The organism is Curtobacterium sp. NPDC090217, assembly GCF_044746705.1.
GTDB lineage: Bacteria > Actinomycetota > Actinomycetes > Actinomycetales > Microbacteriaceae > Curtobacterium.
Genome location: NZ_JBIVCR010000003.1, coordinates 112,466 through 170,136 on the forward strand (window position 1 = coordinate 112,466; position 57,671 = coordinate 170,136).

Genomic DNA, 57,671 nt, shown 5'->3' on the forward strand with positions numbered 1-57,671 from the left:
CGTCGGCGTGATCGTCGGCTCGCTCGCCGGTTTCTACGGCGGATGGCTCGACTCCGTGGTGTCCCGCATCGGTGACATCTTCTTCTCGATCCCGACCGTCCTCGGCGCGATCGTGATCATGTCGAGCATCCCGCAGCGCAGCCCGTGGACGGTCGCACTCGTCCTGGCGGCGTTCGCGTGGCCACAGATCGCCCGCATCATGCGCGGTGCGGTGCTGTCCGCGAAGAACGCGGACTACGTCACCGCATCGGCAGCACTCGGTGTGAGCCGGTTCAAGACGCTGATCCGCCACGTCATCCCGAACTCGATCGCCCCGGTGATCGTCGTCGCGACCGTCTCGCTCGGCACGTTCATCGTCGCCGAGTCGACCCTGTCGTTCCTCGGGATCGGTCTGCCGCCGTCGTCGCTCAGCTGGGGCTACGACATCAACGCCGCGCAGCCGTCGCTCCGTACCAACCCGTCGACGATCTTCTGGCCGTCGCTCGCCCTGTCCATCACCGTGCTCGCGTTCCTCCTCCTCGGTGACGTGGTCCGCGACGCACTCGACCCGAAGGCGAGGGCCCGCCGATGAGCGAGACGCTGACCGAGCCGACCGCGCGTCGCGCCAACGCGAACGGCGCGCCGCTCCTCGAGATCTCCGGTCTCGAGATCGGCTTCAAGACCCAGAGCGGGTTCGTCCAGGCGGTCCGCGGTGTCGACTTCACCCTCGAGCAGGGTGAGCGACTCGCGATCGTCGGCGAGTCCGGTTCCGGCAAGTCGACGAGCGCCCAGGCGATCATCAAGCTGCTGCCCGGCGCCGGCCAGGTGACCGGCGGATCGATCAAGTTCAACGGTCGCGAGCTCGTCGGCCTCTCCGACAAGGAGATGTCCGAGATCCGCGGCAAGGAGATCGGCTACGTCCCGCAAGACCCGATGTCGAACCTCAACCCGCTGTGGACCATCGGGTTCCAGGTGGAAGAGGCGATCCGTGCGAACGGCATGGCCACCGGCAAGAAGGCCGTGCGCGAGCGTGCGATCGAGGTCCTGAAGGAAGCGGGTCTCGGCGACGCCGCGAACCGTCTCAAGCAGTACCCGCACGAGTTCTCCGGCGGCATGCGGCAGCGCGTGCTCATCGGGATCGGCCTGTCGAGCCATCCGCAGCTGCTCATCGCCGACGAGCCGACGAGCGCGCTCGACGTGACCGTGCAGCGAGTCATCCTCGACCACCTCGAGACCCTGACCCGCGACTACGGCACGAGCGTCCTCTTCATCACGCACGACCTCGGCCTCGCTGCCGAGCGTGCCGAGAAGCTCGTCGTGATGTACAAGGGGCAGGTCGTCGAGGCGGGTCCGTCGCAGGAGATCCTCGGCAACCCGCAGCACCCGTACACGCAGCGACTCGTCGCCGCGGCGCCGTCCCTCGCCAGCCGCCGCATCCAGTCGAAGGTGCAGCACGAGAGCATCGCGATCTCGGACAGCGGCAGCGACGACGCCGAACTGATCGCACGCGCCCAGGAGCGCGAGCACCAGCCGGCCGAGGACCTCATCGTCGTCAAGAACCTGCAGAAGATCTACAAGCTGCGCGGGAAGAACCTCGCGTCGCGTGAGTTGAAGGCCGTCGACGACGTGTCGTTCTCGATCCCGAAGGGCACCACCACGGCGCTCGTCGGTGAGTCCGGCTCGGGCAAGTCGACCGTCGCCAAGCTCGTGCTGCAGCTCGAGGGCATCACGAGCGGCACCGTCCAGTTCGACGGCACCGACATCGGTGCGTTGAAGGGCAAGGAGCTCTTCGACTTCCGCCGCCGTGTGCAGCCGGTGTTCCAGGACCCGTACGGTTCCCTCGACCCGATGTACAACGTCGGGAACACGATCGCGGAGCCGCTCGTCACGCACGGCGTCGGCGACAAGGCGTCGCGTCGCGCTCGCGTGCGTGAGCTCCTCGACCAGGTGGCGCTGCCGTCCTCGATGGTGAACCGGTACCCGAACGAGCTCTCCGGCGGTCAGCGGCAGCGCATCGCCGTCGCGCGTGCACTCGCGTTGAAGCCCGAGGTCATCGTGCTCGACGAGGCGGTCTCCGCGCTCGACGTGCTCGTGCAGGGTCAGATCCTCGAGCTCCTCACCGAGCTCCAGTCGGAACTCGGCCTGACGTACCTGTTCATCACGCACGACCTCGCCGTCGTCCGCCTCGTCGCGGACAACGTGTGTGTCATGCGCAAGGGACAGATCGTGGAGAAGGCGACGACCGACGAGGTGTTCGCCAACCCGCGCGAGCAGTACACCCGCGACCTCCTGGCCGCGATCCCGGGCGCCTCGTTCGAGTTCGGACGCTGAGCACCCGTCCACCGCACACGGAACGCGTCGCCCCGATGGGGCGGCGCGTTCCGCGTTTCCGCCCCACCCGCCCCGTCGAGCGGGCGAAATACCGTGGCCCCCCGAGCGCCCACCCGGGTATACCGCCCGCTCGACGTGCGGGCGTGCTCCCGCGGGCCGCGCCTCCGTCGAGTGGGCGAGATACCGTGGTCGCCCCGAGCGCGCACCCGGGTATTCCGCCCGCTCGACCGTGGACACGGACTGGAGGACCGCCCCTCGTCCGCGCGGCTGTCCTGCCCGCCTCGTACCCGGATCGACGCCGGGTGAGATCGCAGTCCGTGTCGCCTCGGGTCCGCCGAGCCGACACGGATGGCGACTTCACCGTGAGACGCGCTCCGCACGCGGCCGAGCGGGCGAAATGCCAGGGTTGGGCTTGGGACCGACACGGGCATTTCGCCCGCTCGAGTCAGGGTCCGCCACGCGCGCACCCACGCTCGTCCGCACGCACCCACGCCCGCACGCACGAGTGCCCGCACGCGCGCTTGCACGCCCTGATGGCGCCCTGCCCGCACGCCGGCGGGCGGGGTCAGAGGCGGGCGGCGGCCATCGACGCGGCGATGGCGAGGATCGTGATCGCGAGGATCGTCCACCCGTGGACACGGTGCACGATCGGGTGCGGGGTGACGGTCGCCGGAGGCGGGCCGTCCTGCGGAGCCGCCGCGGGGACGAACGCGAGCACCTCGGCAGCCGCAGCGTCCACGGTCACCGGCACCGAGCCTCCCGGCCGGTCCACGCGCAAGCGTGCCGTCGGCCGCGGCGCGATCCAGATGCGACGGTCGGGTTCGTTCGACTGGATCTCGAGGCCGTACTTCGTCCGGACGCCGGTGACGCGTTGCCAGGCGTACGTCGAGGTACGGCGGACGTCGACGACCACGAGCGCGTCTGGGGTGAGCAGCAGCCGAGGACGCCAGAGCGCAGCCCATGCCACGAACGCGATGAAGATACTCGGGATCGGCACGAGGAGGACCGACGTGTCACCGCGGCTGATGAAGCCGAGGACGAGCAGGACGGCGGCGACGGCCCAGAGCACGATGGCCAACGTCCGCATGCCGGGAGCGACGATGCGCGCGGGTACGGGGCCGGGGGAGTCGCTCACGGCTCCATCGTAGGAGAGGTGCGAGAGTGCCTCCCCGGAACCGTCTGTTGAGCGGGCGTGAAACGCCGTGCGCGTACCAACTGACGACCCGATGTTCCGGGGAGGCAAATCCATGACGGATCTCTCGTACCGACGATGGTCCCCGACCCCAGTTCGGGTGTCAATACCCCCGAACGAAAGGATCAGGAAACCGACACGCCGATCGAGCGCAAAGTCGATGCGGACGTACCTACCGGACGAGCTGTTCGATCTCCCCGCGGATCACGGAGGCCTTCGGGAACCGGAGCCCGACGAGTCCGACGTGCCGCCAGCGGACGATGCCGTCCGGGCCGATGACGAACACGGAGCGTCGGAGTCCGAGTCCCGGCGCGCGGACGCCGTAGTCGCGGATGACGGTGCCTGCGGTGTCGCTGAGGAGCGGGAAAGTGAGCGAGGAGTCGCGGGCGAAGGCCTCGTGCGAGTCGAGCGCCTGCGGGCTGATGCCCCAGACGACGGCACCGAGGTCGCCGAATTCGTCGAGCTCCTCCTGGTAGCTGCAGAGCTGCGCGGTGCAGACGGGGGTGGCATCGCCCGGGTAGAAGGCGAGGACGATCGTGCGACCGATCTCGGACGACAGGTCGTATTCGTCGTCGGTGCGCACCCCGTCGCGGACGATCATGCCCGGCAGGGTGAAGGTCGGGGCGGGTTCGCCGACCACGGGGATGCTCATGTGCACAACGTACGGCGCGCGGGGGCAGGGGAGCCCTCGGCGCGCTGCGCGAGGCCTGTGAGTCCGGATGGTTGCTGTCGAAACGGCCAGCGGGGCCGAGCGCTGCTGCGCTCGACCCCGCTGTGTCGTGTCCGTCGGTGGCTACTTGGTGAAGCCGACCTTCGTCCAGTCGATGTTCTGTGCACCCGCGAACGCGCCGTAGTTGGCGAGCTTCGGGTTCTGTGCGACGAGCGCCGGCTTGGCCGTGATGGGCATCGAGTGCCCGATCGCCCAGACCTGCTTGTCGATCTTGTTCCAGATGACGTTGGCCTTGTCCGAGTCCGGCTCGGAGAGGGCCTGCTTCGTCAGCTTGTCGATCGTGTCGGAGCTGACCCGGCCGTAGTTCTGTCCGACGCTGCCCGACGTGTAGATCGTCGCGCTGCTGGAGTGGAAACCGGTGCCGCCCCAGACGAAGATCGTCATGTCGTAGTTGCCCGGCGTGACGTACTGCTCGAAGAAGTCGTCCGTCGCGACCGACTTCAGCGTGAGCTTCACACCGACCTCCTTGAGCTGCTGCTGCATGACCTGGGCCAGCTGCTGCGACGTCGGAGCACCGGAGGGGATGGTGATCGCGATGGAGAGCGCCTTGCCGCCCTTCGACCGGTACGTGCCATCCGTCTTCCAGCCGTCGTCGTCGAGGATCTTCTTCGCCTTCTCGACGTCGAACGTGGCGTTCGGCTTGATGTTCGACTTGTAGCCCTTGTCGGTCGACAGGAACAGGTGGTTGTCGAGGGTGCCGAGCTTGTAGGGCAGCGTGCCACCGATGACCTGCGCCAGCGCGTCGCGGTTCACCGCGTGCTGGATCGCCAGTCGGAGCTGCTTGTCCTTGAGCAGGCCGTTCGTCGAGAAGTCGACGTGCGTGTACTGGGCGGACGTGGACGCGAGGATCTTCGTGTTCTTCGCGTTCTTCACCCGGTCGAAGCGCTCCGACGTCGTCGTGAGGACGGAGTCGATCTCCTTGTTCAGGTAGGCGTCCACGTCGGCGTTGCCGTCGAGCGAGCGGAAGATCACCTGATCGAGCTTCGGCTTGTCACCCCACCAGTTCTCGTCGGGCTTCATCGTGACCGTGCCGGCGGTCTCGTTGAGGTCGGTGATCTTGTACGGGCCGGAGGAGACCGGGACCTTGCCCTTGTAGTTGTTGTTGAACTGGTCCGGCGTGCTCGTCTGGCTGGCCGGGTAGAGCGGGCTGAACAGCGACTTCCAGTCGGAGAACGGTGTGGCGAACTTGACCACGACGTCGCGCTCGGTCGCGCCCTGGGTGACGGAGTCGATGTCCTCGTACCCGGTGGACCCGGCGATCAGGTAGTCCTTGTCCGTGCCGTTGGTGGTCTTCCACTCGTTCTCGAAGTCACGCCAGGTGATCGGCGAGCCGTCGTTCCACTTGGCCTGGTCGTTGATCGTGTACGAGATGGTGAGCGGGTCGTCGCTGGTGACCTCGGCCTTGGACACGTAGTCCGTGTTCAGGGTCGGAGCGCCCTTGTCGTCGATCGTGTAGATGAACGGCATCGTCGCCTGTTCGATCGTCGACGCGTCGACGAGCGGACCGTCGACCTGGTTGTAGTTCCACTGCGACACCCACTGCGAGATCGGCAGACGGAGTGTCCCGCCGTTCTGCAGGTCGGAGACCGGCTGTGCGTTGATCTGTGCCGACGTCGGCAGGGTCTTCTTGCCGGAGTCGCTGGAGCTGTCGTTGCCGGAGCTGCCGGAACCGCCCGAGCAGCCGGTGACGGCGAGTGCGATCCCGGCGAGGGCCGCCGTGACTGCAAGGAATTTCCCGTGCTTCATTCTGTTCCCCTCGTGAAGTTGGGATTCACCTTATGGCCCTCGCGCGGGGGTGGGAGAACATTTCGTGTTCGAACCATCAATCGTTACCCGGCCGGACGGTCCATGTGATCTGCCGGAAACAAACGGGGCCGTAAGGTGGCGGAATGATCCGCTTCCTGGCGCGTCGATTCGTGTACTACGTCGTGCTCGTCTTCATCGCGACCTCGCTGACCTACTTCCTGGCATCGGCGACGTTCAGCCCCCGCTCCGTCTACGCGCAGCGCAACCCGGCGCCGTCGGCGCAGGTCATCGACGCCAAGCTCGACGACATCGGCGTCAACGACAAGACGCCCATCGTCATCCGGTACACGCACTGGCTCGGAGACGTCGTGCACGGCGACCTCGGACAGACGATCCAGGACCGCTCGGTGAACGAGCAGTTCTTCCCGCGGCTGGGCGTCAGCCTCCGTCTGCTGCTGGTCGGGTCGGTCGCCGGCATCGTGCTGGGGGTGCTCGTCGGTGTCTGGAACGCGATCCGGCAGTACCGGTTGTCGGACCGGGTGAGCGCAGCGATATCGATCGTCCTGTTCTCGACGCCCGTGTTCCTGACCGCCGTCTTCCTGAAGATCGGGGCGACGAAGCTGAACCAGGACGCGGGACGCCAGATCATCAACTTCACGGGGGAGGCCACCCCCGGGTTGGACGGGTCCACCTGGACGCTCCTGCTCGACCGCGGTGCGCACCTGCTGCTGCCGACGATCTCGATCGCCGTCGGGCTCATCGCGATCTACAGCCGGTACCAGCGCGCGACGATGCTCGATGTGTTGGGCTCGGACTTCCTCCGCACGGCGCGGGCGAAGGGCCTGACCCGCGGTCGCGCGACGTTCAAGCACGGCCTGCGGACGGCACTGATCCCGATGACGACGCTGTTCGCGTACGGGTTCCTCGGGATCCTGACCGGCGCGACCCTGACCGAGAAGATCTTCGCGTGGAACGGGCTGGGGTCGTGGTTCATCGACGCGGTGAACAACAACGACGTCAACGTGGTGACCGCGTACACGCTGTTCGCGGCGGTGGTCGTCCTGGTCGCAGGGTTCCTGGCCGACGTCGCGACCGCAGCACTCGACCCGCGCGTGCGGAGGAGCTGAGATGACCGACACCCGCATCGAGCCCGTCGACCCGACCCTCGTCGCCCGCAGCGACACCCCGGCACGGGCGACCCGGCAGAACAACCGCTTTGCGCAGACCGTCCGCCGCCTGTTCATGAACCGCGGCGCGGCGATCGGCACCGTCGTCGTGCTGCTGCTCTTCGCCTTCGCGTTCATCGGGCCGCTGGTCAGCCCGTGGCAGTACTCGCAGATCGACTACACCGCGTTCACGCGACCGCCGAGCGCAGCGCACTGGTTCGGCACGAACGGGATCGGTCAGGACGTGTTCGCCCAGACGGCCAGGGGCATGCAGAAGAGCCTGCTCATCGGACTGCTCGTCGCGGTGTTCTCAACGGCCATCGCGGCCATCACCGGGGCCGCCGCCGGGTACTTCGGCGGGTGGGTCGACCGGCTGGTGATGTTCTTCGTGGACATGCTGCTCGTGCTGCCGTCGTTCCTGATCATCGCGATCATCAGCCCGCGCATCCAGAACGCCGGCTGGATCGTCCTGGTGGTCCTCATCACCGTCTTCGGCTGGATGATCACCGCCCGCGTCGTCCGCTCGATGACGCTGTCCGTCAAGGAACGCGAATTCGTCCGCGCCGCCCGCTACATGGGCATCGGACCGTTCCGGATCATCTTCCGGCACGTGCTGCCCAACGTGGCATCGTTCCTGATCATCGACGGCACGATCCAGGTCGCGACCGCGGTGCTCGGGGAGACGACGCTGAGCTACTTCGGCTTCGGTGTGCAGGCGCCCGACGTCTCGCTCGGCACCCTGATCGCCCAGAACCAGGACAACGCGCTGACGAGCCCGTGGCTGTTCTACTTCGCAGCCGGTGCCCTCGTGGTCTTCGCGATCGCCGCGAACCTCATCGGTGACGGGCTGCGGGACGCGCTCGACCCGACGTCGACCACCGGCAAGCGGCAGAAGCGGAACCGTCGTCGCGACCAGAACCAGGCGGCCGTGGACGTCGCCGCGTTGAACACCCAGGCCGGAGCGGGCGCATGAGCACCACCACGACGAACACCGACGAGATCCTCCGCGTCCGCGACCTGCACGTCCGCTTCCCGACCCCTCGGGGCGAGGTGCACGCCGTCCGCGGGGTGGACCTCGAGCTCCGTCGTGGCGAGGTCCTCGGCATCGTCGGCGAGTCCGGCTCGGGCAAGTCGGTCACGAGCATGGCGATCCTCGGCCTGCTCCCGGAGACCACCGTCGTCACCGGCTCGATCGACCTCGACGGGCAGGAGCTCGTCGGTCGCAGCGACCGGCAGATGAGCAAGCTCCGCGGGTCGAAGGTGGCGATGGTCTTCCAGGACCCGCTGTCCGCCTTCACGCCGGTGTACACGATCGGCGAGCAGATCGCCGAGACCGTCCGGATCCACCGCGACGTCACGAAGCAGCAGGCCCGTGAGCGTGCGATCGAGCTCCTGAAGCTCGTGGGCATCCCGCAGGCGGAGAGCCGGGTCGACGCGTTCCCTCACGAGTTCTCCGGCGGCATGCGGCAGCGCGCGATGATCGCGATGGCGATGGCGAACGACCCCGAGGTGATCCTCGCCGACGAGCCCACCACGGCGCTCGACGTGACGATCCAGGCGCAGATCATCGACGTGCTCCGGACCGCGCAGCGGGAGACCGGCGCGGCACTGGTGTTCGTGAGCCACGACCTCGGCGTCATCGCCGGGATCGCCGACCGGATCGCGGTCATGTACGCCGGACGGATCGTGGAGACCGCCAGCGCCGACGAGCTGTTCGCGCGGCCCCGGATGCCGTACACGATCGGCCTCATCGGCGCCCTGCCCAGGCTCGACGAGTCCAGCGGCGGTCCGCTCGTGCCGATCCCCGGATCGCCGCCGTCGCTCATCGGGCTGGCCGACGCGTGCCCGTTCGCCGATCGCTGCCCGCTCGCTGCGGAGGCATGCCGGACGTCCGAGCCGGCGCTCGAGGTCCTCGACGTCGCGGCCGGCGTCCCCGGTGAGGCGCCGGTGGACACGAGCGTCCCGCACGCCGCCGCCTGCCACCGCACCGACGAGGTCGCGAAGGCCCACGCCGACGCGGGAGCGATCTTCACGCTGCCGTCGATCGACACCGCCCCGGCCGCGCACGTGCAGCGCGCCGACCGCGACCCCGTCGTCCAGGTCGAGGGGCTCACGAAGACGTTCCCGCTCGTCAAGGGCTCGGTCTTCCGCCGCAAGGTCGGCGAGGTCTACGCCGTCGACGGGGTCGACCTCGACATCCGCCAGGGCGAGACGCTCGGGCTCGTGGGGGAGTCCGGCTCCGGCAAGTCCACGACGCTGCACCAGCTGATGGACCTGGAGCGTCCCGAGGTCGGCACCGTCGAGCTCTTCGGCGCCCCGGTCGACACGAGCAAGTCCGGCACGAAGACCCTCCGCAACCGAATCTCGATGGTGTTCCAGGACCCGGCGGCGAGCCTCGACCCACGCATGACCGTGTACGACGTGGTCGCCGAACCGCTGCGAGCAGTCGGAGCGAGTGCCGACCGCATCGCCGAGCGCGTGCCCGACCTCATCGAACTCGTCGGACTCCGTTCCGCCGAGGCCGACCGCTACCCGCACGAGTTCTCCGGCGGCCAGCGGCAGCGCATCTCGATCGCCAGGGCGCTCGCCACCGAGCCGGAGCTGATCGTCCTCGACGAGCCGGTCTCCGCACTCGACGTCTCGATCCAGGCCGGCGTGCTCAACCTGCTCGCCGAGCTCAAGGCGCGCCTCGGCCTGTCGTACCTGTTCGTCTCGCACGACCTGTCGGTGATCCGGCACGTCGCGGACCGCGTCAGCGTGATGTACCTCGGCCGCACGGTGGAAGAGGGCGCCGTCGACGAGGTCTTCGAACGCCCGATGCACCCGTACACGGCGGCGCTGATGTCGGCGGTGCCGGTGCCCGACCCGGTGATCGAGCGCAGCCGGACGACGATCCTGCTCCCCGGTGACCCGCCGAGTCCCACCGAGCGTCGGACCGGCTGCCGGTTCCGGTCGCGCTGCCCGCTGTACGCGATGCTCCCGGACGCGCAGAAGTCGCGCTGCGAGGACGAGGTCCCCGAGAAGACGTCGCACCGCGGCGCTTCGGTCGACCACCGCGCGGCGTGCCACTACCCGGAGCAGGTGGCGACGCTGACGGCCTAGCCGCCGCTGGATCGAGTGCGCAGACGACGGGCTCCCGGACCTGTCCAGCCCGCGCCTTCTGCGCACTCGTCCGTCGGCGGTCCCGTCCGCAGCACGAGCGGGCGAAATACCCGGGTCACGTCGCGCACCCACCCGGGCATTTCGCCCGTTCGTGAGGCGCGCCCGCCGACGGTCGCAGGCGACCAGGTGCCGGACAGGAGGCTCGGTGCCGGACGCGCACCGAGCCTCCTGTCCGCCGCGTGGTCGCGATCACGCGCCGTTCGCGATCGAGTGCGCAGCAACGACGGCCGATGCTGCCCGGTGGTCGCCATGTCCGCGCACTCGGTGGGTGTGCGCCGGAACGGCGCGGCGGTCGGACGGCGAGAGCGCAGCAGGTGCGATCCAGCGCCCCGGGACGCCGCCACCTCCGCGCACTCGTCCCCGGCCGGGCCGCCCGGACAGCCGGCCCGCGCGGCCGGCCCGCCCGGCCGGACCACGCACCGGACCACGCACCAGACGGGAGGCTCGGTGCCGGACGCGCGCCGAGCCTCCCGTCCGCCGCGTGGTCGCGCCCGACGCATCGAGGGAGCAGAAACCATCGGGTCGCGTCCGCGGACCCGACCATTTCTGTTCCACTCGACGGAGTGGGGACCCCCTCGGCGCTACTCGAACAGCGCGGGGAAAGCGTGCGCCACCCAGGGGTACCCGACGAAGACGGCGGCGTCGAGGATGCAGTGCGTCACGATGAGGGGCATGAGCCGGCCCCACTTCGTGTAGATCCACCCGAACGCGATGCCCATCACGGCGTTCCCCACGAACGCACCGAAGCCCTGGTACAGGTGGTAGCTGCCGCGCAGCAGTGCGGTGGACAGGATGATCTGCCAGCGCCCCCACCCGATCTCGCCGAGGCGCGCGTACAGGTACCCGATGACGATGACCTCCTCCTGCAGCCCCGACCGGATCGCCGAGAGCAGCAGGACGGGGATCGTCCACCAGTACGAGTCGAGTGCAGCGGGGTTCACGTTCACCGTGAACCCGAGCGCACGGCCCGTGAAGTACAGCGCGAGCCCCGGGATCCCGATGCCGAGCGCGATGAGGACGGGGACGCCGATGTCGGACCCGGCCCGGAACCGGTCGATGCCCAGGCGCGACAGGTGTGGTCGGGTGGTGTTCCAGAGCAGGTAGCAGACCAGCGCGACCGGGGCCAGGTCCACCGCGATGCCGACGAGCTGCCTCGCGAGGTCGACGTACTGCACCGTGGTCGTCGACGTGTTGAGCGCCGTGGACTGCTGCCCGAGCGGGGTGGTCTGCGACAGGTCGTCGATGATCTGCAGCACCGAGTAGAGCGCGCTGCCGCCCAACGAGAGCATCAGGACGATCGTGATCTCGACCCACGTTCGCCGTCGGCTCATGTGCTGTACTCCTGCCACTTGCGAACTACCGGTAGACTGGTGTGTCGGGCGTTCTGCCCGCGGGTGCGGTGTCGTGACGACGTCGGCCCGACACTCTCCCAGAAATTGAAGGATGTCCTGTATGGCGCTCGCCACCCGGTCCGACCTGCGCAACGTCGCCATCGTGGCACACGTCGACCACGGCAAGACCACGCTCGTCGACGCGATGCTCACGCAGACCAACTCGTTCGACGCCCACTTCGAGGGCGAAGACCGGATGATGGACTCGAACGACCTCGAGCGCGAGAAGGGCATCACCATCCTCGCGAAGAACACCTCGGTGCTCTACAACGGGAAGCACGCGACCGAGTTCGGCTCCGACGGCCCCATCACCATCAACGTGATCGACACCCCCGGCCACGCCGACTTCGGTGGCGAGGTCGAGCGCGGCCTGTCCATGGTCGACGGTGTCGTGCTGCTCGTCGACGCGTCGGAGGGCCCGCTGCCCCAGACCCGCTTCGTGCTCCGCAAGGCGCTCGCCGCGAAGCTCCCGGTGATCCTGCTCGTCAACAAGACGGACCGCCCGGACTCCCGCATCGACGAGGTCGTCTCCGAATCGCAGGACCTGCTCCTCGGTCTCGCGTCCGACCTCTCGGACGAGGTCGACGACCTCGACCTCGACGCCATCCTCGACGTCCCCGTGGTCTACGCCTCGGGTCGTGCCGGTGCCGCCAGCCGCAACAAGCCGGCCGACGGCTCGCTGCCCGACAACGACGACCTCGAGCCGCTCTTCGAAGCGATCCTCCAGCACGTCCCGGCCCCGAAGTACGACGACGAGCACCCGCTGCAGGCGCACGTCACGAACCTCGACGCCTCGCCGTTCCTCGGCCGCCTCGCGCTGCTGCGCATCTTCCACGGCACGATGAAGAAGGGCCAGACGGTCGCCTGGGTCAAGCACGACGGCACCGTCCAGAACGCCCGCATCACCGAACTCCTCATCACCAAGGCGCTCGACCGCTACCCGGCTGAGTCCGCCGGTCCCGGTGACATCGTCGCCGTCGCCGGCTTCGACACGATCACCATCGGTGAGACCCTGACCGACCCCGAGGACGTCCGCCCGCTGCCGACCATCACGGTCGACGACCCGGCGATCTCGATGACCATCGGGACCAACACGAGCCCGCTCGTCGGCAAGGTCAAGGGCCACAAGCTCACCGCGCGCATGGTCAAGAACCGCCTCGACAGCGAGCTCGTCGGCAACGTCTCGCTCAAGGTGCTCGACATCGGCCGCCCCGACGCGTGGGAGGTCCAGGGTCGCGGCGAGCTCGCGCTGGCCATCCTCGTCGAGCAGATGCGTCGAGAGGGCTTCGAGCTCACGGTCGGCAAGCCGCAGGTCGTCACGAAGCGTGACGAGAACGGCAAGCTCCAGGAGCCGTACGAGCACATGACGATCGACACGCCGGAGGAGCACCTCGGCGCGATCACGCAGCTCATGGCTGCGCGCAAGGGTCGCATGGAGAACATGACGAACCACGGCACCGGCTGGATCCGCATGGAGTTCATCGTGCCGTCGCGTGGCCTCATCGGCTTCCGCACGTCGTTCCTCACCGAGACCCGCGGCACCGGCATCGCCAACGCGATCTCGCACGGCTACGCCGAGTGGGCCGGCCCGATCCAGACCCGCATCAACGGCTCGATCGTGTCCGACCGCTCCGGTGTCGTCACGCCGTTCGCCATCACGAACCTCCAGGAGCGGATGACGTTCTTCGTCAACCCCACCGAAGAGGTCTACGAGGGCATGGTCATCGGCGAGAACTCGCGCGCCGACGACATGGACGTGAACATCACGAAGGAGAAGAAGCTGACGAACATGCGTTCGGCGAACGCCGACTCCTTCGAGTCGATGACGCCGTCGCGCCAGCTCTCCCTCGAGGAGTGCCTGGAGTTCGCCCGCGAGGACGAGTGCGTCGAGGTCACCCCCGACGCCGTGCGCATCCGCAAGGTCGAGCTCGACGCACAGGCTCGCCAGCGCGCGTACGCCCGCCTGAAGCGTCAGGACGCGTAAGCACCAGCACACAGTGCACGAGGAGGTCGAGGGATACGGTTGATGCCGTGACTCTCGACCTCCTCTCGCTGTACCAGGACCTCCACGCCCACCCCGAACTCGGCTTCCAGGAGCACCGCACCGCCGGTGTCGTCTCCGCGAAACTGCACGAGCTGGGCGGTATCGACGTGACCGAGGGCGTCGGCGGCACCGGCGTCGTCGGGGTCCTGTCGAACGGCGACGGTCCGGTCATCTGGCTCCGTGCCGACATGGACGGCCTGCCGGTGGAGGAGCGCACGGGCCTGCCGTACGCGAGCACCCACCGCGGCACCGACGAGACCGGCGCCGACGTCCCGACGATGCACGCCTGCGGCCACGACATCCACGTCACGTGGCTCCTCGGCACGCTCGAGCGCCTCACCGCGACGAAGGCCGACTGGTCCGGCACCGTCGTCGCCGTGTTCCAGCCCGCCGAAGAGGTCATCTCCGGTGCCCGGGCGATGGTCGACGACGGCCTCGTCGAGCGCTTCCCGAAGCCCTCGATCGTGCTCGGCCAGCACTCGGCACCCGCCCCGGTCGGCATGGTCGCCGTCGGTGCCGGCGCGGTGATGGCGTCGAGCGATCGGTTCGCCGTCACGTTCAACGGCCGCGGGGCCCACGGCTCGGCTCCGCAGTCCTCGCTCGACCCCGTCGTCACGGCGGCGTCGGCGGTCGTGCGGCTGCAGACGATCGTCTCCCGCGAGACCTCCCCGAGCGACGCGGGTGTCGTGACCGTCGGGAGCTTCCACGCCGGAAGCCGGGCGAACATCATCCCCGACAAGGCCGTCATCGAGATCTCGACGCGGGCGCGCAACGAGGAGACCCGCGGCCGCATCATCGACTCGATCGAGCGCATCGTCCGCGCCGAGAGCCAGGCGGGTGGCCTGCCCGAGCCGACGATCGAGCGGTTCCCGGGTGCCGACGTCCTCGTGAACGACCCGGAGCAGGCAGCCAAGGTCCTCGATGCCCTCCGTCCGGCGGTCCCGAACGCCGTCGACCTGGAGTCCGGCCTCGCGATGGCGTCGGAGGACGTGGGGCAGCTCGCCACGGCCGCTGGTGTGCCGATCGTGTACTGGTTCACGGGCATCACCGACCCGGAGCTGTTCCGTCGCGGCGAGGACATCCCGAGCAACCACTCGCCGTTCTACGCGCCGCAGGCGGAGACCGCGATCCCGGTGGGCGTCGACGCGCTCGTCGCGGCCGCGCGCGCCTACCTGCGCTGACGCGCGGACCTTCCCACAACGCCCGCATTGGGAAGCGGTTTCGCGCGTAGGGGGTCGAAAGAACTGACCCCCTACGCGCGTTTCGACCCCCTACGCGCGTTTCGACCCACCAGCGGACCGGACGGGAGGCTCGGGTCGCGCCCGGCAGGGAGGTGAGACTCCCAGGGAACTCGCGCCGAGCCTCCTGGCTGACCCGTTAGCTTGTCGGCATGCGCAACGCCATCCGCACCCCGCTCGTGGCCGCCGTGGCGGCCGGCATCGCCCTGGCCGGGCTCACCGGCTGCTCCTCGGACACGCTGAAGCAGGCGACCGACCTCGGGTCCTCGGTGGCATCGGACGTCAGCGAGCACGTGCAGGGGATCGACGGCTCCGCGATCGAGCAGGGCATGTCGAACATCGCCGGCGGTATCGACGGCGCGCTCGACACCGCGCTGAAGGGCGCGAACGTGACCTCGGACGGCAAGGTCCCCGAGGGGTTCCCGACCGCAGCGGTGCCGCTCGTGGACGGGACGGTGCTCGGCGGTGGGACCGGTCCGAACGGGTCCGGCTGGGTGGTGCAGGTGCAGGCCGCCGGGGTGGACGACTTCGCCGCGGCCGCGCAGCAGCTCACCGAGGCCGGGTTCACCGAGTCGGCGAAGCGGTCGGACACGTCGAGTGCGTTCGGGATCTTCCGGAGCGATGACCACCGGGTCGTCCTGACCTTCTCGAAGTCGGACGCCGGGGCGACCGCGACGTACATCGTCACCCCGCGCTAGGCAGGCCTCGTCCGGCAAGGGTCCCGTACGCTTGGACCCGATGTCGAAGGCCACCGCGACGCGCCCCGAGCGTGTCCTCATCGTGCACGCCCACCCCGACGACGAGACCCTGTCGTCCGGTGGCACCATCGCGACGCTCCTCGAGCTCGGGTCCGAGGTCACCGTGCTCACGGCGACCAGGGGCGAGCGCGGCGAGATGCTGACGCCGGAGCTGGCGCCGCTGTTCGGTGACGCGCCGCGCGTCGCCGCCCACCGTGAGACCGAGATCGCGGCGGCACTCGCCGCCCTCGGGGGACCGGCGCACCTCTGGCTCGGCGGACCCGGTGCCCGACCGACCGATCTGCCCGAGCGCCGCTACACGGACTCCGGCATGCAGTGGGGACCGGACGGGCGAGCGGTCGCCGCGGACGACGCCCCAGCCGATTCCCTGACGATGGCCGACCTCGGCGAGGTCGTCGACGACGTCCGCGCCGCGATCCGCTCCACGGCGGCGGACGCGGTCATCAGCTACGCCGACGACGGCGGGTACGGACATCCGGACCACGTGCGGGTGCACCACGCGGCGAAGTACGCGGCGAAGGCCGAGGACGTCCCGTTCTCGATGATCGTCGACCCGGGATCCGGTGAAGCGGACCTGACCGTGGACGTGCTCCCGGTCCGGGCGAAGGTCCGTGCAGCGGTCGAGCAGTACCGCTCCCAGGTCACCGTCGACCCCGTCGATCCCGCCGACCCGCTCGCTCTGTCGTGGGTGATGCCGCACGGTGCGCGTCACCAGGCTCCGGCTACCGAGGCCTTCCGGCACGACACACCGCCGTCGGCGCCCGCTCCGGAGACGTACGCCGAGATGACCCCTGCCGGGAAGGCGACCGCGGTCGTCGTGTCGCTCGTGGTCGGGCTCCTCGCCGGCGGACTCGGCACGATCACCCACCAGCAGACCCTCGGGGCCTTCCCGATCGGCATCGTCCTCACGACGTTGATCGTCGTCGGGCTGACGGTCGGCGTGCGGTTGTTGTACCGGTCGCGGGCGATGGTCGCGGCGATCGGCATCGGGGTCATCGTCGCGACGCAGGTACTGGTCTCGGTGGGCGGGCAGAGCTCCCCGCTCGTGCTCGCGAACACCGCCGGGTACGTGTGGACGTTCGGACCGGCGATCGTCGCCATGCTGGCGCTCGCGTGGCCAGACCTGTCCGGTGCGCGCGCCGCCGCCGACGCCCGTGTCGACGCCGACGGACCGCGGTCAGGGACGCCGGCCGCCCGCGAGTAGACTCGAAGCGCTCAGTTCGAAGGGAGCAACCCGACCGTGACCTACGTGATCGCCCAGCCCTGTGTCGACGTCAAGGACCGCGCGTGCATCGACGAGTGCCCCGTCGACTGCATCTACGAGGGCGATCGCTCGCTGTACATCCACCCGGATGAATGCGTGGACTGCGGCGCCTGCGAACCCGTCTGCCCGGTCGAGGCGATCTACTACGAGGACGACCTCCCGGACGAGTGGGCCGACTACTACAAGGCCAACGTCGAGTTCTTCGACGAGGTGGGCTCCCCGGGCGGTGCCGCCAAGGTCGGGGTGATCCACAAGGACCACCCGGTCGTCATGGCCGAACCGCCGCGCGGCTGAACGACGCGCACGTGGCACTCGACCTCCCCGACTTCCCCTGGGACCAGCTCGTCCCGTTCAAGCAGCGCGCGGCCGAGTACGAGGGCGGCATCGTCGACCTCAGCGTCGGTTCCCCCGTCGACCCGACCCCTTCGGTCATCCGCCGGGCACTGTCCGACGCAACGGACGCGCACGCCTACCCGCAGGTCGCCGGGACCCCTGCGCTCCGCCAGGCCATCGCCGACTGGTACGGCCGCCGCCACGGCGTGGAGCTGAGCGAGGACCAGACGCTGCCGACGATCGGTTCGAAGGAGTTCATCGCCGGACTCGCGCTCTGGCTCGGCATCGGGCGGGGCGACACCGTCGTGTTCCCCGCCGCCGCGTACCCGACGTACGAGCTCGGCGCGGCGCTCGTCGGTGCCACGGCCCTGGCGTCGGACGACCCCGCCGCGTGGCCGGAGGGCACGAAACTCGTCTGGCTGAACTCCCCGGGCAACCCCGACGGGCGGGTGCTCTCGATCGAGGAACTCCGCGTCGCCGTCGCCCGCGCCCGTGCCCTCGGCGCCGTGATCGTGGGGGACGAGTGCTACGCCGAACTCGGCTGGGAAGCACCCTTCGACCAGCAGCCGACCCCGACGATCCTCGACCCGCGCGTCGTCGGCGACTCCGTCGACGGTGTGCTCAGCGTGTACTCCCTGTCGAAGCAGTCCAACCTGGCCGGCTACCGGGCCGCCTTCGTCGCCGGCGACGCTGCGGTGCTCGCCGAGGTCCTGGCCGTCCGGAAGCACACCGGCATGATGCCGCCGCTGCCCGTGCAGCAGGCGATGATCGTCGCGCTCGAGGACCAGACGCACGTGCAGCAGCAGAAGGCGCTGTACCGTGCCCGTCGCGGCATGCTCCGGCGTGCGCTCGAGGGCGCGGGCTTCCGCGTCGACCACAGCGAAGCGGGCCTGTACCTCTGGGCCACCAGGGGCGAACCGGCACTCGACACGGTGGCGTGGCTGGCGGAGCGGGGCATCCTCGTCGCCCCGGGGACCTTCTACGGCGCGGCCGGCGGCGAGCACGTCCGTGTCGCCCTCACCGCGACGGACGAGCGGATCGCAGCGGCGGCCCAGCGGCTGACGAGCGGCCGACGCGTGGCATCGGCGTAGGCGAGCGGGGCGGCGACCCGGCCGCAATTCGTGAGTCCCACCAAGTTCCGAGGCTCTGGGTGTGCGCGAGCGACAGACGGCGCGATTAGGCTGTTCTCGTGACTGACACTGCCAATGACGCTCAGAAGACGGCCACACCGCCAACGACGCCCGTCCCCGTGAGTCCCGCCGCCGAGCAGGCGACGGAGACCGCGACGCTGTCGTACCCGGGTGGGACGGCGGAGTTCCCGATCCTGCCGAGCGTCGACGGCGCGTCCACGGTGGACATCTCGACCTTCAAGAAGCAGACCGGGATGAACACGCTCGACTACGGGTTCGTGAACACCGGGTCGACGAAGAGCGCGATCACGTACATCGACGGCGACCAGGGCATCCTGCGGTACCGCGGGTACCCGATCGACCAGGTCGCCTCGAACTGCACGTTCCTCGAGGTCGCCTGGCTGCTCATCTACGGTGAGCTGCCGACCGAGTCCGAGCTCGAGGACTTCGACGCGCGCATCCGCCGGCACACGCTCCTGCACGAGGACCTCCGTCGCCTGTTCGACGCCCTGCCGCACTCGGCGCACCCGATGTCCGTGCTCTCCAGCGCGGTCAGTGCGCTGTCGACGTACTACGAGGACGACATGGACGTCGACGACCCGGAGAAGGTCGAGCTCCAGACCGTCCGGCTCCTCGCGAAGCTCCCGGTCATCGCCGCCTACGCGCACAAGAAGTCCATCGGGCAGGCGTTCCTGTACCCGGACAACTCACTGTCGTTCGTCGACAACTTCCTGCGCCTGAACTTCGGCACCATGGCCGAGACCTACACGCCGAACCCGGTGCTGACGAAGGCGCTCGACCGGCTGCTCATCCTGCACGAGGACCACGAGCAGAACGCCTCCACCGCGACGGTCCGCCTGGTCGGCTCGACGAAGGCGAACATGTTCGCGTCGATCTCCGCCGGCATCAACGCCCTGTACGGTCCACTGCACGGTGGCGCGAACGAAGCCGTCCTCGAGATGCTCCAGCAGATCAAGGACTCCGGCGAGCCGGTGCAGCGCTTCGTCGAGCGCGTGAAGAACAAGGAGCGCGGGGTGAAGCTCATGGGCTTCGGACACCGCGTCTACAAGAACTACGATCCCCGCGCGAAGCTCGTGAAGGAGTCGGCGGACGAGGTGCTCGAGTCCCTGGGCGTGCAGGACGACCTGCTCGACATCGCCCGCGAGCTCGAGGAGATCGCGCTCAGCGACCAGTACTTCATCGATCGCAAGCTGTACCCGAACGTGGACTTCTACACCGGCATCATCTACAAGGCGATGGGCTTCCCGCCGCGGATGTTCACCGTGCTGTTCGCGATCGGGCGCCTGCCCGGCTGGATCGCCCAGTGGCGCGAGCTCAACAACGACCCCCTCAACAAGATCGGTCGCCCGCAGCAGCTCTACGTGGGTTCCCCGAAGCGGGACCTGCCCGCTCGCTGACGCCGCGCACCCGCTCACGTGGTCGCGCCCGCCGACGAACATCGCGCCCCGTCGTGACGGGGCGCGATGTTCGTGCGGGGGCGCGACGCTGCGCGCGACCGCTCCACCGTGGACTGCAACCGCTTGGAGGCCCGGTGCCGGTCTCGCGGACCGGCACCGGGCCTCCAGGCGGTTGCCTGCGTGAGCACGAGGTCGCCGGCCCACCGCGCACCCCGGCGGCGCGTGCGCAGACGATCTGCCGCCTGGTCGCGCCCGCCGACGAACACCGCGCCCCGTCGTGACGGGGCGCGGTGTTCGTGCGGGGGCGCGATGCGCGCGGGTGCGTCGCTACGCGTGGAGCGCGGTGTTGAGCTGGATGCCCTCGCCCTGGCGCTGCAGCGCCTCCACGGCGCCGGAGACGCTGTTGCGGCGGAACAGGATGTTCGGCGCGCCGGACAGCTCGGCTGCCTTCACGGTCTTCGGGGTGCCGTCGGGGTTCGGCGCCGATCCGACCAGCACGACCTTGGTGCCGGCGGTGACGTAGAGGCCGGCTTCGATGACGGAGTCGTCGCCGAGGGAGATGCCGAGCCCGGCGTTCGCCCCGAGGAGTGCGCGCTCGCCGAGCGAGACGCGGTGCGTGCCGCCGCCGGAGAGCGTGCCCATGATGGACGCCCCGCCGCCGATGTCGGTGCCGTTGCCGACGACGACGCCCTGGGACACGCGGCCCTCGATCATGGCGTCGCCGAGGGTGCCGGCGTTGAAGTTGACGAAGCCCTCGTGCATGACGGTGGTACCCGGTGCGAGGTGTGCGCCCAGTCGGACACGGTTGGCGTCGCCGATGCGGACCCGGTCCGGCACGATGTAGTCGACCAGGCGGGGGAACTTGTCGATCGCGTGCACGGCGATGCCCGCGCGCTGCAGGGACGGGCGGAGGCGCGTCAAGTCGGCGGGGAGCACGGGCCCGGCGTTCGTCCACGCGACGATCGGCAGGTGACCGAAGACGCCGTCGAGGTTGATCGTGTTCGGGCGCACGTGCAGATGGCTGAGGAGGTGCAGGCGCAGGTAGGCGTCCGGGGTGCTGGCCGGGGCTGCGTCGATCTCGATCTCGACCGTGACGGCCTCGATGCGGACCCCACGGCGGTCGTCCTCGCCGATGTGCTCCTGCAGCTCGAGGGGGAACTCGGCGTCCGCGGGGAGCGCGCCGAGGTGCGTCTCCGGGAACCAGGTGTCGAGCTCGGTGCCATCGGAGGCGACGGTCGCGAGGCCGTGGCCCCAGGCGGAGGTCGGGCGGGCGGTGGTGTCGGTCACGGCTCCAGGGTAGTGGTGCCCGGTAGGGTGACCGCATGCCGGAGCAGCTCGACCTCACCGCCTCGTCCATCGACATCACCCGTGCCATCTGCGACATCGAGTCGGTGTCCGGCAACGAGCGGTCCCTCGCCGACGCGATCGAGGCGGTGCTCGCGCCGCTGCCGCACCTCGAGGTGATCCGCGACGGTGACGCGATCGTCGCGCGCACGAACCTCGGCCGTGACCGCCGCGTGGTGATCGCCGGCCACATCGACACCGTGCCGCTGAACGACAACCTGCCGACGGAGTTCCGGACGGCGGAGGACGGCACCGAGATCCTCTGGGGGCGTGGGACCGTCGACATGAAGGCGGGCTGCGCGGTGCAGCTGAAGCTCGCGTACGACCTGGCGGCACCGTCGGTGGACGTCACGTGGGTCTGGTACGACCACGAGGAGGTGTCCGATGCGCTGAACGGCCTGGGACGCCTCGCACGCACGCGCCCGGAGCTCTTGGCCGGCGACTTCGCCATCCTGGGTGAGCCGTCCGGCGCCCAGATCGAGGGCGGATGCAACGGCAACCTCCGCGCCGAGATCCGTGCCTACGGCAAGCGCTCGCACAGCGCCCGCAGCTGGATCGGTGACAACGCCATCCACAAGGCGGCACCGATCCTGGCGACCCTGGCCGCGTACGAGCCGCGCACGGTCGAGGTCGACGGGCTCGAGTACCGCGAGGGCCTCAACGCCGTGGGGATCACCGGCGGCATCGCCGGCAACGTCATCCCGGACGAGGTCATGGTGCACGTGAACTACCGGTTCGCGCCGTCCCGTTCGGCTGACGAGGCCGTCGCGCACATCCGCGAGCTGTTCGACGGCTACCAGGTGGACATCGTCGACCTGGCCGCCGGCGCACGCCCGGGTCTCGACGCGCCGCTCGCGCAGGACTTCGTCGCCGCGGTCGGCGGCCCTGAGCCCCGCCCGAAGTACGGCTGGACCGACGTCGCCCGTTTCTCGGCCCTCGGCGTCCCCGCCGTGAACTACGGCCCGGGCGAGCCGGTGTTCGCACACCACGACGACGAACAGGTCCCCGTCGCGCAGATCACCGCGGTCGAGGACGGTCTGCGTCGGTGGCTGACGGCGTGACCGCCGCGTCGCCGTCTGGCTCCGTGCCGGTCCGGCGTCCACGGCCAGGGGTCGCGCGCTGGCGTGCCCGGTACCGCGTCGTGCCCTGGTGGGCGCGGATCACCGTCGTCTACGTGCTCGCCCGGATCGTCACCGGCGCGATGCTCATGGGGTTCTCGAGCATCCAGACCGCGAACTCGTTCACGTTGTCGCACCCGCCGTACCTGTCGTTCGCGTCGATCTGGGACGGTGCCTGGTACCGTGTGATCGCCTCGGCCGGGTACCCCTCGACGCTGCCGCTCGACACCGCAGGGCACGTCACCGAGAACGCGTGGGCGTTCATGCCGGCGTACCCGTTCCTGGTCCGCGGGCTGATGCTGCTCACGGGGGCGTCCTTCGAGCTCGTCGCGGTCTCGGTGTCGCTCCTCGCCGGGTGGGGCGCTGCGCTGGTCTTCCGCCGGCTGATGGGGCGGTTCCTCGACCCGGCGCGGGCGACGTTCGCGACGGTGCTGTTCTGCGTCGCGCCGGTCTCGGTCATGTTCCAGGTCGCCTACGCCGAGGCGATGGGGGTGTTCCTGCTGGTCGTCGCGCTGCTGCTCCTCGTGCAGCGCCGGTTCTGGACGATGCTGCCCGTCGTGCTGCTGCTCGGCATGACCCGCCCCACCGGGCTGGCGTTCGCGCTGCTGATGGTGCTCTTCATCGGCGTGTGGTGGCTCCGGCCCGCGTGGGTGCGGATGCCGTCGCGCCCGTCGTTCCGGTCGCTCGTCCCGCCGGCGGTCGTGGCGGTCGTCTCCGGTCTGGTCGGGCTCGCGTGGCCGGCGATCGCGTGGGCGGTCACCGGCGTCCCGAGGGCGTACACGGACACGGAGCTCGCCTGGCGGTCGTCCTACATCGGGTGGAAGGAGCTCGTGCCGTTCGCCCCGTGGGTGCAGGGGTTCGGGTGGTGGTTCCGGCAGCCGGCCGGCGGGGTGCTGCTCGCCCTGGTGCTCGTCGGGTTCGCGGCGTTCGTGTTCATGCCGCCCGCGCGGCGGATCGGGCTCGAGCTGCGGCTCTGGGCGGTCGCCTACCTGGTGTACCTGCTCGCGGTGTTCTTCCCGCAGTCCAGCACGTGGCGCATCCTCCTGCCGATCGCACCGCTGCTCGGGATCGTGGCGCTGCCGCGGTCACGGGCGTACCGCGTGCTGGTCGTCGTGCTGTGCGTCGTGCTGCAGTGGGTGTGGATGTACTACTGCTGGTGGGTCGACGGCTACGACTGGACCCCGCCGTGATCGGTGGGGGCTGCCTCCGCGCTCGCGTCGAGCGCCTCGGCCGCTGATCCGTCCTCGGGCCTCCACGCGGCGGCGGCCGTCACCATCGCGTTGACCGTCGCGATGAACGGCACCGCGAAGAAGGCGCCGACCACCCCGGCGATCGTCGTCCCGGCGGTGACGCCGAGCACGACGCCGAGCGGGTGCACCTTGACGGCGCTGCCCGTGAGGAACGGGTGCAGCACGTGGCTCTCGAGCTGCTGCACGAGCACGACGATGCCGAGCATGATGAGCGCAGGCACCCAGCCGTTGAACACGAGCGCGACGAGCACGGCGACGACGCCGGCGACGATCGCGCCGACGACGGGGACGAAGGCGCCCATGAACACGATCACGCCGATCGGGATCGCGAGCGGCACCTGGAGGATGAGCGCGCCGATCACCACGCCGAGGGCATCGGTGATCGCCACGACGAGCTGCACGCGGATGAAGCTCGTGAGGGTCTTCCACCCGGCGGCACCGGCGACGTCGATGCGCGGTCGTGCCCGTCGCGGGAAGATCCGGACGACCCATGCCCAGATCCGCGGCCCGTCGATGAGCACGAAGATCGTCGTGAAGACGATGATGAACAGGCCCTCGAGCGCGTGGACCGCCCCGGTGCCGGCCTCCTGGAAGCCCGAGAGGATCGACGAGGCGTGTGACTGCAGGTACGCGGTGCCCTTCGACACCCACTCGTTGACCTGCTTGACCGTGATGCCGAACGGTTCGCTGTCGAGCAGGGACTGCAGCGAGCGGATCTGCACGTGCAGCCGGTGTTCGAGCGACGGCAGGTCGTACCGGATCTGTGCCGTGACGACGAGGGCGAGGACACCGATCACCACGACGACGAGGATCAGGCTCGACAGCACCGCTGCCCACTTCGGCCAGCGGTGGCGCTGCAGGAACGACGACATCGGAGCGAGCAGCGCGCACAGGAGCAGCGCGATGAGGAACGGGACGACGATCTCGCTGAGCAGGACGACCAGCGCGATCACGACGGCCAGGAGCGCGCCGACCACGAGCAGTCGCCACGAGAACGCGCCGGCGATGCGCATGCCGGCGGGCACGGCGTCGTCGGCTCCGGGAGCGGGGTCCGGACGGCGCATGGAGGGAATGATCGGCACGCACACAGGGTAGGGAGAAAGGTCGCGAGAACGACGTGATCGATGGCCCCCAACCTGGGCGGTTTCGCAGTTGGCCCTTCCGTACGGGATAATGGGACGGCATGTACTGCACGAAAGGGGACATCTGATGGCAGCCATGAAGCCGAGGACCGGTGACGGGCCGATGGAGGCTGTTAAGGAGGGTCGACTCATCATCGTGCGGGTTCCGCTCGAAGGTGGAGGCCGCCTGGTCGTCTCGGTCAACGACGCCGAGGCCAAGGAACTCCACGACGCACTCGCCGAGGTCGTCTCGGCATAGTTCGTCGACGCTCCACAGCAGAGGGCCCGGAACGCGTACGTTCCGGGCCCTCTGTGGTCCGTGCGCGGTTGTCGTCGGTCGCCGCCATGATGGTCGCGTGCCCCGTTCCCGCCGATCCGTCCGCCGTGTCGAGGAGTACGCCGCCGATCCGATGCCGCGCGGCGCGTGGCCCGCGACGCTCGCTCCCGTCCGGCAGGTGCTCGACGACGGGCTCGACCTCGACACCGTCACGGTCTTCGTCGGGGAGAACGGCGCCGGCAAGTCGACCCTGGTGGAGGCGATCGCCCTCGCCTTCGGCATGAGTCCGGAAGGCGGGTCGACGAACTCCGGCCACAGCACGCGCCCGAGCGAATCCGATCTGTGGGAACACATCGCGCTGCACCGGGAGCCGGGGGTCGACGCCGAGTTCGGTCTCGTGGAGTGGCTTCTTCACGTACCTCGAAGAACACCCGGGGTCCCGGCCGGAGCCGGTGTTCCACGAGCGGAGCCACGGTGAGTCGTTCCTCGACTTCGTGATCGACCGGTCGCAGTGGCCGGGGTTGTGGATCCTCGACGAACCCGAGTCGGCGCTGTCGTTCCAGGGGTGTCTGGCGCTCATCGGGCTGTTGCAGGCGATCGTCGACGACGGCCTCGGGCAGGTGGTCCTCTCGACGCACTCGCCCGTACTGGCGGCGTTCCCCGGAGCGACCATCCACGAGGTCGGGGAGTGGGGCCTCCGGCGCAGTGCCTGGGCCGACCTCGACCTGGTGCGGAACCAGCGCGCGTTCCTCGAGTCGCCGGAGCGGTACCTGCGACATCTCGAGTGAGCTAGGCGGTGACCTTCGTCATCTGCAGCAGGCCGTCACCGGCGGGGGACAGCGAGCTGATCACGGCGCCGGAGGTCGACACCTCGGTGAGCAGCAGCCGGAAGTCGGTCGTCGCACGGTCCCGCTTCACCGGGTCGGCGACCCGACCGCGCCACAGTGCGTGCGGCACCAGGACGGTCCCACCGAGTCGCGCGAGCCGCAGCCCGTGCTCGACGTACTCGATGACGTGCTCGGGGTCGGCGTCGACCAGGACGACGTCGTAGGACGCCTCGTTCATGCGGGGGAGCACCTGGTTTGCGCGACCCGGGATCAGCCGGACGCGCGACGGCGCGGTCCCGGCGGCGATGTAGGCGTCGCGGGCGTACTGCTGGTGGTCGACCTCGATGTCGATGGTGGTGAGGGTGGCCTTCGGGGCGCCGCCGAGGAGGTACAGCCCGGAGACCCCGAGGCCGGTGCCGATCTCGATGATGCCGGTCGCTCGGGATGCGGCCGCGATGACGCTCATCTGCGCGCCGATCGACGGAGCGACTGCTTCGACACCGAGCTCGAGCGAGTGCTCGCGGGCACGGGCGATCACCTCGGACTCGGAGACGACGTCCTCCGCGAACTTCCAGTTCGACTCTTTCTCTGACACGCACACTCCTCGAACGACAACTCTAGGGTGCAGTTCGGCCGGTTCGGGTTAGGCTCGCTCGTGTGAACATCCCGCTCGACAAGATCCTGATCATCGGGATCATTGCCGTGCTCTTGCTCGGGCCACAGCGGCTGCCGATGTACGCGCAGAAACTCGCCGAGTTCGTCAAAGCGGTCCGACGGTTCGCGGACACCGCCAAGGACCGCATGCGCGAGGAGATGGGCCCGGACTTCGACGACGTCGACTGGCAGCAGCTCGACCCGCGGCAGTACGACCCGCGCCGCATCATCCGCGACGCGCTCCTCGACTCCGGCACCGGCGCTGCCGCTGCTGCCGCCCCGCAGGTGACCGCCACGAAGGTCCGTGCGCCGGCACCGATCGTGCCGCTCGCCGCCGGCGAGAAGGCGCCGTACGACGGCGAAGCGACCTGACGCCCGCTTTCTCGCGAGACACCGTCATCCGCACGAGACGCCGCCGGTTCCGGCGGCGTCTCGTGCGTTCCGGGGCGTCTCGCGCCTGCGTGACCGCCCGCGGACGGGAGGCTCGGTGCCAGCTGGCACCGAGCCTCCCGTCCGTGCCGTGGTGCGTTCCGACCCATCCCGCCCGCAATGGAAAGCCGAATCGCGCGTAGGTGGCCCGGAAAACCGGCCTCCTACGCGCGATTCGGCTTCCTACGCGCGGTTCGACCCGCTACTTCAGGTCGGCCAGGAAGCGGTCGGTCCAGGCCAGGGCGGACGACCCCGTCACGGAGTTGCACGTCGCGGACGCGGTGCTCGTCGGCGTCGCGCAGGGGGTGTCGCGGTCGAGGGACCAGGTGTGCACCCCGGCGAGCCCGTGCGACTTCGCGTACGACGACACCGTGTCGACGTCGGCGAGCGTGAAGACCTCGTCCGAGGCGTCGTTCACCCCGAGCATCGGCGTGACCTCGATCTTCGACGATGCGATCCCGTACGTGTGCTGCAGGTTCGTCACGGCCTGGATGGTGGACTGCCCCATCTCGCAGGTCGACCCGACAATGACGCAGTTCGCCGCGGTGGCCCGGCCGAAGTCCATCGTCATGAGGTTGACCGTGTAGTTCGTCAGGCTGGACGCCTTGATCGCCTTCACGGTGGCGTCACCCGTGCTGTTCAGTCCGCCGTACGATCCGTCGGACGCGGCCAGGGTCGCGAGGGTGAACGAGAAGCGCAGGCCCGGGTACTTCGTCTGCGCGAGCGCCGCGGCGTTCACGAGGTTCTGCACGTCGGCTGCCGACTGCCCGCTCTCGATGTCGAAGTCGACGCCGATCATGTGCGGCGACGCGTACCGGGCGATGAAGCTCTGGAGCGCGGTGCCGGAGCACTTGAACGACCCGGCCGCTCCGCCGGTGCTGACGATGTAGTTCACGCCGGCGGCGTCGAGCTTGGGGATGTTGGCGCTCGCGAACGCGTCGGCGGCGACCCCGCCCCAGTTCTCGCTGCCGCAGGTGCCGGTCGCGAACGCGAGGGTGATCGCCTTGAGCCCGGGCTCCCTGGTCGAGACCAGGCTGTTCGAGCTCCCGACGACCGGGATGCGCGTGCCCGTGACCGCGGTGTTCATCGCGTTCGTGTTCCAGTCGAGGTTCACGGTGACGTCCTTGTACGGGCTGAAGACCAGTCCGCTGGCGGTGCCGGTGCTGCCGTTCCCGGGGTTCGTGGTGCCGCCGCCGCCCGTGCCACCGCCGGGCGTTGTGGTCCCGCCCGTGCAGGCCCCCGTCGAGGTCCACGGCTGACCGCTCCCCGTCGCGCCCGAGTGGGTCGCGGGGTCGTCGCCCTGCGTCCACCAGTTCGCGGTGTAGTTCGTGCCGTTCTCGCTGACCGTCTGCCCGCCGCTGTAGGCGGTGCCCGACGCCCACGCGGTCGCGCAGGTCGTCGCGGCGGTGGCGGCCGTGGCCGGTACGGCTGCGAGCGTTCCCCCTGCGAGCGCTGCTGCCACGGCGCCGATGACGCCGATCCGGATCCTGGTGGTCCTGTTCACCTGGGTTCTCCAATGCTTCGGCCGACGTCGTCGTCAGCACGGTGGAGCTCCTGCACCCTGAATACGCAGGAGCATTGTGGAATACCCCTGCATATTGCTCTCGGCAACAGGTGTGCGTCCATGAGGAGACGTACAGGAAGCGTGAACCGGAGTGTGGCGCCGGTCAGGAGAGGGAGAGCCCGAGCTTCCGGCCGGACAGTCCACGGCCCATCGTGGCGACCCGGTCCGCGATCGCGGTCAGTGCGACCGCGGCGACGTCGTCCGGTGCGCCGAGGACCACCGGGACGCCGGCGTCGCCGCCCTCGCGGAGCGGGACGGAGAGCGGCACGCTGCCGAGCACCGGCACGGGGGAGTCCTGCCCGCGGGACAGGCGGGCTGCGGTCTCGGTGCCGCCGCCCTCGCCGAACAGGTGCAGCACGGAGCCATCGGGCTGGACGAGGCCCGCCATGTTCTCGACGACGCCGACCACACGCTGGCCGGTCTGTCGCGCGACGATGCCGCTGCGCTCGGCGACGTCCGCCGCGGCGGCCTGGGGTGTGGTGACGACGAGCACCTCGGCGTGGGGGAGCAGCTGGCCGACCGAGATCGCGACGTCCCCGGTGCCGGGCGGCATGTCGAGCAGGAGCACGTCGAGGTCGCCGAACCACACGTCGGACAGGAACTGGTTCACCGTGCGGTGCAACATCGGGCCACGCCAGGACACCGCGGTGGAGGGATCGTCGACGAACATGCCGATGGAGATCACCTTCACGTCGTGGGCGACCGGCGGCAGGATCATGCTGTCGACCCGGGTCGGACGGGGTGCGACGCGACGCTCGTCCGTGAGGCCCATCAGCCCCGGGACGCTGAACCCGTGCACGTCGACGTCGACGATGCCCACCCGGAGGCCGCGACGGGCGAGCGCGACCGCGAGGTTCACTGTGACGGTGGATTTCCCGACGCCGCCCTTGCCGCTCGTCACGGCGATCACCCGCGTCAGCGAGTCCGCGGTGAACTGCACGCCCTGTGGACGTCCCTCGCGGAGGCGTTCGGTGAGCGCCTTCCGGACCGCTGGGTCCATCACCGAGACGTCCACGTCGACGTGGTGCACGCCGTCCACGGAACCGGCGGCCGACCGGACGTCGCGCTCGATCGTGTCGGCGGCCGGGCACCCGACGATCGTGAGCTGCAGGTCGACGCGCACCGAGCCTCCTGGCTGGACGTCGACACCACGGATCATGTCGAGCTCCGTGACGGGCCGTCGGATCTCGGGATCGATGACGCGGCCGAGCGCAGCGAGGACCGCGGCGCCGAGCTGTTCGTCGGTGGCCTCAGCCACGGGTGGTGCTGCCGGGCTCGTCGGCGAAGCCGGCGTCGTCCGCGTCACGCCGGTCGAGCTCCTCGAGCAGCGATCGGAGCTCGGCGCGGATGAAGTCCTTCGACGCCATGTCCCGCATCGCCAGGCGGAGTGCGACGACCTCGCGGGCGAGGTACTCGGTGTCGGCGAGGTTCCGCTCCGCGCGCTGCCGGTCCTGTTCGAACTGGACGCGGTCGCGGTCGTCCTGCCGGTTCTGCGCGAGCAGGATCAGGGGCGCCGCGTACGACGCCTGCAGGGACAGCACCAGGGTCAGCGCGGTGAACCCGATCGCCGCGGAGTCGAACTGCCACGGCTTCGGCGTGAGGGTGTTCCACCCCATCCACACGACGCAGAAGAGCGTCAGGCCGACGAGGAACCAGGGAGTGCCCATCGCTCGTGCGATGCCCTCGGTCGCACGGCCGAACGCGTCTCCGCGGCCGGAGCGGCGTCGGGTCGGCAGGACACTCGTCCGCATGCCCTTCGGGGAGTCGAGTCGGCCGTCCGGACGCTGCTCGCGCCGGTTCTCATCCGTTCGTGCCACGTGCGGTCCTCCTTCCGGTGCTCACGGGGGGCCTGCGGGTCTTCGTCCGGGGACGGGCGGGTTCGCCGTCCCCCTGACTCCGCCAGTCGTCCGGCAGGACGTGGTCGAGCACGTCGTCGATCGTCACCACCCCGACCAGGCGGTGGGCGTCGTCGACCACGGGGACGGACACGAGGTTGTAGGTCGCCATCACACGCGTCACCTCGGCGGCGCTGGCGTCCACCCGGACCGGCTCGGTCTGCTGGTCGATCAGCGTGCCGAGTCGCTCGTTCGGCGGGTAGCGCAGCATCCGCTGGAAGTGCACGAGCCCGAGGAACCGGCCGGTCGGCGGCTCGTACGGCGGGAGGGTCACGCAGACGCTCGCGCCGAGGGCCGGCGCGAGCTCGTGCCGGCGGATGAGTGCGAGTCCCTCGGCCACGGTGGCGTCGGCGGAGACGATCACGGGCTCGGTGGTCATCAGGCCACCAGCGGTGTCCGGCTCGTACTCGAGGAGCATGCGGACGTCCTGCGCCTCCTCCGGCTCCATGAGCTGCAGGAGCGCCTCGCTCCGCTCGTCGGAGAGCTCGGCGAGGAGGTCGGCGGCGTCGTCCGGCTGCATCTGGTCGAGGACGTCGGCGGCGCGCGCGTCCTGGAGCGAGGACAGGATCTCGACCCGTTCCTGGTCGGGCATCTCCTCGAGCACGTCGGCGAGACGGTCGTCGGGGAGCTCCTCCGCTACCTCGAGGCGCCGCTCGACGGGCAGGTCGAGGAGCGTCGAGGCGAGGTCCGCCGGCACCAGGTCGGAGTACGCGGCGATGACGTGCTCGGCGGACTGCGACTCACCGGGGAGCTCGTCCTCGGTGACCTCGTTCCACGTGGCGAAGGTCGTCGGCCCCTTGCCGAACGGGGACGGCGTGGTCTTCGGCTTGCGCAGGAAGAGCTGCGACACCTCCCAGTCGCCCTGGCCGCGGTCCTCGATCGCGATGTCCTCGATCGTGGCGCGGATGCGGTCCTTCGTGATGAGGACCTTGCGCCCGAGCATCTCGGCGATCACCCGGACCTCACCGCCGCGCTGTTCGAAGCGGCGCATGTTCACGAGGCCCGTCGTGATGACCTGCCCGGCACCGATCGACGTGATCCGGCCGACCGAGACGAAGATGCGGCGCTTCCCGGGGACCTCGACGATCAACCCGACGACGTGCGGGGGATCGGCCCGGCGGTAGACCACCAGGACGTCCCGGACCTTGCCGACGCGATCGCCGGCGGGGTCGAAGACGGAGCACCCGGCGAGGCGGGCGACGAATACCTTCGAGGCGCTCACCCAGCCAGCGTAGCCGGTCACCCGTCCGTTCCCTGGCCGTCCGTCCTGGTCGTTCCCTGGTGGTTCTCGTGCGATTGCAAGGACGAGGGTGGAAGATGACTGTGTGAGCACTCAGAGCCCCTTCCGCGGTCGTACGGCGCAGGCGTTCCCCACGCTGCCCCGCGGGGACGTCCTCGGCACCTTCGACAGCTACCCGGACGCGCAGGCGGTGGTCGCGAAGCTCGCCGAGTCGGAGTTCCCGGTGAACAAGCTCTCGATCGTCGGCAACGACCTCAAGACCGTCGAGCGGGTCACCGGCAAGATGACCTACGGGCGCGCGGCCCTCGCGGGTGCCTTGTCCGGCCTGTGGCTCGGCTTCTTCTTCGGCATCGTGCTGACGCTGTTCTCGCCGACCGCCGGCGGCCTCATCTTCGCCGCCGCGATCATCGGCGCCGCGTTCGGCATGCTCTACGGCATCGTCTCGTTCGCCATCACGAAGCGGCAGCGGGACTTCACGAGCGTGCACCAGGTGCTCGCCACCAACTACCAGATCATCGTCGACCCGCAGCTCGTCGGGCAGGCGCAGCGCATCCTCGGGCAGTCCGGCGCGACGCCGCACGCCGCGTGGAACCCCGGGCAGCCGGGCAGCGGTGCCGGTGCGCCGTTCCAGGGGCAGTCTGGGCAGCCCGGACAGCCTCCTCGCCAGGAGCCGTGGCGTCCCGGTCCGCCGACGGGATCGCCGTACGGTGGGCAGTCCACGCCGCACAGCCAGTCCGGTCAGCCGGGCCAGTCCGGTTGGTCGGGCCAGTCCGGTTCATCGGGCCAGCCGGGTTCGTCGGGTCAGTCCGGTTCGTCGGGCCAGCCGGGTTCGTCGGGCCAGGCCGGGCAGCCGTTCGGTCAGCCTGGAGGCCCGCGGCAGCCCGGCGCGTCGGCACCCGTCCCCGGTGCGCAGCCGCGCTACGGCACCAACGACGGTCCGCGGTACGGCGAGACCCCGGAGACGGCTCCGCAGCAGCCGGCCGCGCCGACCGCCGCTCCGGCACCTCGTGCGGATGAGCCGCCGCGGTACGGGGAGCGCGTCCCCGGTGCGACGCCGCCCGCGCGCGCCGACTCTGCTCCCGAGGATCCGGACGCTCCCGCACCGTCCGGCTCGGCTCCGTCGGCTGACGACGACCGGAGCTGAATCCCGGGCCCCTCACGTCCCTTCCCGCACGAGCCCACCCGGCTCGCTGGGCGCTGACGCCCGACTGGTCGCAACGCCCCGTTCGCGTTCGTCGAGCGGTCACGACCTGTCGTCCGAACGCCTCCGAACCGGCCGATCGTGACCGGTGGGCGTCGTGCCGACGGGGTGTTGTGACCGCTCGCGATCGCGGTGGACCTCCGTGCCCGAACGCCGGCGCGCGTGCGGCCGGTGGCGCGGGTGCGGCCGGTGGCGCGCGTGCAGCTGGTGGCGCGGGTGAGCCGCGCGCGAGCATGGGCGTGGGCGTGGGCGGCTACAGGACCTTGGAGTAGCAGGCGGACAGCGGGGCGCCGACGTACGGGCCGAAGTTCGCGATGCGGCTGAAGCCCTCGCGCTCGTAGAACCGGATCGCACGCTTCTGTTCCGTGCCCGTCTCGAGTACGAGCGCGGGGGAACCGAGGTCGAGCGCTGCCTCTTCGAGGCGCCGGAGGATCCCCGTCGCCGCCCCCGTTCCGCGGGACTCGCGACGGACGTACATGCGCTTGATCTCGGTCACCCCGTCGGCCACGAGCCGGAGCCCGCCGCACCCGATCGGCGTGCCGTCCCCGTCGCGCGCCACGAAGAACACCGCGATCGACTCGGCAGTGGGCTTGTCACCGGGCTCGGTGTCACCGCCGTACGTGCTGTCGATCTCGATGCGTTGGGCAGCACGCAGCCGCTGGGCGTCGGGCGAGTCGAAGTGCTCGACGTCGATCGTGATGCTCTGCGAGGAAGCTTCGGGTGTCGTCACCCGCTCAGGCTAGCGCCCGGTGCGGGCGATCCACCCCTCCACTTCCGAGGGGGTCCTGGGGATGCCGATCGACAGGTTCTCGGCGCCGTCGGCGGTCACGAGGATGTCGTCCTCGATGCGGACACCGATGCCGCGGAACTCCTCCGGCACCGTCAGGTCGTCCTGCTGGAAGTACAGGCCGGGCTCGATCGTGAAGACCATGCCGGGCTCGATGATGCCGTCGATGTACATCTCGCGACGGGCCTTCGCGCAGTCGTGCACGTCGAGCCCGAGGTGGTGGCTGGTGCCGTGCACCATGTACCGGCGGTGGAACTGGTTGTCCGGCTGCAGTGATTCCTCGGCCGAGACGGGCAGGAAGCCCCACTCGGAGGTCTTGCGCGCGATGACCTCCATCGCCGTCGCGTGCACCTGACGGAACGTGATGCCCGGCTTCACGATGGCGAACGCAGCGTCAGCGGCCTCGAGCACGGCTTCGTAGACCAGACGCTGCACGGCCGTGAACGTGCCGCTGACCGGCAGCGTGCGCGTGATGTCCGCGGTGTAGAACGAGTCCACCTCGACGCCGGCGTCGATGAGGATGAGGTCACCGGGCTGCACGGCGCCGTCGTTGCGGGTCCAGTGCAGGATGCAGGCGTGGTGGCCGGACGCCGCGATGGTGTCGTACCCGACCGTGTTGCCGTCGGCGCGGGCACGGCGGTTGAACGTGCCCTCGACGATGCGCTCGCCCCTGGGGTGTGCGAGGACCGCGTCGAAGTCGGCGATCACGTCGGCGAACCCGCGCTGGGTGGCGTCGACGGCCTTGCGGAGCTCGTTGACCTCGTACGGGTCCTTGACGAGGCGGAGCTCGGAGAGGTCTCGGGCGAGCACGTCGTCCGTCGCCGCGACGTCGTCGGTCGCGGCAGCGCCACCGACCGCGGAGCCGAGGCGCTCGTCGAGGGAGCGCGTGAACTCGGAGTCGGCGTCACGGACGACGAGCACCGAGGCGTCGAGGGCGTCCTGGACCCCGGAGAACTCGCCGAGGTCGGCGGTGGCGATGCCCAGGTCGGCGGCGACCTCGTCCAGCGAGGGGCGCGGACCGACCCAGAACTCGCCGATCTCCGGGTTCGCGTAGAACTCCTCGGAGTCGCGTCCAGCGGTCGAGCGGAAGTAGAGCGTGGCGTCGTGCCCGGAGCCGTTCGGCGTCATCACGAGCACGGAGCCGACGACGGTGTCGGTGCCCCAGCCGGTCAGGTGTGCGAACGCAGAGTGCGGGCGGAACGGGTAGTCGCAGTCGTTCGAGCGGACCTTCGCGGTGCCGGCGGGGACCACGATCGTCCGACCGGGGTGGAGCTCGGAGATGCGGGCCCGACGGGCGGCGGCGAAAGCAGCCTGCTCACGTGCTGCTGGCACGGGGCGGTCGCGCTCGGCCCACTGGGACCCGATGAAGTCCTTGAAGGTCGAGGAGCCGGGGGTGGTGGAGCGGTTGCTCGTTGCGCGGGGAGTCGTGTCGGCCATGCCCCCATCATCGCACCGCGCTCGACGCCCGGTCTGTGTGCCTGCTCACCTGTGGATACGATTGGCGCGTGCCCGACCCGTTCATCGACCTGCACGCGCACTCGAGTGTCTCCGACGGCACCGAGCCGCCCGCCGACCTCGTCCGGGCAGCGGCGGCCGCCGGACTGGACGCCGTCGCGCTGACCGACCACGACACCACCGCCGGGTGGGCCGACGCCGCTGACGCCGCACGCGAGCTCCCGCTGACGCTGGTCCCGGGCCTCGAGCTCAGCACGCGCGTCGGCTACCGGAGCGTGCACGTCCTCGGCTACCTCGTCGACCCCGACGACGCAGCCCTGTCGGCCGAGACCGAGCGCATCCGTGACGGCCGGCTGTCCCGAGCGCACCGCATGGTCGACCGCATCGGCGAGGACCACCCGATCACCTGGCGGGACGTCCTCGCGCAGGCGAGCCCCGGCGCGACGATCGGCCGGCCGCACATCGCCGACGCCCTCGTCGCCCGCGGGCTCGAACCCGACCGCAGCGCGGCGTTCCGCGGGATCCTGCACCCGGCCTCCGGGTACTACGAACCGCACGACGCCCCGACACCGCTCCGTGGCGTCGAACTCATCCGTGCCGCCGGTGGCGTCCCCGTGATCGCGCACCCGGCAGCGACCTCCCGCGGGATCGTCATCGACGAGGCGGGCCTCCGCGAGCTCGTCGACGCCGGCCTCGGCGGGCTCGAGGTCGACCACCGCGAGAACCTCGCCCACGGCAAGCGCACCCTGCTCGAGTGGGCGGACCGCTACGGCCTGTTCGTCACCGGCTCGAGCGACTACCACGGCACCGGGAAGCCGAACCGTCTCGGCGAGCACCGCACGTCACGCCGCGCCTTCGACGAGATCCTCTCGCAGGCGACGGGTTCGGCCCCGGTGGTCGGCCCGGGTTCACGCCTGCCCTGACCCGCGAAGGCGACACATCCCGCCTCGGGCGTCCTGTCCCCTCCGCGAAAGCGACTGATCGCCGCGAACGGCTGGACGCACGCTGTCGCTTTCGCGAGGAGGGCCCGGCCGAGGAGGGCCCGGCCGAGGAGGGCCCGGCCGAGGAGGGCCCGGCCGAACAGCGCCCGGACGCCGAAGGGCCCGTCGCGCCAGCGACGGGCCCTTCGGACTGGAGGCGCTACTCGCCGTCCGACGCCGGCTGCGGTGCCGAGGCGGTCGCCTCGCCACCCGTGCCGGCCCCGCGACGACGGCGACGCCGACGGCGCTTGGGTGCCGAACCGTCGCCTTCGGCGGCGTCCGGACCCGTGCTCTCGGCCGCGGGGGCGGAGTCCGCAGCCGATGCTGCCGGGCGATCCGAGCCTCCTGTCCGGGTGCGGCGACGCGGACGCGACTCGCTCGAGTCGGAGGACTCACCGGAACGACGCGGCGGCCGTGACCCGGTGCGCTCCGCGGTGCCCGCCGTGGCGGCGTGCGACGACGACCCGGGGAGCCGGCCCTTGGTGCCCTGCGGGATGTCGAGGTCCTCGAACAGGTGCGGCGACGACGAGTAGGTCTCGACGGGCTCGGGGATGCCGAACTCGAGGGCCTTGTCGATGAGCGTCCACTTGTGCAGGTCGTCCCAGTCGACGAACGTGACCGCGATGCCGGTCTTGCCCGCGCGGCCGGTGCGGCCGGCGCGGTGCAGGTACGTGTCCGGGTCGTCCGGGATCGTGTGGTTGATCACGTGCGTGACGTCGTCGACGTCGATGCCGCGGGCCGCGACGTCGGTGGCGATGAGCACGTCGCGCTTGCCGGCCTTGAAGGCGGCCATCGCACGCTCGCGCTGCTCCTGGTTGAGGTCGCCGTGCACCGCTGCGGCGTTGAACCCGCGGTCCTTCAGTTCCTCGACCAACTTCGCCGCCGCACGCTTGGTGCGGGTGAAGATCACGGTCTTGCCGCGGCCGTTCGCCTGCAGGATGCGGGCGATGACCTCGTCCTTGTCGAGCGAGTGCGCGCGGTAGATGACGTGCTTGATGTTGGCCTGCATGAGGCCCTCGTCCGGGTCCGTCGCGCGGATGTGCACCGGACGCGTCATGAACCGGCGGGCCAGGGCCACGATCGGCGCCGGCATCGTGGCCGAGAACAGCATCGTGTGGCGCACGGCGGGCACGGCCTGGAAGATCCACTCGATGTCCGAGAGGAACCCGAGGTCGAGCATGCGGTCGGCTTCGTCGAGCACGACCTCCTGCACGTGGGAGAGGTCGAGCAGGCGCTGCCGGTGCAGGTCGATGAGGCGCCCCGGGGTGCCCACGACGATCTGCGCGCCGGCCTTGAGCTGCTCGACCTGGCCCTCGTACGCCTTGCCGCCGTAGATCGAGACGATCGTGGTCGGGCGGTTCGACGACGCGAGTTCGAGGTCCTCGGTCACCTGCACCGCGAGTTCGCGGGTCGGGACGACGACGAGCGCCTTGACGCCGTGCGCGGGGTCTGCGCCGAGGCGCTGGATGAGCGGCAGGCCGAAGCCGAGGGTCTTGCCGGTACCCGTCTTCGCCTGGCCGATGATGTCCTGGCCGGTGAGGCCGAGGGGGATGGTCTGTTCCTGGATCGGGAAGGGCTCGATGATGCCCTTGCCGGCCAGCGCATCGACGATGTCCTGGTCGATGTTGAGGTCTGAGAAAGTCAAGAAGGTCACCCTGTCCTATCGGGGAGTCCGAGCCAGTCTACCGGGGTGCGAGGTGCGCGCCGTCGCGGCCCCTATGCTGGTCGCGTGGTGTCGTGGTGGAACCGGAAGCGCGCGGCGCAGCTCGCAGCTCAGTGGCTCGCGTCGCGGAACCCGAAGAACGCCGCCCAGACGGAGCGTCTGCAGCTCGACGACGTCAGCCCCGAACTACCCGTGTACCTCGGGCAGGCGGCCTACCTCCAGCTCTCGCTGTACGAGACGATGGGCCGTGCAGGGGCCGGCGCTCCCACGCTGTCCGGTCGCCTGGTGACCGGTGTGCTGGCGACGACCGCGCTCGAACGGCACCGGTCGATCGTGGCCGAGATCGAGCGCCTCGGCGAGGACCCCGCCGAGCTGATGGCACCGCACCGCGCCGCGATCGACGTGTTCCTGGAGCGGACGAGCGGCGCCGACTGGTACGAGTCGATGCTCACCGGCTACGTCACCGCCGGCATCCTCAACGACCTGTTCGCGAACCTGCTGCGCTCGCTCCCGAACGACGTCCGGCAGCGGCTCGGCTCGGTGTTCGACGCGCGGGAAGAGCCCGCCGTGGTCGAGGAGCTCAGCGCGCGGATCGACGAGGAGCCGCAGGTGTCCTCGCGGCTGGCGATGTGGGGCCGACGGCTCGTGGGCGACACACTGCTGGTCGCGCGGTCCGCGCTCGCATCGCACGCCAGGGAGGACCAGTCCCGGCTCGAGCCGGTGTGGACCGAACTGATCGCGGCGCACACCAGGCGGATGGACGCGCTCGGCCTGACGGCCTGACGACGGACAGGAGGCTCGTGGCGACGCCGCCACGAGCCTCCTGTCCGATGGTCGGTCGCCTCGTTCTTGCCGGCTGTCTCAGGCGCCGCGCGCCTTGACCTGCTCGTAGAAGGCGGTGTCCTTGGCCGTCCGGTTGCGGCCGAGCAGCCACTCCACGACGAGGGCGACGACACCGGCACCGACGAGGGCGACGACCCAGATCCAGGTGGCGTCGTACTGCCAGCCGGCCCAGGTGAGCGCTTCCCACAGGACGGCGGCCGTGATGCCGCCGACCGCGGGGCCGAGCAGCTGCCCGCGCGTCGAGTGCCACGGCAGGATCACGTGCGCGATCGCGCCGCAGATGATGCCGCCGAGGACGGCGAAGAGGAGCTCCACGCGTCAGCTCAGGCGACGAAGCCGATGCGTCGGGCCTCTTCGGCACCGAACTCGACGTAGGCGAGGGCGACCGCGGGGACGATGAACTTGCGGCCCTTGTCGTCCTGCAGCGTCAGGTGCGTCGCATCGGAGGACAGCGCGTCCGCGACAGCCTTCTCGATCTCCTCAGCGGTCTGCTTCGTCTCGAAGGCGATCTCGCGCGGGCTGTTGATGATGCCGATCTTGATGTCCACGTGCTCACCATATCCGAGGGGTCCGCGCCGGTCCGGTGCGTTCGCCGCGGGCGCACGGGGTGGGGACGGGGCGATGTCGGTCGCGGTCGGTACCGTACGAGCGTGCCGCAGACCACGCTGACACCAGCACCCGCTCCCGAGCAGGTGTCGCGCGCGCTCGTGGCGGACCCGGCACAGGCGGCGGTCCTCGCCCTGCCGGACGACGTGCACGCCGCGGTGATCGGCGCACCGGGTACCGGCAAGACCTCGACGCTCGCGCGGCTCGTCGCAGCTCGGCTGCGGCGTCCGGACGCGATCAGCGCCGACGGTCACGCCACCGTGCTCGCCCTGACCTCATCGCGCACGGCGGCGACCGCGCTCCGCGACCACCTCGCCGTCACCGTCGAACGCGTCACCCCCGGCGCGCTCGCACGGACCGTGAACTCCCTCGCCTTCCAGATCGTGGCGCACGCCGCAGCCGTCCAGGGGCAGCCGGCGCCGACGCTGCTGACCGGTGGGGAGCAGGACCGCATCCTCGGCGACCTCCTCGCCGGGCACGAGACCGACGGCACCGGGCCGGCGTGGCCGGAGCCCGTCACGGCAGTCGTCCGGGAGCGTGCGGGGTTCCGCACGGCGCTCCGTGACGTGATGATGCGCGCCGTCGCCGCCGGAGTCGAACCCGACGACATGCGCGAGCTCGGTGACGACCACGGCCGTCCCGAGTGGCGTGCGGTGGGCGACCTGGTCGACGAGTACCGCGCCGCGGTCACCGCGTTCCGTGCGACGAGTCTCGACGCGGCCGAACTCGTCGCGTTCGCCACCGCGGCGGTGCTCCGCGGGGAGCTCCCGCCCGCCGTCGCGGCGCTCCGGCTCCTGGTGGTCGACGACGCCCAGGAACTCGTCGAGGGCGAGATCGCCCTGCTCGGGGCCCTGGCGCGCTCCGGTGTGCAGGTCGTCGCGTTCGGCGATCCCGACATCGCGGCATCGGCGTTCCGCGGTGCCGAGCCCGACGTCCTCGGCCGGCTCGCGCCACGGCTCGGCGTCGACCGCGTCCAGGAGATCGTCCTCGGCACGGTGCACCGTCACCCCGCGCCCATCCGTGCGCTCGTCTCTGCCGTCACCGGGCGTGTCGGTGCCGCCGCCGCGGGGCGTCAGCGCACGGCCGTCGCCGCGGACACGGACGCGCGCGCCGACTCCGTGCTGCACCTCGAAGCCGGCAGTCGATCGGCGCTCGTCGTCGCGATCGCCAGGCGGTTGCGTGAACACCACCTGCTCGACGGCGTCCCGTGGCACCGCATGGTCGTGGTCACGCGGAGCGGCGCGGCGATCCCCGAGCTCGTCCGCGCCCTCTCCGTCGCGGAGGTCCCGGCGACCGCCGGCGCTGCCCCGACGCGCCCGCGGGACGACACCGCCGCGCGATCCCTCCTCGACGCCGCCGGTGTGTCGCTCGGTGTGCTGTCCCTCGACGCCACCCTCGCCACCGCGTTCGCGACCGGGCCGCTCGGTGGGCTCGACACGCTCGCGATGCGTCGGCTCCGGCTCGCGCTGCGCCGTGAAGAGCTCGCTGGTGGCGGCTCCCGGACCGCCGACGAGCTGCTCGTGGACGCGCTGGGGGCTCCTGAGCGCCTCGCAACCGTGGACGCTGCCTTCGCCCGACGCGCGACCCGACTCGCGCGCAGCCTCGTGCAGGCCAGAGCGGACGCCGACGCCGGTGCCAGCATCGAGGAGATCCTCTGGGGGCTCTGGGAGCGCAGCGGTCTCGCCGGGATCTGGGGCGGGCAGTCCCTCGCCGGCGGCGTCGGAGCGGCCGAGGCGGACCGGCACCTGGACGCCGTGGTCGGCCTGTTCACGGCCGCCAAGCGGTTCGTCGAGCGGACGCCGGACGCACCCGCCCGGGTGTTCGTCGACGACGTGCTCGGCGCCGACCTGGCCGAGGACAGCATCGGCCCGGACCGCACGGCCGGCCGGGTGCGCGTGCTGACACCGTCGGCGACGATCGGTCTCGAGACCGACGTCGTCGTGGTCCTCGGACTGCAGGACGGCGTGTGGCCGAACACCCGGGTGCGCGGCAGCCTGCTCGACCCGGACGGCCTGGTCCGCGCCGCCGCCGGGATCGACCACGCCGCCGTCGACGACCGTGCGGCCGTGATCGGGGACGAGCTCCGGCTGTTCGCGCGGGCGGTGTCCCGCGCGACCACCCAGGTCGTCATCGGGACGATCGCCAACGACGACGAAGCGCCGTCGCCGTTCGTGCGGCTCGTCCCCGTGCCGCCCGATCGGCAACCCACCGTGCACCCGCTGTCCCTCCGCGGCCTCGCCGGGTCGCTCCGGCGCCGGGTCGTCTCCACCGGCGACCACGAAGCAGCCTCCGCGTTGGCGCGCCTGGCGGCGGAAGACGTCCCCGGCGCGTCACCGGACGACTGGTACGGCACGGCGGAGGTCACCACCGACGACCCGCTCGTGGACCTCGACGCCGACCCGCAACCGGACCCCGTCAGCGGCGAACCCACCCCGCCGACCGTCGGCGTGTCCCCGTCCAGGATCGGCACCTTCGAGGAGTGCCCCGTGCACTGGTTCGTGCAGACGTTCGGCGGCGGTGCACCGAGCCCGGCGATGGGCATCGGCACCATCGTCCACGAAGCGATGGAGCACGCCACGGAGATCGACGTGGAGTCCCTCTGGCAGCGGGTGGACGCTCGCTGGGGTGAGCTCACCTTCGAGTCGCCGTGGATCGCCGACCGCGAGCGTGCCAGGACCCGCCGCATGATCGAGGGGCTGAGTGACTACCTGCGCACCTTCGCCGCCGCCGGTCGACAGCTGCTCGGTGCGGAGACCTCGTTCGCGCTCGTCACCGGGCCGGCTCGGGTCCGCGGCAGCATCGACCGGATCGAGATCGACCCGGACGGCACCGTGAGCGTCGTCGACCTGAAGACCGGGCGGAGCATGCCGAGCGAGAAGAACGACATGCCGGAGCACCCGCAGCTCGGGGCGTACCAGCTCGCGGTGGAGGACGGCGCGGTCGACGGTGTGCCCGCCGGGTCGCCGATGGCCGATGCCCGACTCGTCTTCGTGCAGAACCCGAAGGGCGGGCACGCCTACTCGGAGCGCACGCAGCACGCCTTCGACGCCGATGACCGTGCCGCGTACCGGGAACGCCTGCACGCGGTGGCCCGCGGCATGGCCGGCCGGACCTTCGTCGCGAACGTGGACGACCACTGCGAGAAGGCGCGCACCGGTGTCGAGTGCCGGATCCACGTGGTGGGAGAGGTGACCTGGTGAGCACGACCGACACGACCGGCACGCCTGCCGCGGCCGGCACGACCGGCACGCCTGCCGCGACCGGCACGACGGTCCGCCACGGTGCCGACGCCATCGCCGACGCGCTCGGGCGACCACGTCCGACCGGACAACAGCGTGCCGTCATCGAGTCGCCGCTCGCCCCCGCCCTCGTCGTCGCGGGAGCAGGCAGCGGCAAGACCGAGACCATGGCGTCGCGCGTCGTCTGGCTGCTGGCGAACGGACACGTGCGACCGGACGAGGTCCTCGGGCTGACGTTCACGCGCAAGGCCGCGGGCGAGCTGTCGATCCGCATCAACGACCGGATCGCCGCGCTGGAGTCCGCGGGGCTGATCACCCCGGGTGACGCCTTCGAAGCGCCGACGGTGTCCACGTACAACGCCTTCGCGAACAGCGTCTTCCGCGAGAACGCGCTGCTGGTCGGCCGCGACGGCGAGTCGCAGGTCCTCACCGAGCCGTCCGCGTGGCAGCTCGCGCGACGGGTCGTCGTCGCCGCGCGGGACGACCGACTCGCCGGCCTCGACCGGAACGTCGACACGATCACCGCCGCCGTGGTGGCGCTCGCCGGCGCCGCGTCCGAGCACCTCGTCGAACCCGAGCAGCTGCGCCGGTTCGCGATCGAGTTCACGGAGCTCCTCGAGCTCCCCGGGAACCGCGGCAAGCCGTACGCAGCGATCACCGCCGCGGTCGCGTCGATCGGCGCACTCGAGCCGCTCGCCGACCTGGTCGAGGAGTTCCGTCGGCAGAAGGTCGACCGCGGGTTCGTCGAGTTCTCGGACCAGATCGCGTTGGCGCTCGCCGCAGCCGAGGCCGCACCGCGCGTCGTCACGGACCTCCGGCAGCGGTTCCGCGTCGTGCTGCTCGACGAGTACCAGGACACCTCCGTCGTGCAGACACGGTTCCTCGCCAGGCTGTTCCGGGAGCACGCCGTCATGGCCGTCGGGGACCCGCACCAGTCGATCTACGGGTTCCGCGGCGCGAGTGCGGCGAACCTCGCCAGGTTCCCCCGTGACTTCGGCGGCGCCGGTGACCTCGCACCGCGGACGTTCGCGCTGTCGACGAGCTGGCGGAACCCGGTGGACGTGCTCGCCGGGGCGAACGCCGTGGTCTCCCCGCTGTCCGAGGCGTCCGACGTCGACGTCGAGCGGCTCTCCCCGCGTCCCGGCGCGGACTCCGGCGACGTCCGTGCCGTCTTCACCGAGACCCTGCCGGAAGAGGCCGACGCCGTCGCGGCCTGGTTCGAGGACCACCGGCGTCGCAACCCCACCGGGTCGATGGCGCTGCTGCTCCGTGCCCGCAAGGACCTCGCCGCCTTCACGGCGGCGCTCGGGCACCGGGGTGTGCCGTACCACGTGCTCGGCACCGGGGGGCTGTTGCAGCGTCCGGAGATCGTCGACCTCGTCGCGTGCCTGCGCGTGCTGCACGACCCGGCTGCCGGCAACGACCTGATCCGGCTGCTCGCCGGTGCCCGGTGGCGGGTGGGTGCTGCGGACATCGCGGCGCTGCACGGGCTGGCGCAGTGGCTGTTCAAGCGGGACCACACCCAGCAGCGCCTCGACGACGACGTCACCGCGGCGTTCCGAGCGTCCGTCGCGGTCGGCGAGCACGGCTCGGTCGTCGACGCACTCGACTTCGTCGCCGTCGCGCCGGACGACCACGGTGCGCTCGAGGGCATCACCGAGGCCGGGCGTGCACGCATGCGTCGGCTCGGACAGCAGCTCGCGATGCTCCGGTCCCGCGCAGGTGGGGACCTCGTCGACTTCGTCACGCTCGTCGTGCAGGAGATGCACCTGGACATCGAGGTCGCCGCGCACGAGCAGGGGAGCGGCGCGTTCCTCGACGCCTTCGTGGACGAGCTGTCCGGGTTCGTCGCCACCGACGACCGTGCCGATCTCGGGGCGTTCCTCGGCTGGATCGACGCGGCTGCCCGTCGTGACGACATGGGACCTCGGTCCGAGGAACCCGAGTCCGGCACCGTGCAGATCCTGACGATCCACGGTTCGAAGGGGCTCGAGTGGGACGCCGTCGCGGTGCCCAGGTTGGTCGAGGGCGCACTGCCGGCCCGCCCGCAGGAGGGCTCGTCCGGCTGGATCGGCTTCGGACGGCTGCCCTACGAGTTCCGGGGCGACGCCGACGAGCTGCCGCGTCTGGCGTGGCGGGGGCACGACTCCCAGAAGGACGTCACGGTCGCGATCGACGCGTTCAAGGACGAGGTGAAGTCGCGCAACGAGGACGAAGAGCGTCGCCTGACCTACGTGGCGCTGACCCGGTCGCGGCACGAGCTCCTGGTGTCCGGCTCGTTCTGGGCCGGCGGCGTGAAGCCGATGCAGCCCAGCCGGTACCTCGGGGACCTCGTCGAGGCGGGTGTGGTCGACGGCGGCGCGATCCCCGAGACGACCGTGCACGACGAGAACCCCCTCGGCGACGCCGGCGCGACCCAGTCCTGGCCGCACGTGCCGTTCGGTGCCCGCGCCGTCCGGGTCCAGGCGGCGGCGGACCGCGTCCGGAACGCGAACCCCGGTGCCGCCGGGCGGTTCGCCGCCGACATCGACCTGCTCCTCGCGGAACGTCGCGCGAGCCGCTCCGGCAAACACCGCGTGGTGGTACCGCACCGGGTGCCGGCGTCGGGGTTCAAGGACTACCTCACCGAGCCGGACGCGGTGGCCGAGCGGCTGCGCCGACCGATGCCGGAGCGGCCGTACCGTGCGACCCGTCTCGGCACGCTCTTCCACCAGTGGGTCGAACAGCGTGGGCATGCGGGCGGTGCGCTCGAGACGCTCGACGCGTGGGACGACGAACTCGACATCGACCTCGACGAGTCGGCACCGGCAGACGCCGCGGTCAGCGACGACGACGCCCGACGGCTGGGGGAGTTCCAGGAGACCTTCGCCCGCTCACGGTGGGCCGGGCTCACCCCCGTCGAGGTGGAGCGAGAGATCCACATCCCGTTCCTCGGGCACAGCGTCATCTGCAAGCTCGACGCCGTCTACGAGATCGACGGCCGGATCGAGGTCGTCGACTGGAAGACCGGGAAGGCGCCGGCGGGCAAGACCGACCTCGAACGACGGCAGTTGCAGCTCGCGCTGTACCGCGTGGCGTACGCGGAGTTCACCGGGCGACCGGTGGACGAGATCGGCGCGGTGTTCTACTTCGTGGCCGACGACCTCGAGGTCCGGCCGACCGAGCTCCTCGACCGTGCCGGACTCGAACAGGCGTGGAGCGCATCCATCGGCTGACGCGACGGTCGGGGCGGAGCCGCCCCGAGCCTCCCGGCCGCCCTCTCGCGCCGCGCACTCCCGCCGACCGGTCGCACCGCGCACTCCCGCCGACCGGTCGGGGATCGTCGTTGGGAGGCGCACCGGACGACGGAACGTGACCACTCGGCGAACGTGAGCGGTGTGTTGTGACCGGTCAGAGGCTCCCGGTGAGAGCCGCGGTCCGACCGGCGTCAGCCGTGGCGACGCTCGGTCGACGACAGCAGCTGCTCGACCTCGCCGATCTCCATCGTCTCCGGGGAGACCGACTGCAGCGGTGTCGACGTCGGCGCGTGCACCGCGTCGACCAGTCGGTGCATCATCGCGACCGCGTCGTCGACCACTTCGGTGCTCTTCGCCTGGACACCGTGCAGCAACCACTGCGCGGTCTCGAGCTCGTGGTACACCCTGGCGCGCTGGGCGAGCTGCCGGTCGCGGCCGCCGCCGTTCGCCTCGTACGCGCTGAGGACCGTGTCGAACGCCTCGCGCCGTCCGGCCAGCACCCACGCCAGGTCCTTCGCCGGGTCGCCGAGCCGGAGCTCGCCCCAGCCGAGGACACCGGAGACGGCGTCGCCCTCGACGAGGATCGCGTCGACCCCGAAGGCGCCGTGCACGACGGTGGGCGTGAACTGCCAGAGCTGCTGGTCGCGGGCAGCGCCCTCCCACCGCTCCTGCAGTGCGGCGGGGACCAGCTTGGTCGCCACCGCACGGTCCATCACGGACACCGCGGAACGGAGGATCTCGAACGGGGTGAGGGACGGCAGACCGGCGTCCGTCACGAAGCTCGTCGGCAGCACGTGCACGGCGGCGATGGACCGGCCGACGCTGGTCGCCAGCTCCGGCCGCTCCGCGAGTGCGCGGAGCGCGGGGTGCGCCCCCGGGACGTAGGTGGTCACGATGGCACGCGTGGACCCGATCGGCGCCTGACCCCGGTACTCGGGGACGGCGAACGGGAGGCGCGACCTGATCCCGGCGCTCAGCGCCCGGATCGCGAGGAGGTCGGCCGACTGCCGTGCCTCCGCGCGCTGGTTGCGGGGTCGCCGGATGGCCGACTCGGCCCCGTCGGCGTCCCGGAGGACCGCCGACTCGTAGTCCCCGGCCGCGATGGAACCGAGGGTGCGCGTGCCCGTGACCACGAGTCCGGGAACGGCCGTCGTCGCCAACGCCGCTAGAGTGAACTGGGATCCCGCCATGCCCCTCAGGGTAGGTCCGCATGCGCCGCGAACGACGTTCGCCACGCTGACCCGGTCCCGACACGACACCGATCTGAGGAGTCCCACGTGACCGTGGAGTTCGCCGCCCGGCTTCCGCTCTCCCGCAACGAACTCGACCGCGACGCGGAGTTCCGGACCACCGACGACCTCGAGCGGTCCCTGCGGGACGATCCGGAGACCCGCTTCCTCCCGGTCCACGGCGGTGCGATGCTGCGGCTGCCGTCCGGCTCGCTGCGCTTCGTGGGCGCGGCCGACGTGCCCGACGACGCGCCGGTGATCTACCTGGGGCGGTCGGTGCGGGACGCTGACGACGCCCCGTCCGGCACGCGCTTCGCGGCCGCGCTGGTCGACGACGACGCCGCCCGACGGATCGAACCGGACGCCGACGCGTGGGAGAGCCTGCGGATGTTCGGCACCGAGCTCTCGCCGCGCGACCAGGGCCTCGCGGTCGAGGCCGTCGCGATGGCGAACTGGCACGCGGTCCACGGGTTCTCGCCCCGGACCGGTTCGGCGACCGAGGTGGTGACCGGCGGCTGGGTGCGCCGCGACCCCGAGGGACACGAGCACTTCCCGCGCACCGACGCCGCGATCATCGTCGGCGTCACCGACGGCGACGACCGCATCCTGCTCGGCTCGAACGCCGCGTGGGACCAGGACCGCTACTCGCTGCTCGCCGGGTTCGTCGAGCCGGGGGAGTCGCTCGAGGACGCCGTCCGCCGCGAGGTCTGGGAGGAGTCCGGCGTGCGGGTCGACGAGCCGGAGTACCTCGGGTCGCAGCCGTGGCCGTTCCCCGCGTCGTTGATGGTCGGGTTCCGGGCGAAGGCGGTCGACGGCGACCCCTCCACCGCACGGCCGGACGGGGTCGAGATCCTCGACGTCCGGTGGTTCTCGCGCGACGAGATCCGTGAGCGTGCCGGGGACACCCTCCTGCTCCCGGGCAGGACGTCGATCGCCCGGGCGATCATCGAGGAGTGGTACGGCGGCCCGCTGGACCTGCCGTGAACCCTGCCTCGTCTCCGGAGGCGCTGCTCGCCGCGCTCGACGCGGAACAGCGCACCGTCGCGACGACGCTCCTCGGCCCCGTCGCCGTCCTCGCCGGCGCGGGCACCGGCAAGACCCGCGCGATCACGCACCGCATCGCGTACGGGGTCGCGACCGGCACCTACTCGCCCGCGCACGTCCTCGCGCTGACCTTCACCACCCGGGCGGCGGGCGAGCTCCGTTCCCGGCTGCGTGCGCTCGGCGCCGGCGCCGTGCAGGCCCGCACGTTCCACGCAGCGGCGATGTCGCAGCTCAGCTACTTCTGGCCGGACACCGTCGGCGGTCACGCGCCGCGGATCGTGGAGTCGAAGGCGCGGATGATCGCGCACGCCGCGGACACGGTCGGGATGAGCGTCGACAAGCCGGTGCTCCGCGACCTCGCCGCCGAGGTCGAGTGGCGGAAGGTGCAGCGGCTCACCCTCGAGGAGTACGAGGCAGCCGCCGCCGAACGGGTCATGCCCCGCGAGACGAGCCCCGCACGGGTGATCGACCTGATGCGCGCGTACGAGCGGCTGAAGGACGACCGTCGGCAGCTCGACTTCGAGGACGTCCTGCTGGCGACGCTCGGCATGGTCGAGACCGAGCCCCGGGTGGCGAGCTACGTCCGGCAGCAGTACCGGTTCTTCGTGGTCGACGAGTACCAGGACGTCTCGCCCGTGCAGCACGACCTGCTCAGGGCATGGCTCGGCGACCGTCAGGACCTGTGCGTCGTCGGCGACGCCAGCCAGACCATCTACTCGTTCGCGGGGGCGTCGAGTCGCTACCTGCTCGGGTTCGGATCGGAGTTCCCCCGGGGATCGGTGCTGCGGCTCGAGCGGAACTACCGGTCCACGCGCGAGGTCGTCCACGCCGCGAACGCGCTGATGCGCGGCCAGCCGGGTGCCCTCGACCTGGTCGCGCAGACCACGGAACCCGGCCCGGACCCGGTGGTCGTGCCGTGCGTGCACGACGGCGACGAGGCGCAGACCATCGCCAGACGGATCACCGACCTGGTCGCCGGGGGCGCGACGTACGGCGACTGCGCCGTGCTGTTCCGCGTCGGCGCACAGTCGGCCGCGCTCGAGGCGGCGCTCGGCCGCGCGGGGATCCCGTACCGGGTGCAGGGCGGGACGCGCTTCTTCGACCGTCCCGAGGTCAAGCTCGCGGTGCACCACATGCGCGGCGAGGCCATCCGGCAGACCGACGACGAGCTCACCCGCCGGGTCGGGCTCGTGCTGCAGGTCAGCGGGTGGACGCCGACCGCACCGGAGGGCACCGGAGCCGTCCGCGAGCAGTGGGAGGCGCTGCAGGCGATCATGGGCCTCGCCGAGGACGCCCCGGCCGGCACGACCATGCAGCAGTTCACCCAGGACCTGGTCGACCGCGCGGCGACCCACCACGAGCCAGAGCTCGACGCCGTCACGCTCGCGACCCTGCACTCCTCGAAGGGCCTCGAGTGGCCGAACGTGGTGATCGCCGGCGTCGCCGAGGGGCTGCTGCCGATCTCGCACGCGACGACCGACGACGAGGTGGACGAGGAACGCCGGCTCTTCTACGTCGGACTCACCCGCGCCCGCCGCACCGTGACCGTCACGTGGTCACGACAGGGGTCCACCCGAGGCGGTGCGCGGGCGCCGAGCCGGTTCCTGGCAGCGCTCGACAAGCGCAGCGGGGATGCGGCCGCACCTGTCGCCGACTGACCGACAGGTCGTCGCGCTCGAAGACGAGTTGCTCGTCGTCGGGACGCACCGTTGTCCCCGGCAGGTGCTCAAGGACCAGGCGGGTGACCGCTGCCGCGACCGCACCGGCACGGTAGGGCGAGAGCGGTGCTGCCGGTCGGCCCCAGACCTGCGCGGCGATCGCCGGCCACGCGGGATCGTCGTCGACGTGGGCGTACTCGATGCACTGCAGGCACGGTCCGGTACCGGGGACCACGAGCGGTCCGATCCGGATGCGGCCGTCACCGACGACGACGGGGACGTGCGGCGTCCCACGGCGGGTCCACGCCGACCGCAGCGCCGGGTCGACCACGTGCTCGGCGACGACGACGGCCATCGACGGCTCGGGATCCGGCAGCACGACCGGACCGCCGCGCGGGGCGACGGTCCGGACCACGGTCACACCGTCACCCGTGAGGAAGTCGTCGACGATCCCGGCGAGGTCGGCGGCGCCGTGCACCTCCACCCGGGCGAGCGGTTCGGGGAGCATGTCGAGCACGGCGGGTGACGCCGCGCCGAGCACCCGCGCAGCGACCTCCGGTCGGCACCCGACGCTCGCGGCGACGCCGGACAGGGCGTCCCGCCCGGTCTCGCGGCGGAGGGTGCAGAGGAACCGTTCTTCCGCCGTGGTGGGGACGGCGACCACGGCGCGTGGCGGATCGACGCCGAGCTGGACGGTCGTCGGGTCGCGCCAGACGAACTCGAGGGTCGGATCGATGCGGATGCCCATGGCCCCACCGTGCCGGACGTGCCGGGACCGGTGGGGGCCGTCGTCAGATCTGTGGAGAACCCGACGGACCCTTCGGCCCGGCGCCGCCCGACTCGTCGTCGCCCGACTCGTCGTCGGGACCCGAGCCGTCGCCCGACTCGATCCCGCCCGACTCGTCCTCGTGCGGGCGGTCGCCGGTCGTGTCGTTGAGCAGGTCCTCGAGCGCCCGGTCGAACTCGTCGTCCGCGGCGCTCTGCCCGGGGCTGCGGAGCCGGGCGACGAGTGCGTCGGGGAAGTCGATGTCGTCGGACACGGGGACCAGGTCGAACGCCGCCCAGAGCGCGTCCCGCTGCTCGGCGCCGAGCTCGTCCGTGACCCGCTGCCACATGGCGGCTGCTTCCCGGAGACGACGGGGACGGAGCTCGAGGCCGACCAGCGTGGCGAACGCGGACTCGGCCGGACCACCGGCTGCGCGGCGACGGCGGACCGTCTCCGCGATCGCGCCGGAACGCGGGAGGCGTGCCGTGGCGGCCGCGGTGACCGTGTCGACCCAGCCCTCGACGAGCGCGAGCATCGTCTCCAGGCGGGCAAGCGCCGCGTCCTGCTCCGGGGTGCGCGGCGGGATCAGCGCACCGGACGCCAGGGCGTCGCGGAGCTGCTCCTGGTCGGTCGGGTCGATGTCCGCTGCGAGTTCCTCGACGCGGTCGAACGGGATGTGGATACCGCGGGCGTACTCCGTGATCGAGGAGATGATGTGCAGGCGGAGCCACCGCGCGGAGCGGAAGAGCCTGGCGTGTGCGAGCTCGCGGACGGCGAGGTAGATGCGGACCTCGTCCTCCTGCACGTCGAGGCCCTCGGCGAACTCGGCCACGTTCTGGGGGAGGAGGGCCGCGACCTGCTCGTCCAGCAGGGGCACGCCGACGTCGCCGCCGGACACGACCTCCTTCGAGAGCTGCCCGACGACCTGACCGAGCTGGATCGCGAACAGTGCGCCGCCGACGCCGCGCATCGCCTTCGACACGTCGCCGAGCATGGCCTTGAGCTCTTCCGGGGCGCGCTGGTCGATGGCCTCGGTCAGCGCGGTCGCGATGCTGTCCGCGACCGGCTCGGCGATCTGCGTCCACACGGGTGCGGTCGCCTTCGCCCATTGCTCACGGGTGTAGAGACTCGGGGTCGCGGTCAGCTCGGCCACGGTCGTCACCTCGTCGAGCCAGAGCGCGGCGACCTGGAAGGCCTGGTCGCTCGCCTGCGACGTCGCCGGGTCGACCCCGTGCTGGCCGTCCTTCGCGATCGCGGTGGCGCGTTCGGCCGTGACCGAGAAGTCGATGCCGTCCCCGCCGTCCTGTGCCGCACGCTGGAGCTGGCTCATCAGGTTGGCGACGAAGGCCGGGTCGTTCGGCAGACCGGCCGCGCCGGCGAGCTGCGACGGGTCGATCTGGCCTTCCCCGGAAAGGAGCTTGCGGAGCATCTCCTGGAAGTCGTCGTCCGGCCCCGGCTGCGGTTCATCAGGCATGCCGACTACGCTAATCGCTGCTCGTGGGGCCGGACCTGGGACGGACCCGTGGGATCGCTCCGCGGGCTGCGCCCAGGGCGAACAGCCGAGCAAGAACCACGGCGAACAGCCGAGCGGAAGCCGCGGCGAACGGCCCGGCGGACGCCGCGGCGCACCTCACTCCGGAAGGACCCCGTTGACCCTCTTCGCGCCCGCTCCCCGCCGCCGCTCCCGCACCAGGACCGTCGGGTGGGCGTTCGTCGTCGGGGCCGTCGTGCTGGCGATCATCGCGAGCGTGCTCCCGAGCCCGTACGTCATCGAGCTGCCCGGCCCGGTCTTCAACACGATCGGGACCCAGCGGCAGGGGACCGGCAAGGACGCGAAGGACGTCAAGCTCATCCAGGTCGACGGGCACCAGACGTACCCGACCGCCGGCGCGCTCGACATGCTCACGGTGAGCGTCGAGGGCACGGCCACGCAGCGCCCCGCCTGGACGAGCGTCATCCGGGCCCTGTTCACGAAGTCCCAGGCCGTCGTCCCCGCGTCGGCGATCTACCCCCCTGGGACCACGACCGAGCAGGTGAACAAGCAGGACGCCGCCGACATGTCGAACTCGCAGCAGTCCGCCGTCGCGGCCGCACTCATCCAGCAGGGCTTCGCGATCCCGACGACGCTCGAGGTCGGCACCGTGCAGGACGGCTCCGCCGCCGACGGCACGATCCGGAAGGGCGACGTCATCACCGCGTTCGACGGCACGTCGCTCACGACGAACGCCGACGCGACCACCCTCCGGGAAGCGGTGGCGAAGCACGGGACGTCCAGCCCCGCGACGGTCACGATCACCCGCGACGGCGCGTCGAAGGACGTGACGGTCACCCCGCGCGACGAGAGCGGCACCGCGCTGCTCGGTGTCGGTGTGGTCGAGCACTACGACTTCCCGTTCGACGTGTCGATCAAGCTCCAGGACGTCGGCGGGCCGTCGGCCGGCATGATGTTCGCCCTCGGGATCATCGACGAGATCACGCCGGGCAAGCTCAACGGCGGCAAGCACGTCGCCGGCACCGGCACGATCACCGCCGACGGCGAGGTCGGTCCGATCGGCGGCATCCGCCAGAAGCTCTACGGCGCGAAGGACGCGGGCGCGACCGTCTTCCTCGCACCGGCGGACAACTGCGACGAGGTCGTCGGACACGTCCCCGACGGACTCGACGTCTACTCCGTGAAGACGCTGGACCAGGCGGTCACCGACCTCGACACCATCGCGAGCGGGAAGAGCACGGCCGGTCTGGCGACCTGCGGGTCCTGACCGCGGCCCTGAGCCCGGCCACGTCAGCAACGCGCGTCGCGTGGCGGGGTCTGCCGTGCCTCCAGGCCGGGCCGGGAGGCTCGTGGCGCCTTCCTGAGATCGGGTTTCCTGAAATCGGGCTTCCTGAGATCGGGTACAGGTTCGCTGTCGGTCCCGTCCCATAGGATCGGTGCACTGACGGCCCGGTGCGCCGGGCCTGCCGGTCCGACACGTCTGGAGCACAATCACGTGACGACAACCTCGTCCAACTCGTCCACCGCGGGACGGCGTTCGCCGCGTGTCCCGATCGTGGTCACGATCATCGTGCTCGCAGCACTGGTGATCGCCTTCTTCATCTTCGCGAGCCTGTACACGGACTACGCATGGTTCGCCCAGCTGGGCTTCCAGAACGTGCTGACCACCAGGTGGCTCGCCGGCGGGCTGATGTTCGTCGCCGGCTTCCTCGGCATGGCCGTGCCGGTGTACGTCAGCATCCTGCTCGCGTTCCGGTTCCGGCCGGTCTACGCGAAGCTCGGCTCGCAGCTCGACCGCTACCAGCAGGTCATCGAACCGCTCCGCCGCGTCGTGATGATCGGCATCCCGGTGGTCCTCGGCGTCTTCGCCGGGCTCGCCACCGCGCCGCGCTGGAGCATGGTCCTCGAGTACTTCAACCGGACGCCGTTCGGCAAGACCGACCCGCAGTTCGGCCTGGACATCGCCTTCTACGTCTTCGAGCTGCCGTTCTGGCGCTCCGTCGTGGCGTACTCGTCCGCCGTCGTGCTCATCGCCGGCCTGGCCGCGCTCGCCGCCAGCTACCTGTACGGCGCGATGCGTTTCGGCGGGCGAGAGGTCCGCATCTCCCGCGCCGCCCGCGTGCAGCTCGCGATCACCGCAGCGGTCTACATCGCGCTGCAGGCCCTCAGCCTGTGGTTCGACCAGTACGCGGCGCTGACCAAGGACAACTCGCTCATCACCGGTGCGCAGTACACCGAGGTGAACGCCACGATCCCGGGTCGCGAGATCATGGCGGGCATCGCGGCGATCGTCGCGATCCTGTTCATCGTCACGGCGATCATCGGCCGCTGGCGGATCTCGATCGTCGGCACCGGGCTGCTGCTCGTGTCGGCGATCGTCATCGGCGGCATCTACCCGTGGATCGTGCAGCGCCTGCAGGTCGCACCGAGCGAGCGTTCGTTCGAGTCGGCGTACATCCAGCGGAACATCGACGCCACCCGTGACGCGTACGGCGTCTCCGGGGTCAAGGAGTCGAACTACGACGCCACGACCGAGACGGCCACCGGTGCCCTCGCCGAGGACGCGCAGACGACCACGAACATCCGGCTCATCGACCCGAAGATCGTCTCGGACACGTTCAGTCAGCTCCAGCAGTCCCGGCAGTACTACCAGTTCCCGGACGAGCTCGACGTCGACCGCTACAACATCAAGGGCCAGACCGAGGACACCGTCATCGCGGTCCGCGACATCGACCTCGACGGACTGAGCAGCGCGGCGAACACGCAGTACAACCGTACGTTCGTGTACACGCACGGGTTCGGTGTGACCGCGGCGTACGGCAACCAGCGCGCGAGCGACGGCAAGCCGGTGTTCCTCGAGTCGGGCATCCCGTCCACCGGGGCACTGGGGGACTACCAGCAGCGCGTGTACTTCGGTGAGACCTCGCCGCCGTACTCCATCGTCGGCGCACCGAAGGGCTCGAAGAACGTCGAGCTCGACTACCCGTCCGGCTCGGACAGCGCCGACGACAACGGCGGCAACGCGACCACCACGTACCAGGGCAACGGCGGGCCGAGCATCGGCAACTTCTTCAACCGGCTCGTCTACGCGGCGAAGTTCCAGTCGGAGCAGATCCTGCTGTCGAACGCGGTCAACAAGGACTCGCAGATCCTCTACGACCGTGACCCGATCAAGCGCGTCCAGAAGGTCGCGCCGTACCTGACGACCGACACCGACGCCTACCCCGCGATCGTCGACCACCGCCTGCAGTGGATCGTCGACGGCTACACCACCTCGGACGCGTACCCGTACTCGCAGAGCCAGAGCCTGTCCGACAGCATCGCCGGCACCGAGTCGTCGACTTTCCGGACCGATCAGGTCAACTACATCCGGAACTCGGTGAAGGCCACGGTCGACGCGTACACGGGCAAGGTCACGCTGTACGCGTGGGACACCAAGGACCCGGTGCTGAAGACCTGGCAGAAGATCTTCCCGACGTCGATGAAGCCGGTGTCGAGCATGAGCGCCGAGCTCCTCGACCACGTGCGGTACCCGACCGACCTGTTCAAGGTGCAGCGCTCGATCCTCGGGACCTACCACGTCACCAACGCGAACTCGTTCTACTCGGGTGACGACGCCTGGACGACCCCGTCCGACCCGACGACCGGGTCGAGCGACAGCGACACCAGCAGTGACACGAGCACGACGACCACGACGACCGGCCTCGGGACGCAGACGACGGCGACCAGGGCGGATCTGCAGGACCCGTACTACCTCACGATGAAGGTGCCGGGGCAGGGGACCGCCTACTCGCTGTACACGACGTACATCCCGCAGCAGACCGGCTCCAACGCCCGGAACGTGCTGACCGGCTACCTCGCCGTCGACTCCGATGCGGGCGGTGCCGGCAAGGGCAAACGGGCCTCGGGGTACGGCAAGCTGACGCTGTTGACGATCCCCAAGACCGACAACATCCCGGGGCCGCTGCAGGTGCAGAACCTCTTCAACTCGGACACCACGGTGTCGCAGGAGCTGAACATCCTGAAGCGCGGGAACAGCACCGTGAAGCAGGGCAACCTGCTGACGCTCCCGGTGGGCGGCGGATTCCTCTACGTCCAGCCGGTGTACGTGCAGTCGACGTCGAGCGGTTCCTACCCGCTGTTGCAGAAGGTCCTCGTGGCCTTCGGCGACAAGATCGCGTTCGAGGACACCCTCGACGAGGCGCTCAACCAGCTCTTCGGCGGTGACTCGGGCGCTGCCGCGGGTGACCAGGGCGCCGCAAGCGGCTCCGGTTCGTCGAGCGGGTCGGACAACGGCTCGGACAACGGGTCCTCGGACTCGGGGTCGAGCTCGGGATCCGGGTCGACGGGCGGCAGCGGATCGACGTCGACGAACCCGGCCGTACAGCAGGCCCTCGACGACGCGAACGCCGCACTGCAGGACCGCCAGCAGGCCTACGCGGACAACGACCTCGTTGCCGCTGCGGAGGCGGACAAGCGCCTGCAGGAGGCGATCCAGGCGGCCATCGACGCCGAGGCGAGCAGCAGCTCCGGCAACTGACGACACGGGCGGGGCACTCGATTTGGTGCCCCGCCCGTTGCCGTGTAGGCTGTTCAACGTGCCGCGGGGTGGAGCAGTTCGGTAGCTCGCTGGGCTCATAACCCAGAGGTCGTAGGTTCAAATCCTGCCCCCGCAACCAACGCGACACAAGAAGCCCCGGTCCTTTCGGACCGGGGCTTCTTCGTGTGCCCGGCGCGCGCTTTCTCGACGGTCGCGGGCCGTGAAGCCGCACCGCGACGGACGGGAGGCCCGGTGCGGGCCTGCACCGGGCCTCCCGTCCGTCAGCGGTCGCGGATCAGCCCGCGCGCTTGCCGCGCACCCCGTGACCGAGCGCGTCGATGCGGGCGAGCTCGTCCTCCGTGAAGGTGATCTCGGCTGCTGCGACGTTCTCCGCGACCCGTCCGGGGTTCCGCGATCCCGGGATCGGCACGATGTCCTCCCGCTGCGCGAGGATCCACGCGAGGGCCAGCTGTGACAGCGAGATCCCCTTCGCGTCGGCCAGTTCGGTCAGGCCCGCGACGACGGCGGTGTTCGCCTCGTAGTGGCCGGGGGTCCACCAGTCGAGGAACTGCCGGATGTCGTCCTGGGCGTAGCTGCTCCGTGGTCCGACCGAGCCGCTGAGGAACCCGCGGGCGAGGGGTGAGTACGCGACGAGGCCGATCCCGAGTTCGTCGACGACGGGGAAGAGGTCCTCCGACTCCCGCGAGAAGATCGAGTACTCCGTCTGCAACACCGAGATCGGGTGGACGGCGTTCGCACGGCGGATGCTCTCCGCGTCGGTGTTCGAGAGGCCGAGGTACCGCACCTTGCCGGCCTGGACGTACTCCTGCATGACGCCGACGACGTCCTCGATCGGCACGGCGGGGTCGTGGACGTGCTGGTAGAGCAGGTCGATCGAGTCCGTGCCGAGGTTCACGAGGCTGGCGTCCACGACCTCGCGGATGTGGTCGGGCTGCGAGTTCGGCGCGAAGGTCTCCGGCGTGAAGCCGAACTTCGTCGCGATGGTGACCTCGTCGCGGATCGGGGCGAGGGCCGTGCCGAGCAGCCGCTCACCGGTGCCCCACCCGTAGAGCTCCGCGGTGTCGAAGTGTGTGACGCCGAGCTCGTGCGCGCGCCGGATCGCGGCGATCGACTCCGTGTCGTCGCCGGGGCCGTAGGCGAACGTCGTGCCCATGGCCCCGTAGCCGACGGCGCCGACGACGAGACCCTGCTGATCGAGGGTGCGGTGTTCCATGTGCTGTCCTTCCGGGACATGATGAGTGGTGGTGCATGGCACTGTACGCCATGTTTGGCAGAGTCTGCCAAGCGCGGCGGAATCTGCCGACTTGCTA

Annotated in this window: 47 protein-coding genes and 1 tRNA gene (1 of these 48 cut by a window edge); 28 read left to right on the top strand and 20 right to left on the bottom strand. The window is 70.7% G+C overall.

The annotated features are described in order from the left end of the window. Window positions 1-571: the 3' portion of an ABC transporter permease gene (locus tag ACIPJ2_RS12440; RefSeq protein WP_281267188.1), read on the top strand. The gene continues 380 nt to the left of window position 1, outside the view; only the last 571 of its 951 coding nucleotides appear in the window; its start codon lies off the left edge, out of view; the stop codon is at window positions 569-571. Next, window positions 568-2,310, top strand: a complete 1,743-nt coding sequence (locus ACIPJ2_RS12445; protein WP_281267189.1) for an ABC transporter ATP-binding protein — start codon at window positions 568-570, stop codon at window positions 2,308-2,310. The genes ACIPJ2_RS12440 and ACIPJ2_RS12445 overlap by 4 nt, the downstream gene beginning before the upstream one ends. 565 nt (window positions 2,311-2,875) lie before the next feature. On the opposite strand, the gene ACIPJ2_RS12450 is transcribed toward ACIPJ2_RS12445, so the two are convergent. From ACIPJ2_RS12450 to ACIPJ2_RS12460, 3 genes are all read right to left on the bottom strand, one after another. After that, complete coding sequence (locus tag ACIPJ2_RS12450; RefSeq protein ID WP_402729082.1) at window positions 2,876-3,445, bottom strand: PH domain-containing protein; 570 nt, start codon at window positions 3,443-3,445, stop codon at window positions 2,876-2,878. Between the two features lie 229 nt (window positions 3,446-3,674). Beyond that, window positions 3,675-4,154, bottom strand: coding sequence for a peroxiredoxin (locus ACIPJ2_RS12455; RefSeq protein WP_402729083.1), 480 nt, complete (start codon window positions 4,152-4,154; stop codon window positions 3,675-3,677). 141 nt (window positions 4,155-4,295) lie between these two features. Continuing rightward, on the bottom strand, window positions 4,296-5,978 hold the full coding sequence (locus tag ACIPJ2_RS12460; RefSeq protein ID WP_402729084.1) for an ABC transporter family substrate-binding protein: 1,683 nt from the start codon (window positions 5,976-5,978) through the stop codon (window positions 4,296-4,298). A gap of 143 nt (window positions 5,979-6,121) precedes the next feature. On the opposite strand from ACIPJ2_RS12460, the gene ACIPJ2_RS12465 reads away from it, so the two are divergent. Genes ACIPJ2_RS12465 through ACIPJ2_RS12475 form a run of 3 tightly spaced genes read left to right on the top strand, consistent with a single transcriptional unit; the run spans window position 6,122 to window position 10,246 of the window. Further along, the gene (locus ACIPJ2_RS12465; protein ID WP_402729085.1) at window positions 6,122-7,105 is read left to right on the top strand and encodes an ABC transporter permease; all 984 of its coding nucleotides are present in this window, start codon (window positions 6,122-6,124) and stop codon (window positions 7,103-7,105) included. Window position 7,106: 1 nt separating this feature from the next. Then, window positions 7,107-8,117 carry an ABC transporter permease gene (locus ACIPJ2_RS12470; protein WP_402729086.1) on the top strand — a complete coding sequence of 337 codons (1,011 nt, stop codon included), beginning with the start codon at window positions 7,107-7,109 and terminating at the stop codon, window positions 8,115-8,117. After that, window positions 8,114-10,246: a dipeptide ABC transporter ATP-binding protein gene (locus ACIPJ2_RS12475; protein ID WP_402729087.1), complete on the top strand. Its 2,133-nt coding sequence runs from the start codon at window positions 8,114-8,116 to the stop codon at window positions 10,244-10,246. The genes ACIPJ2_RS12470 and ACIPJ2_RS12475 overlap by 4 nt, the downstream gene beginning before the upstream one ends. 641 nt (window positions 10,247-10,887) lie before the next feature. On the opposite strand, the gene ACIPJ2_RS12480 is transcribed toward ACIPJ2_RS12475, so the two are convergent. Next, on the bottom strand, window positions 10,888-11,637 hold the full coding sequence (locus ACIPJ2_RS12480; RefSeq protein ID WP_402729088.1) for a CPBP family intramembrane glutamic endopeptidase: 750 nt from the start codon (window positions 11,635-11,637) through the stop codon (window positions 10,888-10,890). Window positions 11,638-11,758: 121 nt separating this feature from the next. Here ACIPJ2_RS12480 and typA point away from each other — a divergent pair, with 121 nt between their 5' ends. From typA to ACIPJ2_RS12515, 7 genes are all read left to right on the top strand, one after another. Continuing rightward, complete coding sequence (typA, locus tag ACIPJ2_RS12485; RefSeq protein ID WP_281267197.1) at window positions 11,759-13,681, top strand: translational GTPase TypA; 1,923 nt, start codon at window positions 11,759-11,761, stop codon at window positions 13,679-13,681. 47 nt (window positions 13,682-13,728) lie between these two features. Beyond that, complete coding sequence (locus ACIPJ2_RS12490) at window positions 13,729-14,922, top strand: amidohydrolase (RefSeq protein WP_281267198.1); 1,194 nt, start codon at window positions 13,729-13,731, stop codon at window positions 14,920-14,922. A 209-nt stretch (window positions 14,923-15,131) separates the two neighbouring features. Next, on the top strand, window positions 15,132-15,677 hold the full coding sequence (locus ACIPJ2_RS12495; RefSeq protein WP_402729089.1) for a hypothetical protein: 546 nt from the start codon (window positions 15,132-15,134) through the stop codon (window positions 15,675-15,677). A 40-nt stretch (window positions 15,678-15,717) separates the two neighbouring features. Further along, window positions 15,718-16,941, top strand: a complete 1,224-nt coding sequence (locus ACIPJ2_RS12500) for a PIG-L family deacetylase (protein WP_281267200.1) — start codon at window positions 15,718-15,720, stop codon at window positions 16,939-16,941. A gap of 36 nt (window positions 16,942-16,977) precedes the next feature. Continuing rightward, complete coding sequence (fdxA, locus tag ACIPJ2_RS12505) at window positions 16,978-17,295, top strand: ferredoxin (RefSeq protein ID WP_281267201.1); 318 nt, start codon at window positions 16,978-16,980, stop codon at window positions 17,293-17,295. Window positions 17,296-17,306: 11 nt separating this feature from the next. Continuing rightward, window positions 17,307-18,425, top strand: a complete 1,119-nt coding sequence (gene dapC / locus ACIPJ2_RS12510; RefSeq protein WP_402729090.1) for a succinyldiaminopimelate transaminase — start codon at window positions 17,307-17,309, stop codon at window positions 18,423-18,425. A gap of 158 nt (window positions 18,426-18,583) precedes the next feature. Beyond that, entirely contained in the window at window positions 18,584-19,882 is a 1,299-nt protein-coding gene (locus tag ACIPJ2_RS12515; protein WP_281267554.1) for a citrate synthase, read from the top strand. A gap of 327 nt (window positions 19,883-20,209) precedes the next feature. Here the strand turns inward: ACIPJ2_RS12515 and dapD are convergent, their stop codons facing one another. Further along, window positions 20,210-21,169 carry a 2,3,4,5-tetrahydropyridine-2,6-dicarboxylate N-succinyltransferase gene (dapD, locus tag ACIPJ2_RS12520; RefSeq protein ID WP_402729091.1) on the bottom strand — a complete coding sequence of 320 codons (960 nt, stop codon included), beginning with the start codon at window positions 21,167-21,169 and terminating at the stop codon, window positions 20,210-20,212. Window positions 21,170-21,204: 35 nt separating this feature from the next. On the opposite strand from dapD, the gene dapE reads away from it, so the two are divergent. Further along, on the top strand, window positions 21,205-22,287 hold the full coding sequence (dapE, locus tag ACIPJ2_RS12525) for a succinyl-diaminopimelate desuccinylase (RefSeq protein WP_281267204.1): 1,083 nt from the start codon (window positions 21,205-21,207) through the stop codon (window positions 22,285-22,287). Further along, the gene (locus ACIPJ2_RS12530) at window positions 22,272-23,534 is read left to right on the top strand and encodes a mannosyltransferase family protein (protein WP_402729092.1); all 1,263 of its coding nucleotides are present in this window, start codon (window positions 22,272-22,274) and stop codon (window positions 23,532-23,534) included. Before dapE ends, ACIPJ2_RS12530 begins: the two co-directional genes overlap by 16 nt. On the opposite strand, the gene ACIPJ2_RS12535 is transcribed toward ACIPJ2_RS12530, so the two are convergent. Then, a complete protein-coding gene (locus ACIPJ2_RS12535; RefSeq protein ID WP_402729093.1) occupies window positions 23,513-24,676 on the bottom strand; it encodes an AI-2E family transporter in 1,164 nt (387 codons plus the stop codon). The genes ACIPJ2_RS12530 and ACIPJ2_RS12535 overlap by 22 nt on opposite strands. Window positions 24,677-24,803: 127 nt before the next feature. Here ACIPJ2_RS12535 and ACIPJ2_RS12540 point away from each other — a divergent pair, with 127 nt between their 5' ends. The 3 genes from ACIPJ2_RS12540 (at window position 24,804) to ACIPJ2_RS12550 (ending at window position 25,780) form a co-directional block, all read left to right on the top strand. Next, window positions 24,804-24,974 (top strand): DUF3117 domain-containing protein, encoded by a 171-nt coding sequence (locus ACIPJ2_RS12540; protein ID WP_017887054.1) that lies wholly within the window; start codon window positions 24,804-24,806, stop codon window positions 24,972-24,974. Between the two features lie 97 nt (window positions 24,975-25,071). Beyond that, complete coding sequence (locus tag ACIPJ2_RS12545; RefSeq protein ID WP_402729094.1) at window positions 25,072-25,470, top strand: AAA family ATPase; 399 nt, start codon at window positions 25,072-25,074, stop codon at window positions 25,468-25,470. Beyond that, window positions 25,445-25,780, top strand: a complete 336-nt coding sequence (locus ACIPJ2_RS12550; protein ID WP_402729095.1) for a hypothetical protein — start codon at window positions 25,445-25,447, stop codon at window positions 25,778-25,780. Before ACIPJ2_RS12545 ends, ACIPJ2_RS12550 begins: the two co-directional genes overlap by 26 nt. 1 nt (window position 25,781) lies before the next feature. Here ACIPJ2_RS12550 and ACIPJ2_RS12555 read toward each other — a convergent pair whose 3' ends face one another. Further along, a complete protein-coding gene (locus ACIPJ2_RS12555; protein ID WP_402729096.1) occupies window positions 25,782-26,414 on the bottom strand; it encodes an O-methyltransferase in 633 nt (210 codons plus the stop codon). Between the two features lie 62 nt (window positions 26,415-26,476). Between ACIPJ2_RS12555 and ACIPJ2_RS12560 the strand changes: the two genes are divergently transcribed. Next, on the top strand, window positions 26,477-26,845 hold the full coding sequence (locus tag ACIPJ2_RS12560) for a Sec-independent protein translocase TatB (protein WP_402729097.1): 369 nt from the start codon (window positions 26,477-26,479) through the stop codon (window positions 26,843-26,845). Between the two features lie 259 nt (window positions 26,846-27,104). Here ACIPJ2_RS12560 and ACIPJ2_RS12565 read toward each other — a convergent pair whose 3' ends face one another. The 4 genes from ACIPJ2_RS12565 to ACIPJ2_RS12580 all read right to left on the bottom strand — a co-directional run bounded on the left by ACIPJ2_RS12565 (window position 27,105) and on the right by ACIPJ2_RS12580 (window position 31,583). Further along, window positions 27,105-28,406, bottom strand: coding sequence for a carbohydrate-binding protein (locus ACIPJ2_RS12565; protein WP_402729098.1), 1,302 nt, complete (start codon window positions 28,404-28,406; stop codon window positions 27,105-27,107). A gap of 163 nt (window positions 28,407-28,569) precedes the next feature. Next, a complete protein-coding gene (locus ACIPJ2_RS12570; RefSeq protein WP_402729099.1) occupies window positions 28,570-29,724 on the bottom strand; it encodes an Mrp/NBP35 family ATP-binding protein in 1,155 nt (384 codons plus the stop codon). After that, window positions 29,717-30,217: a DUF1003 domain-containing protein gene (locus ACIPJ2_RS12575; RefSeq protein ID WP_402729348.1), complete on the bottom strand. Its 501-nt coding sequence runs from the start codon at window positions 30,215-30,217 to the stop codon at window positions 29,717-29,719. The genes ACIPJ2_RS12570 and ACIPJ2_RS12575 overlap by 8 nt, the downstream gene beginning before the upstream one ends. A 49-nt stretch (window positions 30,218-30,266) precedes the next feature. Beyond that, the gene (locus ACIPJ2_RS12580; RefSeq protein WP_402729100.1) at window positions 30,267-31,583 is read right to left on the bottom strand and encodes a magnesium transporter MgtE N-terminal domain-containing protein; all 1,317 of its coding nucleotides are present in this window, start codon (window positions 31,581-31,583) and stop codon (window positions 30,267-30,269) included. Between the two features lie 103 nt (window positions 31,584-31,686). Here ACIPJ2_RS12580 and ACIPJ2_RS12585 point away from each other — a divergent pair, with 103 nt between their 5' ends. After that, the gene (locus ACIPJ2_RS12585; protein WP_402729101.1) at window positions 31,687-32,745 is read left to right on the top strand and encodes a general stress protein; all 1,059 of its coding nucleotides are present in this window, start codon (window positions 31,687-31,689) and stop codon (window positions 32,743-32,745) included. 310 nt (window positions 32,746-33,055) lie between these two features. Here ACIPJ2_RS12585 and ACIPJ2_RS12590 read toward each other — a convergent pair whose 3' ends face one another. Together ACIPJ2_RS12590 and ACIPJ2_RS12595 are read right to left on the bottom strand one after the other, a co-directional pair. Continuing rightward, the gene (locus ACIPJ2_RS12590) at window positions 33,056-33,532 is read right to left on the bottom strand and encodes a GNAT family N-acetyltransferase (protein WP_281267214.1); all 477 of its coding nucleotides are present in this window, start codon (window positions 33,530-33,532) and stop codon (window positions 33,056-33,058) included. A 9-nt stretch (window positions 33,533-33,541) separates the two neighbouring features. Then, complete coding sequence (locus tag ACIPJ2_RS12595; RefSeq protein WP_402729102.1) at window positions 33,542-35,026, bottom strand: aminopeptidase P family protein; 1,485 nt, start codon at window positions 35,024-35,026, stop codon at window positions 33,542-33,544. Window positions 35,027-35,094: 68 nt separating this feature from the next. On the opposite strand from ACIPJ2_RS12595, the gene ACIPJ2_RS12600 reads away from it, so the two are divergent. Then, a complete protein-coding gene (locus tag ACIPJ2_RS12600) occupies window positions 35,095-35,967 on the top strand; it encodes a PHP domain-containing protein (protein WP_402729103.1) in 873 nt (290 codons plus the stop codon). A gap of 217 nt (window positions 35,968-36,184) precedes the next feature. Here the strand turns inward: ACIPJ2_RS12600 and ACIPJ2_RS12605 are convergent, their stop codons facing one another. Further along, window positions 36,185-37,669 (bottom strand): DEAD/DEAH box helicase, encoded by a 1,485-nt coding sequence (locus tag ACIPJ2_RS12605; RefSeq protein WP_402729104.1) that lies wholly within the window; start codon window positions 37,667-37,669, stop codon window positions 36,185-36,187. An 84-nt stretch (window positions 37,670-37,753) separates the two neighbouring features. On the opposite strand from ACIPJ2_RS12605, the gene ACIPJ2_RS12610 reads away from it, so the two are divergent. Beyond that, window positions 37,754-38,470 carry a ferritin-like fold-containing protein gene (locus ACIPJ2_RS12610; RefSeq protein ID WP_281267218.1) on the top strand — a complete coding sequence of 239 codons (717 nt, stop codon included), beginning with the start codon at window positions 37,754-37,756 and terminating at the stop codon, window positions 38,468-38,470. A 78-nt stretch (window positions 38,471-38,548) separates the two neighbouring features. On the opposite strand, the gene ACIPJ2_RS12615 is transcribed toward ACIPJ2_RS12610, so the two are convergent. Both ACIPJ2_RS12615 and ACIPJ2_RS12620 read right to left on the bottom strand, forming a co-directional pair. Continuing rightward, a complete protein-coding gene (locus ACIPJ2_RS12615) occupies window positions 38,549-38,845 on the bottom strand; it encodes a hypothetical protein (RefSeq protein WP_281267219.1) in 297 nt (98 codons plus the stop codon). Between the two features lie 8 nt (window positions 38,846-38,853). Next, window positions 38,854-39,078: a DUF3107 domain-containing protein gene (locus tag ACIPJ2_RS12620; RefSeq protein ID WP_281267220.1), complete on the bottom strand. Its 225-nt coding sequence runs from the start codon at window positions 39,076-39,078 to the stop codon at window positions 38,854-38,856. Between the two features lie 102 nt (window positions 39,079-39,180). Here ACIPJ2_RS12620 and ACIPJ2_RS12625 point away from each other — a divergent pair, with 102 nt between their 5' ends. After that, a complete protein-coding gene (locus ACIPJ2_RS12625) occupies window positions 39,181-42,336 on the top strand; it encodes a PD-(D/E)XK nuclease family protein (RefSeq protein WP_402729105.1) in 3,156 nt (1,051 codons plus the stop codon). Next, on the top strand, window positions 42,333-45,590 hold the full coding sequence (locus ACIPJ2_RS12630) for an ATP-dependent DNA helicase (protein ID WP_402729106.1): 3,258 nt from the start codon (window positions 42,333-42,335) through the stop codon (window positions 45,588-45,590). The genes ACIPJ2_RS12625 and ACIPJ2_RS12630 overlap by 4 nt, the downstream gene beginning before the upstream one ends. Before the next feature lie 212 nt (window positions 45,591-45,802). Here the strand turns inward: ACIPJ2_RS12630 and ACIPJ2_RS12635 are convergent, their stop codons facing one another. After that, a complete protein-coding gene (locus ACIPJ2_RS12635; RefSeq protein WP_402729107.1) occupies window positions 45,803-46,801 on the bottom strand; it encodes a phosphotransferase in 999 nt (332 codons plus the stop codon). Between the two features lie 87 nt (window positions 46,802-46,888). Here ACIPJ2_RS12635 and nudC point away from each other — a divergent pair, with 87 nt between their 5' ends. Beyond that, window positions 46,889-47,824, top strand: coding sequence for an NAD(+) diphosphatase (nudC, locus tag ACIPJ2_RS12640; protein WP_402729108.1), 936 nt, complete (start codon window positions 46,889-46,891; stop codon window positions 47,822-47,824). Next, entirely contained in the window at window positions 47,821-49,542 is a 1,722-nt protein-coding gene (locus tag ACIPJ2_RS12645) for an ATP-dependent helicase (RefSeq protein ID WP_402729109.1), read from the top strand. Before nudC ends, ACIPJ2_RS12645 begins: the two co-directional genes overlap by 4 nt. Here ACIPJ2_RS12645 and ACIPJ2_RS12650 read toward each other — a convergent pair. Both ACIPJ2_RS12650 and ACIPJ2_RS12655 read right to left on the bottom strand, forming a co-directional pair. Continuing rightward, window positions 49,433-50,290 carry a TOMM precursor leader peptide-binding protein gene (locus tag ACIPJ2_RS12650; RefSeq protein ID WP_402729110.1) on the bottom strand — a complete coding sequence of 286 codons (858 nt, stop codon included), beginning with the start codon at window positions 50,288-50,290 and terminating at the stop codon, window positions 49,433-49,435. The two genes, ACIPJ2_RS12645 and ACIPJ2_RS12650, sit on opposite strands and share 110 nt — an antisense overlap. A gap of 43 nt (window positions 50,291-50,333) precedes the next feature. Further along, window positions 50,334-51,782, bottom strand: coding sequence for a zinc-dependent metalloprotease (locus ACIPJ2_RS12655; protein WP_402729111.1), 1,449 nt, complete (start codon window positions 51,780-51,782; stop codon window positions 50,334-50,336). 175 nt (window positions 51,783-51,957) lie between these two features. Here ACIPJ2_RS12655 and ACIPJ2_RS12660 point away from each other — a divergent pair, with 175 nt between their 5' ends. From ACIPJ2_RS12660 to ACIPJ2_RS12670, 3 genes are all read left to right on the top strand, one after another. After that, window positions 51,958-53,067: a PDZ domain-containing protein gene (locus ACIPJ2_RS12660; RefSeq protein WP_281267228.1), complete on the top strand. Its 1,110-nt coding sequence runs from the start codon at window positions 51,958-51,960 to the stop codon at window positions 53,065-53,067. A gap of 228 nt (window positions 53,068-53,295) precedes the next feature. After that, window positions 53,296-56,340: a UPF0182 family protein gene (locus ACIPJ2_RS12665; protein WP_402729112.1), complete on the top strand. Its 3,045-nt coding sequence runs from the start codon at window positions 53,296-53,298 to the stop codon at window positions 56,338-56,340. A gap of 62 nt (window positions 56,341-56,402) precedes the next feature. Then, window positions 56,403-56,479 (top strand) — tRNA-Met (locus ACIPJ2_RS12670). Window positions 56,480-56,635: 156 nt separating this feature from the next. Here the strand turns inward: ACIPJ2_RS12670 and ACIPJ2_RS12675 are convergent. Next, window positions 56,636-57,574 carry an aldo/keto reductase gene (locus ACIPJ2_RS12675; protein ID WP_402729113.1) on the bottom strand — a complete coding sequence of 313 codons (939 nt, stop codon included), beginning with the start codon at window positions 57,572-57,574 and terminating at the stop codon, window positions 56,636-56,638. Between the last annotated feature and the right edge of the window lie 97 nt (window positions 57,575-57,671).

Coding starts and splice junctions, on each gene's coding strand:
- ACIPJ2_RS12480 (WP_402729088.1), bottom strand. CDS start 11,637: ATGAGCCGACGGCGAACGTGGGTCGAGATCACGATCGTCCTGATGCTC.
- ACIPJ2_RS12575 (WP_402729348.1), bottom strand. CDS start 30,217: ATGCGGACGAGTGTCCTGCCGACCCGACGCCGCTCCGGCCGCGGAGAC.
- ACIPJ2_RS12465 (WP_402729085.1), top strand. CDS start 6,122: ATGATCCGCTTCCTGGCGCGTCGATTCGTGTACTACGTCGTGCTCGTC.
- ACIPJ2_RS12455 (WP_402729083.1), bottom strand. CDS start 4,154: ATGAGCATCCCCGTGGTCGGCGAACCCGCCCCGACCTTCACCCTGCCG.
- typA (WP_281267197.1), top strand. CDS start 11,759: ATGGCGCTCGCCACCCGGTCCGACCTGCGCAACGTCGCCATCGTGGCA.
- ACIPJ2_RS12470 (WP_402729086.1), top strand. CDS start 7,107: ATGACCGACACCCGCATCGAGCCCGTCGACCCGACCCTCGTCGCCCGC.
- ACIPJ2_RS12635 (WP_402729107.1), bottom strand. CDS start 46,801: ATGGCGGGATCCCAGTTCACTCTAGCGGCGTTGGCGACGACGGCCGTT.
- ACIPJ2_RS12675 (WP_402729113.1), bottom strand. CDS start 57,574: ATGGAACACCGCACCCTCGATCAGCAGGGTCTCGTCGTCGGCGCCGTC.
- ACIPJ2_RS12495 (WP_402729089.1), top strand. CDS start 15,132: ATGCGCAACGCCATCCGCACCCCGCTCGTGGCCGCCGTGGCGGCCGGC.
- ACIPJ2_RS12595 (WP_402729102.1), bottom strand. CDS start 35,026: ATGGCCGACACGACTCCCCGCGCAACGAGCAACCGCTCCACCACCCCC.
- ACIPJ2_RS12475 (WP_402729087.1), top strand. CDS start 8,114: ATGAGCACCACCACGACGAACACCGACGAGATCCTCCGCGTCCGCGAC.
- ACIPJ2_RS12655 (WP_402729111.1), bottom strand. CDS start 51,782: ATGCCTGATGAACCGCAGCCGGGGCCGGACGACGACTTCCAGGAGATG.
- ACIPJ2_RS12445 (WP_281267189.1), top strand. CDS start 568: ATGAGCGAGACGCTGACCGAGCCGACCGCGCGTCGCGCCAACGCGAAC.
- ACIPJ2_RS12540 (WP_017887054.1), top strand. CDS start 24,804: ATGGCAGCCATGAAGCCGAGGACCGGTGACGGGCCGATGGAGGCTGTT.
- ACIPJ2_RS12650 (WP_402729110.1), bottom strand. CDS start 50,290: ATGGGCATCCGCATCGATCCGACCCTCGAGTTCGTCTGGCGCGACCCG.
- ACIPJ2_RS12460 (WP_402729084.1), bottom strand. CDS start 5,978: ATGAAGCACGGGAAATTCCTTGCAGTCACGGCGGCCCTCGCCGGGATC.
- ACIPJ2_RS12500 (WP_281267200.1), top strand. CDS start 15,718: ATGTCGAAGGCCACCGCGACGCGCCCCGAGCGTGTCCTCATCGTGCAC.
- dapE (WP_281267204.1), top strand. CDS start 21,205: ATGCCGGAGCAGCTCGACCTCACCGCCTCGTCCATCGACATCACCCGT.